Below are 45,234 nucleotides of genomic sequence, written 5' to 3' on the forward strand. Positions count from 1 at the left end.
GTTCCGCTAGGTAATGCAGCTCCTGCCGTTTGGTCAGCACGAGATTGTGGATCAGGTCGGGCGGCAGGATGCGCGGCATGATCGTCGAATTTTCGAAGGCGTCGATCGCTTCGGCCCAGTTCGCCGGGATCTGCGGCAGGTCCAGCGCATAGGCATTGCCGGTGATCGGCGAAGGCGGCTCCATCTCGTCCTCAATGCCGACAAGCGCGGCACCAAGGATGGTGGCAAGCATGAGGTAGGGGTTCACGTCCCCACCCGCCACCCGATGTTCCACCCGCCGGGCCGAGGGGCTGCCCGCCGGAATGCGGATCGCGGCGGTGCGGTTCTCGTAGCCCCAGGCAATCGCGGTGGGCGCATGCTTGCCCGGCACCAGCCGGTCATAGCTGTTCTGATGCGGCGCGAAGATCAGTGTGCTGTCATGCATCGCATGCAGGCAGCCCGCCACCGCCTGACGCAGCGCCGCCGTGCCCTTCGGCCCGCCGCTGTCAAAGATATTGTCACCGTCCTTGTCGATCACGCTGAAATGGGTGTGCAGCCCCGAGCCGGAATATTCGGCATAGGGTTTTGCCATGAAGCTGGCGGCAAAGCCGTGACGGCGGGCCAGCCCCTTCACCAGCATCTTGAACAGCCATGCGTCATCCGCCGCACGCAGCGGATCGTCGCAATGCATCAGGTTCATCTCGAACTGGCCCAGCCCGGTTTCCGATGTGGTGGTATCGGCCGGAATGTCCATCGCCTCGCAGGCGTCGTAAAGATCGGTGAAGAAAGTGTCGAAAGCGTCCAGCGCGCGGATCGAGAGTGTTTCCGCCGCTTTGCGCCGCTTGCCAGACCGGGGCGAGGCGGGCACCTGCATGGTCTTGCCGCTGTCGTCGATCAGAAAGAATTCCAGCTCCATCGCGCAGACCGGGGTCAGGCCGCGTGCCTTGTAGCGGTCGACCACCGCGCGCAGGGCATGGCGCGGATCACCGTCATAGGGCAGGCCGTTTTCGCGGAACATCCAGATCGGCAGCAGCGCGGTCGGGGCCTCCAGCCAGGGCATTGGCATGAACCCACGTTCGGTGGGCTTCAGCACGCCATCCTGATCGCCCTGTTCAAAGACCAGCGGGCTGTCGTCGATATCCTCGCCCCAGATGTCGAGGTTCAGGACCGAGAACGGGAAGCGCGTGCCGTTCTTCACCACATTCTCGGCAAAGCGGGCGGGGATGCGCTTGCCGCGCGCCTGTCCGTTCAGGTCTGCCGCCGCCACCCGGATCGTGCGGACCTCGGGGTGTTTACGAAGCCAATCCTTCATACTCATCGTGTCGTTCAAGACCGTCAGGCGCCGGTTCACCGTCGTGGGCCCTCGCGCCCGCCGGGGTGAGAGCCATGCCCTTGGCCCTTTCTCCCTTGTTTGATCCTTGCCATCCACGCCCGCCCGACGGGGCAGGGGACGCCATATGCCCCGCAGGGCGCACGGTTCGGGCGACGGCCCGAAGAATTTGATCAAATAATGGATACTATCGGATCAGCCTCGGACGCAAGCGAATTTTGCTGCGAATGTTCGATGGCAGGTGCCGGTTCAGCCTCCGGTTCACGATTCCGAACAAAAGGATCAGCGTCGCGGTCAACATGATGAAATAGAAGGCGACGATCGGATAGGGCACGAAAGGGTTGAACGTCTTGTCCGCGAAGTAGTTCGCGTAATAGAGCGCATCGCCCCTTTGCTGGAACGCCGGGAAGCCGGAAAAGAACACCAGCGTGGTGGCGTGGAACAGAAAAATCGCCTCGTTGGTATAGGCAGGCCAGGCCAGCCGCAGCATGGTAGGCCACTGGATGCGGCGGAACTTGGACCAGCCATGGATGCCGTAAGCCTCGGCCGCCTCCAGATCGCCTTTCGGCACCGACATCAGGGCGCCATAGAAGATCTCGGCGGCATAGGCGGCGGTATTGAGGAACAGCACGATCAGCGCGCCTGCCCATGCGCTTGTCAGCCAGTTGGTCGCAATATGCAGCCCGAAAATGTCGATTCCGCCGCGCGGCAGCATCACCAGTGCCGAATAGGCAAGGAAGAACTGGATGAACAGCGGCGAGCCGCGGAACACGAAGATGAACCATTCAGCCGGTTTGCGCGCCCATGGGTTGTGCGAGGCCTTCGCCATGGCCAGCGCATTGGCGAAGAAGAAGCCGAACATCAGCGCCAGCGCGCCGAAATAGATGTTCCAGATCAGGCCGGAGCCGATCAGGGTGAATTGCTGGCACAGGGTGAAATCGCTGCGTGGCAGCAGTTTCTCGCCATAACCGAGGCTGCGGAAGGCATAGGCGCCAATGGTTTCCCAGCAGGTCATTGCGCGGCCCTCCGCATCGCCTCGCCAGCGGCGGTGGCCTGGCCATGGTTCAGTCGTGCCGACAGACGGCCCAGCAGGATTTCGGAAACGCGCGTCATACAGAGATAGGCCACCAGCAGGAAGAGGAAATACCACAGCCGCCAGTCGGGATGCGGATAGGCATAAGCCTGGGTTTTGGCGCTGCCCAGTTCGCGCGCCCAATAAACGATGTCCTTGACCCCCAGGAGAAACAGCAGCGGCGTCGCCTTGATGAGGATCATCCACAGGTTCGACAGGCCCGGCAGCGCATAGGTCCACATCTGCGGCACCAGAATGCGGCGGAACACCTGACGGGGTGTCATGCCATAGCTTTCGGCGGTTTCAAGCTGCGCGCGGGGCACTGCATTCATGGCCCCATAAAGCACGTTCGCCGCGAAAGCCCCGAAGACGATTGAGAAGGTAAAGACCGCCAGCGCAAAGCCGTAAAGCTGGTGCCAGATCTGCGACGATGACCCCAGCGGCACCTTGGCCTGCGGGCAGACGCGGAATTCCAGCCCCTGGCGGATCGGCTCTTTCCAGTCCGGGCAGACCACCTGATGCTTCATCCACTCGATCCCCTGATCAAGGGCGATGACGAAGAACATGAAGAACACGATGTCCGGCACGCCGCGCACCATGACGATGTAAATCTTGCCCAGCCAGCTGACCGGCGCGATATGGCTGCGCGCCGCCATGGCGCCGCCAAACCCGAAGGCCAGCGCCGTGGGGGCGGTGACCGCAAGCAGGGTCAGAACCGTCAGGAACGAGGTGTAGAAGCCAAGATGCTTGCCGGAGGTCAGATAGCACAGAAGCCAGCCGAAGCCTTCCAGCGCCTTGGGGTCGGCGCAAAAGCTGAACATGGGTGACAGATCGCTGGGGCCGCGCGGGGCAGGTCGGAACACCCCGCCGGACGAACCGGCGGGGCAGGGGCGAAATCAGAACAGCGGCGTATCTTCGCCGAAGTGCTTTTTCAGCGCGGCGTTCAGGGTGCCGTCGGCTTTCATCGACTGGATCGCGGCGGTGAATTTCTCGCGCAGTTCATTGTCGCTTTGACGGAAGCCGAGGCCGACACCGCCGCCCAGTTCCACATCGTCGCCCACGAACATCAGTTCGCCGTTCGACTGCTCGACATAGGGCTTCAGGAAGTCCTTGTCGGCAAACACTGCGGCCGCCTCGCCGTTGCGGACGGCGGCGATGGTTTCGTCGGGGGTGGCGAATTCCAGCAGGGTCGCGCCGGATTCGGCGACATAGCCCGCCTGAATGGTGCCGACCTGCGCCGAGACCACGCCCTTGATGTCAGCGCCCGCATCCGAGGCCACATAGGCCGAAGCGGCCGGGGGGAAGTAGTTCTCCGAGAAGCTGATGACCTTCGAGCGTTCGTCGGTGATGCTCATGCCCGCGATGATGACATCATAGTTGCCCGATTGCAGGTTCGGGATGATCGAATCCCAGTCGTTCGTCACCCATTCGCAGGTCAGTTCGGCGCGCTTGCACAGTTCGTCGCCCACTTCACGCTCGAACCCGGCGACCTGGCCGTTGTCGTCGATGAAGTTGAAGGGCGGATAGGCGCCCTCGGTGCCCAGACGCACGGTCTGCGCGGCAGCCGCACCGCCGGTCAGCGCCAGAAGCGCGGTGGCAAGAAGCAGTTTCTTCATTGTTGGTCTCCCCTTGGTGATCTGATTTCTTTTTGGCCCGGAACGGCGGCGCAATCCAGCGTCAGGCGATGGTTTCAGGCCATTGTGGCTGAAAGGAAGCCGCGCAACCGTTCGGTCTGCGGATTTCCGAAAAGCTGGTCGGGCGGGCCTTCCTCCTCGATCCGGCCCTGATGGAGGAAGACGACGTGATCGGACACATCGTTGGCCATCTTCATGTCATGGGTCACGATGATCATGGTCCGGCCTTCCTCGGCCAGCGCCTTGATCACCTTCACCACTTCCTGCTCAAGTTCGGGATCCAGCGCCGATGTCGGTTCATCGAACAGCAGGGCGCGCGGCTCCATGCACAGGGCGCGGGCGATGGCGGCGCGCTGCTGCTGGCCACCGGAAAGCTGCGCGGGCCAGGCATCGGCCTTGTCGGCAATGCCAACCTTGGCCAGATATTCACGCGCCTTCGCCTCGACCTCTTTCGGGTCGCGTTTCAGTACGGTCAGCGGTGCTTCCATGACGTTCTGGAGGATCGTCATATGGGCCCAGAGGTTAAACTGCTGGAAAACCATCGACAGATTGGTGCGGATACGCAGAACCTGTGCCTTGTCAGCCGGGTGACGGTGCAGGCCGGTACCCTTCCAGTGGACGGCTTCACCCTCGAACAGGATGTCGCCCTGCTGGCTGTCTTCCAGCAGGTTGCAGCAGCGCAGCAGCGTGGATTTGCCAGAGCCGGACGACCCGATCAGCGAAAGCACATGGCCTTTCGGTGCGGTCATTCCGACACCCTTCAGCACCTCCAGCGGACCGTAGGATTTATGAAGATCTCGGATCTCGATGACCGGAACGCTGGCGTCCGGGGCGGGCGTAAGTTGGTCGGCAGTCACGGTTTCTCGCTTGTCGTTGGCCTGTCAGGGCTCCCTTGACGGTCGAGTAGTGCGGAATTCGTGGTGCATTGCAACGTCAATTGTGTCGGAACAAACAGAGTTGCCTGCAAAATGGGCAATCTGCCCGTTCATTTCGGTCAGCCCTGCGCCAAAGCGGGCGGTGGCGGGATCGGCACGGCAAGATAGTCGGCAGAGGGAATCTGGATCAGCCCGCACAGGCCAAGCGCGGCCCGGTCATCCGGCGGCAGGGTGACAATGGCCTCGGCCACGGCGGCGGCCAGAGGCGCGGGATCGGTGCCCCGCGCGGTGACATAGGGCAGGCCGGGCGTGGGGGCGGTCTGGCCGATCACGCGCAGGCGTGCTGCCACCTCCGGCTCCCACCGCAGCAAAAGCCGCCATGTCACCGCATCAAGGCTTGCCCAGTCTGCCCGGCCTTCCGCCACAGCACGGGCAGAGGCGGCATGACCGCCGGTTTCCAGCGCGGGGCGGATCGTCAGGCCAAGGGCCGTCATATGGTTTGCGGCGGCGGCCCAGCCCGATTGCGAGCGCGCTTCGTTGAAGGCGAAGGCTGCATCGGCAAAATCGGCCAGTTCCGCGCGCGGATCATCGCCGCGCGCGACCAGGACGCTGCGATAATAGCCGGGCGGGCAGCCTTCCACCCCAAAATCAGGGGTGCCGACCAGCGTCACCACCTCCTTCAACTCGGTGCGATAGGGCATGCCGCAGGTCTGCGAGAGCAACAGGTCGGGCGAATGCCAGCCCGCCCACCAAGCGCGGTCGTCACGGGTCAGTGCCTCGGGTGCCTCGATCCCGCGTTTGCGCAGCCCGTCGCGGATCAGCGACCAGTAAAGATCGGTCGGGCCGCGCAACTCGGGCCGGTCATACATGCCAAGGGCGGCGATCATTGCGCGGCCTCGGCCCGTTGCCGGGCCTGTGCCGATTCGACATCGGTCAGCCCCAGCAGATTGGCGATGAGCCGCAGCATCTGATCCTCGTCATCCGAACGCTGCCCGTCAGCAAGCGCCACGGTCCAGAGACCCTCGACCAGCGCCGCCCGCGACTCCAGCGGCACGGCCTCCTTGAGCGCGCGGGTAAAGCGCACGGTATCGGGGGCGGAGGCTTCCAACGCCTCTGCCTCTGCGCGCAGCGCGGCGGCGGCAAAGGGCGACATTCCATGTACGCGGGTCAGAACCGCGTCGATCCGCGATTGCTCGGCCGGGTCATACACACCGTCCGCACGTGCCACGCGCACCAGCAGCGCCGCGAGTGCCAGCTTTGCCTCATCTGCGCCCAGACGGGCCGGGGCGGGGACGGTCAGGCATCGCAGGAGTTTTTCGAACATGGTGCTTTCCGTTTTTCTGGCCCTGGCGGTTAGGCCTCAGGCGGCATCCCATCCTGCGACAATCATCACATCCGCGCGCGAGACGGGTTCGCGCAGCGCCTTCGCGGCCTGATATTCCGGGCTGTGATAGCAGGCGCGGGCAGTCTCGAGATCGGCGAATTCGATCACGACCGTGCGGGATTTCGCGCTGCCCTCGACGACCTGCTGCTCGCCGCCCCGCACCAGAAAGCGCGCGCCGTATCGGGCGAAGGGCAGGGCGTTTGCCTGGCGATAGGCCTCGTAGGCCTCGGCATCGTCGATTTCGACATGGGCAACCCAATAGGCTTTGGTCATCACGCGCCTCCCGGTATGCGAATACGGCCCTGCGACACGGGGACGGCGCTGCCGCGAATGCGGACTGCGGCAAGGCCGTCGGTCCCGTAATCGACCGTCATGGTCAGTTCGGAAGGCCGACCCATTTCGACGCCCTGACGCAGCCGGAACACCTGCGCGCCGCTGCGCAGAACCCGTGCGGCCCGCAGTTGCGCCGCCAGAATGGCAGTGGCCGAGCCGGTGGCGGGGTCTTCCGGGATGCCAGCGGTGGGCGAGAACATCCGCGCGCGGAAATCGCAATCTGTGCCTTCGGTGTAAAGATAAGCGCTGTCCACCCCGGCGCAATCCATGAGGCCGGACCAGTGCGGCTCTATCGGCCGGGCGCGGGCCAGCACATCCTGCGATGTGACGGGGACGTAAAGGAAGCTTGGGCCGCCCTGCCAGATACCGGGACGATGGGCGGCGAAACCGATGTCGGCCTCGTCAATGTCCAGCGCGCGGGCGATCAGGTCCGTGGGGGCCTGGCCGGGTGCGGCCTTGGGCAGCACCGGCGCCGTGAACTCGGCTTCCACGATAGCGCCACGCCGCGTCACCTGCACCGGCACCAGCCCGGCTTCCTCCTCCAGCACCAGATCGGCGCGGAAATCGCCGGGGCCATGGGCGCGGCTTGCCAGAAGAATTGCGCAACCGATGGTCGGATGCCCGGCAAAGGGGATTTCGGCCGTCGGGAAGAAGATCCGAACCCGCGCGGTATGCGCCGGATTCACCGGAGGCTGCACGAAGATCGTCTCGGACAGGTTGAACTCGCGCGCGATGACCTGCATCTGCCGTGCCGACAGCACGTCGGCCCCCAGCACCACGGCCAGAGGATTCCCGGCAAAGGGCGTTTCGGTGAAAACGTCCAGCGTATGAAATTCCAGCATATCGGTCATGGTGCCTTGAACAGCTTTGAAAGATCGGCGGCCGCCTCGGTCAACCCCCAGGGCGGGTTCACCACGAACATGCCCGAGCCGATCATGCGATGCCCCGGACGCACGGGCGGAAAACGCACCTCGTGGCGCAGGTGGTCGGGGTGGGTCTGCTCCAGCCGGTCCAGCATCTCGCGATGCGCGCCCGAAGTCAGGATCGGATACCAGAGCATCAGGATGCCCACATTCCATTTGCGCGCGATGGCGGCGAAATGTTTGGGGATGTTCTGGTAGTCCTCTTTAACCTCATAGGACGGATCGCAAAGCAGCAGCCCGCGCCGGGGCGTGGGCGGCGTCAGCGCCAGCGCGAGGTCAAAGCCGTCGCGTTTGTAGATATGGGCCGGGAAATCCGCCATCGCCCCGGCCAGCGCGGCATGTTCCTGCGGGTGCAACTCGGCCAGATGGATATTGTCCATGTCACGCAGCGACAGCGCCGCCACAAGCGGCGAGCCGGGATAGGCCATTTCCCCCCAGCGCCCGCGCACCGCGTTCAGCCGCTGACGGTAGGGATGGTCGGCGGGCAGACGGCGCTCCAGCACCGAAATGCCGCCTGCCGCCTCGCCGGTCTTCAGCGCCTCGTCGCTGCCTAGGTCATAAAGCCCGCGCCCGGCGTGCGTCTCGATATAGGTGAGCGGCTTGTCCTTCCCCACAAGATATTGCAGGGCTGAGGCCAGAAGCGCGTGCTTCTGCACATCGGCCGGGTTCCCGGCATGGTAGATATGTTGGTAAGACAGCATGGGTCAGGCGTAGCCCCGGCAGGGCTGCGCCGCAAGAGAAATAGCCGTGAGCGGCGTCACAGCCGCGCGGCGAGCCGCGTGCCCTGGTCAATGGCGCGCTTGGCATCCAATTCCGCGGCCACATCGGCACCACCGATGATATGGAAGGCACGGCCCGCAGCCTCCAGCGCCGGGGCAAGGCTTCGGTCGGGGTCTTGCCCGGCGCAGATCACCACCGTATCGACGGGCAGAACCTGCGGTTCACCGTTGAGGGTGACAGCAAGCCCCTCGGGCGTGATCGCCTCATAGGCCACCCCGCCCAGCATCTTCACGCGCTTCATCTGCAACGTGGCGCGGTGAATCCAGCCGGTCGTCTTGCCCAGCTTGCGCCCCGGCTTTTCGGGTTTACGCTGCAACAGCCAGACCTGCCGCGCGGGCGCTTCGGGCTGCGGCCCTTCCGGGGCAAGGCCGCCCGCCACCTGTGCCGGATCGCCGACGCCCCATTCGCGGCGCCAGAGCGCCGGGTCCAGCGCGGGGCTGATGCCGTGATGGGTCAGGAATTCGGCAACATCGAAACCGATGCCGCCCGCCCCCACGACCGCCACGCGCTTCCCGACGGGGGCACCCCGCAAGACATCGCGGTAGCCCAGAACCTGCGGCAGATCCTCGCCCGCGATTCCGGCGTGGCGCGGGGTGATGCCGGTCGCAAGGATGACCTCGTCAAAGCCCATCAGCATTTCGGGTGTTGCCTCGGTGTTCAGCCGCAGTTCGACGGTGGAGGCGGAGATGCTGGCCTCGAACCAGTCGATCAGCCCGCGAAACTCCTCCTTGCCGGGGATGCTGGCAGCCAGATGCAACTGCCCGCCCACGCGCGCGGCGCGGTCGAACAGCGCGACGACATGGCCGCGCCCGGCGGCAGTCAGCGCCGCAGACAGCCCGGCAGGCCCGGCACCGACTACGGCGATGCGGCGTGGCGCATCGGTTGGGGTGATCACCAACTCCGTCTCATGGCAGGCGCGCGGGTTCACAAGACAGGAGGTCAGCTTGCCGCTGAAGGTATGATCCAGACAGGCCTGATTACAGGCGATACAGGGCGCAATCTGCGCCGCACGGCCTGCCGCCGCCTTTGCCACGAAATCCGGGTCGGCAAGGAAGGGCCGCGCCATCGACACCATATCGGCCTGTCCACCGGCCAGCAGCCCTTCGGCCACATCCGGGGTGTTGATGCGGTTCGAGGTAATGACCGGAATGCCGACCTCCGGGCGCAAGCGCCCGGTCAGATGCGCGAAGGCCGCGCGGGGAACCGAGGTCGCGATGGTCGGCACCCGCGCCTCATGCCAGCCGATGCCGGTGTTCAGCACTGAAGCCCCCGCCGCCTCGATGGCTTTGGCCAGCGTCACGACCTCGTCCCAGGTGGAGCCATCGGGGATCAGGTCGATCAGCGAGATACGATAGATCAGGATCGCGTCGCCAATGGCGGCGCGCACCCGACGCACCACCTCCACCGGCAGGCGCATGCGGTTTTCGTAAGACCCGCCCCAGCGGTCGGTGCGACGGTTCACATGGGTTACGAGGAACTGGTTGAGGAAATAGCCCTCGGACCCCATCACCTCGACCCCGTCATAACCGGCCTCGATGGCGCGGGCGGCGGCGGTCACGATGTCGGCGATCTGTTTCTCGATCCCTTCCTCGTCCAGTTCCTTCGGCGGGAAGGGTGAGATCGGCGATTTGACAGCAGAGGCCGAGACGCATTCCGGGCCATAGGCATAGCGACCCGCATGCAGGATCTGCATGGCGATCCGGCCCCCCGCATCATGTACGCGGTCGGTGACGATGCGGTGGTTGGCGATGTCCTGGGCGGTGAACAGGCCCGCCGCGCCGGGAAACACCCCACCCTCGCGGTTGGGTGCCATGCCGCCGGTGACCATCAGCCCGACCCCGCCCCGCGCGCGCGTAGCGTAAAACTCCGCCACGCGGTTCCAGTCGCCGGTTTCCTCCAGTCCCGTGTGCATGGAGCCCATCATCACGCGGTTGGGCAGCGTCACGGCGCCGAGCGTGATCGGCGACAGAAGATGTGGATAGGTCATGCGGCTGGCTCCTCCCGTAGCGTGGGCAGACTGGCAAAGCCGCCCGCCGGTGTCACGGCCAACGCTGCGTCACGAACGGATCAGAACACCACGCCCATGCGGAGGATAAAGCAGCCGAAGGGGCGGTTTTCTGTGCAGCGGACCACGGCGTAACAGCCGGGGGCATGGGCGTAGAAGGCCTGCCGCTCGATAGATCGGGCCGCTGCACCTTCGGGCAGGGCGGGGCGCAGCACATCCAGCGCGTCGACATGAACCGGATCGGGGCGGTCGCCCGCGCCGTCGCGTTCCATCCACAGGGCCCCATAGTCGGTGAAGCCGTCCAGCGGCATCAGCTTGGTGATCAGGCGCAGCCCCTCGACCACATCAAGGCCCGCCAGATCAACCACGCGTCCGCTGCGGGTGGGCAGTGCGAAGGCCGGGTAATTGCTGTCCACCACCGCAAGCTCGTCGCCATGACCCATGCGCATCAGCACATCCAGCAGATCGGGCGTAACCCGCGGGTCGATCCCCTTCAGCATCGGCGCCTCCCTGCCGGTTGAGGCCGCGGCGGAAAGGGCGTATCCCCGCCGCGACTGGATTAGGAGCAAAGCATGGACGCAACGGCGGTGGAAGCCCTGTTTACCCGCAGCGACGGCAGCTATCTCTGTGCCCGCTGGGGACGCCCCATCGTGCCGGTGGTCTTTGGCGTCGAAGATGCGACGCTGTCGGTGGTAAAAGGCGCCATCGAGGCGGTGGTGACACTTGCCGGGCATCGCATGGCCGAGACCGATCCGGAACTTGGCGCCAATCTGATGGTGTTCTTCTTCCGCGACTGGGCAGAGCTGCCGCAGGTGCCGAACCTCGACCGGCTGGTGCCGGATTTGGCGCCGCTGTGTGAGCGTCTGGCGGCGGCGGGCGCAAACCAGTATCGCGCCTTCCGCTTTGACGAAGCGGGCGCAATCCGCGCGGTCTTCGTCTTCATCCGCATGGATGATGTGTTGTCCGAGATGCCTGCGGAGACGCTGGCGCTGTCGCAGGCGGCGCAGGTGATCCTGCTCTGGTCGGATACAGCCTTTGCCGGGATCTCGCCCCTGGCGCGGGTGGGCGAGGCTGTGGTGTTGCGCCCCGAGATCGGCGCGGTGATCCGCGCCGCCTATGATCCGGTGATGCCGGTCGTGGCGCGTGAGGCGAGCCATGCCCTGCGTCTGGCGGCGCGGATCGGATGAAGGGAAGGGGGCTTTCCGCCCCCTCGCCCCTTCGGGGCTCACCCCCGAGGATATTTGAACCAAGGTGAAAGCAGATGAGCCATAGCCATGCCGTGCGGGTCTATTACGAGGACACCGATCTTGCCGGGATCGTCTATTACGCCAACTACCTGAAATTCATCGAACGCGGGCGCAGTGAGTGGGTGCGTACGCGGGGGCTGGATCAGGCGCGCCTGAAGGCGGAAACCGGCATTGTCTTTGCGGTGCGGCGGGTCGAGGCCGATTACCTGCGGTCTGCGGTGTTTGACGATCTTCTGACCGTGACGACTGAGTTGCGGGCGCTGGGCGGGGCGCGGATCGACCTCTGGCAGCAGGTTCTGCGCGGGGAAGAGGTGCTTTTTACCGCGCAGGTGACGCTCGTCTGCATGGGACGCGATGGCCGTGCACATCGCCTGCCGGGTGAGATCCGGGCGCTTCTGGCGCAGGGTTGACGCCGGTGCATGGCGGTTATGATGCAGGGATGGGCGGCAAATCGCATCCTGACGAGGATGTGTTGGCAATCCCCCTCAAAACCGGATAGAATCGCCTGTAATAACGGGCCGACGAATGGACCCGATGGTAACGAGCAGGCGTAATGGACACGAACACCCTTGCGATGGCGCAGGAGATTGATTTCTCCCTGCTCGCGCTTTTCGCGCGCGCAACCTTCACCGTGAAACTGGTCATGATCGGCCTTCTGGTCATGTCGGTCTGGTCCTGGGCGATCATCATCCGAAAACATCTGATGTTCCGCGCCGCGCGGGGCGAGGCGTCGATCTTTGACCGGGCCTTCTGGTCGGGTGAGCCGCTGGACGAATTGTTCGAAAAGATCGGCCCTGCACCGGAAGGGCAGAGCGAGAAGATCTTTGCCGCCGGGATGATCGAATGGCGGCGCAGCCACCGGCAGGATGGCGGGCTGATTGCCGGGGCGCAGTCGCGTATCGACCGGGCCATGGATGTGGCCATCGCGCGGGAAAGCGAAAGGCTCAATGCCGGGCTGAGCTTCCTTGCGACCGTGGGCTCAACCGCGCCGTTCATCGGGCTTTTCGGTACCGTTTACGGGATCATGCACGCCTTCACGCAGATCGCGGCAACCAAGAACACCGACCTGGCCACCGTGGCGCCGGGCATCGCCGAGGCGCTGATGGCGACCGGCATCGGCCTTGTCGCCGCCATTCCGGCGGTGGTGTTCTACAACAAGCTGAATGCCGACAGCGAACGCATCCTTGGCGGTTACGAGGCTTTCGCCGACGAATTCGCCACCATCCTCTCGCGCCAGCTGGACGCCTGAGCCATGGGGGCCGGGGTCGCCAAGAAATCGGGCGGAGGCGGGCGTCGCGGGCGGCGTCGCGGCCATTCCAGCGCCATGGCCGATATCAACATCACGCCTTTCGTGGACGTGATGCTGGTGCTTCTGATCATCTTCATGGTGGCGGCACCGATGCTGACCGTCGGCGTGCCGGTGAAGCTGCCGGAAACGGCGGCGGCCAGTCTGCCGACCGAACAGGAAAAGCCGCTGGCCATCACCATCGGGGCTGATGGCAAGCTGTTCCTGATGAACAGCGAGGCCGAAGAGGCGTCGCTGATCCCGCAGCTTCAGGCCATCGCGGCCGAACGCAGTTCGGACAAGATCTTCCTGCGGGCTGACGGCACCGTGCCTTATGAACGCGTGGCGCAGGTCATGGGGGCGCTGAATGCGGCAGGCTTCCGCAATATCGGTCTGGTCACAGACAGCAATGGCCCGCTGATGGGCGCAGCCGCCGGTGGCGCCGCCGCCGAGCCGAACCAGTAGGGTGGGACCGATGCTGCGGGCTTGGCTGGGCAGGGTCGACAGAAGCGTCTGGATCTCCGGTTCGGGGCATCTGGTCGTGATCCTGTGGGTTCTGTTCGGTGATGTGCTGTTCAGTCCGCCGCCACCGCCCGAACCCGAGGTCATGTCGGTCGATACGCTGACCGAGGCGGAGTTTGCGGCGCTTGAGGCAGCTTCGGGGGGGCAGGAAAGCACCGAGGAGCCGCAGGACAGCGCGCCCCCGGCATCCGTGCGCCCGCCGGAGCGGCCCGAACCGCCTGCCGCCGAACCTCCGCCGGAGCAGGTGGCAGAGCAGACGCCGCCGCCGGAACCCGCGCCGGAACCCGAGGTCGAGCCGCAACCCGAAGAGGTTCCGGTTGCCGAAACCGCACAACCCGAACCCGTGCCTGAACCCGTTGCCCCTCCGGCCGAGCAGGAGCAGCCTGTGGCGGTGATCCCGTCTTCGGTCGTTCCGCGCCCGCGCCCGGCGCAGCGCGTGGCCCCGACGCCGGAAGACGCACCCGAAGAGGATGTGCCCGAGGCCGAACAGGTTCAGGAGCGCGTGGCCGAGGAGGCACCGCCCGAGGCTCCTGTGGTCGAACAGGAGCAGGAGGCGACCGCGCCGCCCGAAGCCACGACCGAAGTCGTGACCGAGGCAACCGAGACGCAGGAAGCGCCGCAACTGGCGCCGACCGCGTCGAAACGGCCGCGGTCACGTCCGGCGCGTCCCGATCCGGTGGCAAAACCCGCTGAGCAGCCGAAGCCGAGCCAGACTGCGACGGCGCAAAGCCCCTCGCAATCGCAGTCCGACCGGGCGGCGACAGATGCCGCTTTGGCGGAGGCGCTGGGCGAGGCCACGGAAACACCCGCGCCCAAGCCTGCGAACCAGAACAGCGCGCCCGGTCGTGGCCTTGCCGCCAACGGGCCGCCGATGTCCTCGGGGGAAAAGGACGCATTGCGTGTCGCGGTGGAGCGGTGCTGGAACGTCGGCTCGCTCTCGACCGAGGCGCAGCGTGCCATCGTGACGGTGCACGTCACCATCGGCGCCGACAAGAAGCCGGTGGCGACCTCGATCGAACTGGCAAGTTCGACTGCCTCCGATGCGGCGACACGGCAGGCCTTCGAAGCAGCCCGCCGTGCGATCCTGCGCTGTGGTTCGCAGGGTTTCCCGCTGCCGGACGAAAAATATGAGACCTGGCGCGAGCTGGAGCTGATCTTCGACAAGGGGAGGGTCGGGCTGTGAACCGGACACCCCGCAGGAAGGACTTCGCGGCGCGGCGATACAGACAGCCGGGGCAACCCGGACGGAACCGGGGAAGGGCCTGCGCGCTTTCCCCTTTTGGACAGGCAGGCTGCGGGCTGAAAAGCAAGTCAGTCGCAGGAACAGGAACGAGGGTCAGATGAGCCGTCTCCGCCAATTCTTCACCGCCGTCGCGGCCGTGGCCGCCCTGGCCGCGCCGGCGATGGTTGCTACCAAGGCCGAAGCCCGGCTGACACTCAACCTTGGCAATCCGGTTGTGGAGCCAATGCCCTTCGCACTGCCCACCTTCGTCGACGAAGGCGGGGCGGGCGATCTGGCGGCAAAGATTTCGCAGGTGGTGGCGGCCGATCTGGCAGGCACCGGCCTGTTCGAACAGATCCCCTCCACCGCCTATATCCAGCAGATCACCTCTTTCGGGGCGCCGGTTTCATATCCTGACTGGCAGGCGATCAATGCGCAGGCGCTGGTGACCGGCGCGGTGCAGACCTCGGGCGGGCAGGTCGTGGTAAAGTTCCGCCTGCATGACGTCTTTGCCAATGGCGAGATGGGCGAAGGGCTGCAATTCGTCGGCACGACCGACAGCTGGCGCCGCATGGCGCACAAGGTTGCCGATGCCGTCTACAGCCGCATCACCGGCGAAACCGGCTATTTTGACAGCCGGGTCGTCTATGTCTCGGAAAGCGGCCCGAAGAACCAGCGCCAGAAGCGCCTTGCGGTGATGGATTACGACGGGGCAAACACCAGCTTCCTGACGGATTCGGCCTCCATTGTGCTGGCGCCGCGGTTCTCGCCCACCGGCGACCGCATTCTGTTCACCTCCTATTCTTCGGGCTTTCCGCAGATCTATCTGATGGATGTCGGCAGCCTTGCAATCCGTGGTCTGGGCGAACAGCCGGGCACCATGACCTTTGCGCCGCGCTTTTCGCCCGATGGGCGCACCGTGGTGTTCAGCCTTGAACGGGGTGGCAATACCGACATTTACTCGCTGGACATCGGCTCGGGCCAGCTGTCGCAGCTGACCAACTCGCCCGCCATCGAAACCGCGCCCTCGTTCAGCCCGGATGGCAGCCAGATCGTGTTTGAAAGTGATCGCTCGGGCAATCAGCAGATCTATATCATGCCCGCCCGTGGTGGCGAGCCGACCCGGATCTCGGGCGGTGCCGGTCGCTATGGCACCCCGGTCTGGAGCCCGCGTGGCGACTACATCGCCTTTACCAAGCAAAACCAGGGCCGCTTCCACATCGGGGTGATGCTGACGGACGGGACCGAGGAAAAGTTGCTGACCGCCTCCTATCTGGACGAAGGCCCGACCTGGTCGCCGAATGGCCGGGTCATCATGTTCACCCGGCAGGATGCGGGCGGCGAACCGGCGCTTTATTCGGTGGATGTTTCGGGGCGCAACCTGCGCAAGGTGGCCACTACGGGCGCCGCCTCGGACCCGGCCTGGTCGCCGCTGCTGCCGTAACCGTAACAAACCTCACGCCGCCGTCATTCCCCCCGGCGGCGGAACTCTGATAAGCTGGCCTGGTCGAGCTGGCACAACGAAGGACAGAAAAGATATGGCGTATACTGCGAAAGCTCTGATGTTGCTGGCCGTTCTGGGTCTGGCAGCTTGTAACAACCCTGATCGCTACGGTGCGGGCGGCGCCGGTGGTGCAGGCGGTGCGGGTGGTGCCGGTGGCATCGGCTCGCAAGGGCTCGGTGGCCCCAGCGACCCCAACTCGGTGGCCTATTTCAACCAGACCATCGGTGACCGCGTGCTGTTCCTTGTCGACCAGTCGACCCTGTCGCCCGAGGCGCAGACCATTCTGGCGCAGCAGGCGCAATGGCTGCAAAGCCATGCCGACTACGCGATCATCGTCGAAGGCCACGCCGACGAACAGGGCACGCGTGAATACAACCTTGCCCTCGGCGCCCGTCGCGCCAGCGCGGTGCAGAACTATCTGATCTCGCAGGGCGTTGCGGCCCACCGGATGCGGACCATTTCCTACGGCAAGGAGCGCCCGGTCGAGGTGTGCCCGTCGGAAGCCTGTTTCTCGAAGAACCGTCGCGCGGTGACCGTGCTGTCGATGGGGGCGGGGGCCTGAGCCGATGAGACTGCGTTTCGCGGCACTGGCCCTGCTGCTGATGTCCGGTTCCGCCATCGCGCAGGACCGGGCGCAGTCGCTGGCCGACATCAAGGCCGAACTTGCGGCACTGAACGCCGAGTTCACGGGCCTCAAGCAGGAGCTGATCACTACCGGCGCCATCCAGAATGGCGCGGCAGGTGGCAATGCGCTGCAACGGCTCGATTCGATCGAGGCGGCGCTGACGCGGCTGACCGCGCAGACTGAACAGGTGGAACTGAAGGTGAACCGCGTGGTCACCGACGGCACCAACCGGCTGGGTGATCTGGAGTTCCGCGTCACCGAGCTTGAGGGGGGCGACGTAGGATCGCTGCCGCCGACGCAACCTTTGGGCGGAGGCAATGTGGCCGCCCCTGTCGTAACCGCCCCGACCGCCGGGGGGCCCGAGCTTGCTGTGGGCGAACAGGCAGACTTTGACCGGGCCAAGGAGGTGCTCGGTCAGGGTGACTTTCGCACCGCCGCGGAAAAGTTTGGTGCCTTTGCCTCGGCCTATCCGGGCAGCCCCCTGATGCAGGAGGCGCAGATCCTGCGGGGTGACGCGCTGCAACAGGCGGGCGATACCGTCAATGCGGCGCGGGCCTGGCTGGATGCTTTTTCGGCGCAGCCGGAAGGCCCGAAAGCAGGCGATGCGCTGGTGCGTCTGGGGCAGGGGCTGGCCGATCTTGGGCAGGTTTCGGACGCCTGTGTGACCCTGCAGGAGGTCGGCACCCGCTTCCCCGGCTCCACCGCCGCGACCGAGGCGCAGGGCAAGATCGCGGCGCTGGCCTGCCAGTGACCGGCGCGCCCGTGCCGGATACGGAGGATACGGACCTCCTTGATGCTGTTGCTCAGGTGTTTGCAAAGGCGCGGCCCGATCCGGCTGCGCCTTTGTCTGTCGGGGTGGCCGTTTCGGGCGGTGGCGATTCGATGGCGCTGTTGCATCTTTTGCACCGCCTTGCGCCGTCGGAGGGATATCTGCTGCATGCGGTGACGGTGGATCACGGGCTGCGGCCCGAGGCGGCGGACGAAGCCGCCGGGGTCGCGGCTTTCTGCGCCCGCCAGGGGGTCGCGCATGAAATCCTGCGCTGGCGGGGGCCGCAGGAGACCGGAAACCTGATGGATCAGGCCCGCCGCGCCCGGCTGTGCCTGATCGCGGACTGGGCCGTCGCACGCGGGGTTGGTCATGTCGCCCTTGGTCATACGGCGGACGATCAGGCGGAGTCGTTTCTCATGAACCTGTCGCGCGCGGCGGGGCTGGATGGCTTGTCGGGCATGCGTCGGGGCTGGCTGGAACATGGCATTCGCTGGTATCGCCCGCTGTTGCAGAAGCGGCGTGAGGTTTTGCGCGACTATCTGCGCCGAAACAGCGTGACCTGGATTGACGACCCTTCGAACGAGAATGACCGCTTCACCCGTGTGAAGGCCCGCCGCGCGCTGCGGGCGCTGAAGCCGTTAGGCATCACGGTTGAACGACTTCTGGCCAGCACGCAGCATCTTTTCGACGCGCGCAGCGCGTTGCAGATGGCGCTGGCACAAGCTGTCGAAACCCATGTCACCGAGCGTGCGGGGGCATTGCATCTAAGCGCGGACGGTCTGTGTGCGCTTGGGGCAGAGCTGGAGCGGCGGCTTCTCAGCCATGCGATTCGCTGGATGAACGGGGCAGGTTATCCGCCGCGTGCCGAACAACTGCTGCGGCTGATGTCCACCTTGCATGACCACCGGGACGCCACGCTGGGTGGTGTCCGGTTTCGCTGGCGGCAGGAAACCCTTGTCATCAGCCGTGAACCGCGCGCCGTGATGGGGCCGGTTCCGGCGGCGCAGTTGTGGGATCACAGATGGCGGGTAGTGGGGCCGCTGGCGGAGGGTCAGACTCTCGCCGCTCTCGGGGTTGCGGGGCTGCGCCAATGTCCCGGCTGGCGGGATCTGGCCTCGCGCGAGGCTCTGATTGTCAGCCCGGCCGTCTGGCAGGGGGACCGGCTGATCGCCGCCCCGCTGGCCCGGCCAGAGCCGGATTGGGGTGCGACTCTCGGCCCATCCTTCGGAATGTTCATCTTGGCGCATTGAACCCCCGCGCCAGATGTCTATTTTAGGTCAAAAGATGCGGCGGGGGTGACCTGCGCCGCCCCCTTTAGGAGTTCCTCGTGGGCAACGCACGCAATATCGCTTTCTGGGTGGTCCTGTTCCTGCTGATCTTGGCGCTGTTCAACATGTTCAGCGGCGGCACGACCACCACGGCCTCGCGCAATCTTTCCTATTCCGAATTCATCGCGCGGGTCGATCAGGGGCAGGTCTCCAGTGTCACGCTGGACGGCGAGCGGGTCATCGTCCGCAGCAAGGACGGCAATACCTATTCCACCGTGAAACCTCAGGACGAAGAGGTGACGGATCGACTTATTGCCAAGGGCGTCGAGGTGCGGGCCGAACCGCAGGAGCAATCGGGGTTCCTGAATCTGCTCAGCCTCTGGCTGCCCTTCCTGATTCTCATCGGCATCTGGATCTTCTTCATGAACCGGATGCAGGGTGGCGGGCGTGGCGGTGCCATGGGCTTTGGGAAAAGCCGGGCGAAGCTGCTGACCGAAAAACATGGCCGCGTGACCTTTGACGATGTGGCGGGCATCGACGAGGCCAAGGAAGAGCTGGAAGAGATCGTCGAATTCCTGCGCAACCCGCAGAAGTTCAGCCGTCTGGGCGGCAAGATCCCGAAAGGCGCGCTGCTTGTCGGCCCGCCCGGCACCGGCAAGACGCTGCTCGCGCGCGCCATCGCGGGTGAGGCGGGCGTTCCCTTCTTCACCATCTCGGGTTCCGACTTCGTCGAAATGTTTGTGGGCGTCGGCGCATCCCGGGTGCGCGACATGTTCGAACAGGCCAAGAAGAATGCGCCCTGTATCGTCTTTATTGACGAGATCGACGCCGTGGGTCGCGCGCGTGGCGTGGGCATCGGCGGCGGCAATGACGAACGCGAACAGACGCTGAACCAGCTGCTTGTCGAGATGGACGGGTTCGAGGCCAATGAAGGCGTGATCATCGTCGCGGCCACCAACCGCAAGGATGTGCTGGACCCGGCGCTGCTGCGCCCCGGCCGCTTCGACCGTCAGATCCATGTGCCGAACCCCGATATCAAGGGGCGTGAGAAGATCCTGACCGTCCATGCCCGCAAGGTGCCGCTGGGGCCGGATGTCGACCTGCGCACCATCGCGCGTGGTACGCCGGGCTTTTCGGGCGCCGATCTGATGAACCTCGTGAACGAGGCGGCGCTGATGGCTGCCCGCGTCGGCCGCCGTTTCGTCACCATGGATGACTTCGAGAATGCGAAGGACAAGGTGATGATGGGCGCGCAGCGCCGGTCCATGGTGCTGACGCAGGACCAGAAGGAAAAGACCGCCTATCATGAGGCCGGCCACGCCATCGTCGGCATGGCGCTGCCGAAATGTGATCCGGTCTATAAGGCCACCATCATTCCGCGCGGCGGCGCCCTCGGTATGGTGGTCAGCCTGCCCGAGATGGACCGTCTGAACATGCATAAGGACGAGGCCAAGCAGAAGATCGCCATGACCATGGCAGGCAAGGCGGCCGAGATCCTGAAATACGGTGAAGAGGGCGTGTCCTCCGGCCCGGCGGGCGACATTCAGCAGGCCTCCAGCCTTGCGCGTGCCATGGTGATGCGCTGGGGTATGTCCGACAAGGTCGGCAACATCGACTATGCCGAAGCGCATGAAGGCTATCAGGGCAATACCGCCGGTTTCTCGGTCTCTGCGCATACCAAGGAAATGATCGAGGACGAGGTGAAACGCCTGATCGACGACGGGTATGAAGCTGCGCGTCAGATCCTGATCGACAAGTCGGATGAGTTCGAGCGGCTGGCCAAGGGGCTTCTGGAATACGAAACCCTGACCGGCGACGAGATTCGCAAGGTCGTGGCGGGCGAGACGCTGGGCGGGGACGACAGCACTCCGGGCGATGGAGGCACTTCGGTCGTGGCCATCCCCAAGACCAAGCCCAAGGCGCAGAAACCCGAGGGCGGGCTGGAGCCGGAGCCCCTGGCGTGACCGCTACCGCGAACAAAGACTGGAACCCCGGAGCTTACGCAAAGTTCCGGGGTTTGCGTTTGCGCCCCGCGCTGGATCTGATGGCGCAGGTGGGCACTCTGCCGCCGGGGCCGGTGGTCGATCTGGGATGCGGGGACGGCGCGGCGGCGGCGGCGCTGCGGGCGGCTTTCCCTGAACGGGCCCTGATCGGTATCGACAATTCGCCCGCCATGCTGAAGGCCGCGCAGGGTTATGATGCCCTGCATCTGGCAGATATTGCCGCCTGGCAGCCCGAGACACCGCCTGCGCTGATCTTTTCCAACGCCGTTCTGCAATGGCTTTCCGATCATGCCCGTCTGATGCCGCATCTGGCGGGGATGCTGCCGAAGGGTGGGGTGTTGGCGGTGCAGATGCCTAGGCAAACGCAGGCGCCCTCGCACAGGTTGCTGCGCGACACGGCGGCAGCCTTGTTCCCTGAACGCTTCGGCGACTTGCCTGAGCGACAAGCCGTTGCAAAACCCGAAGATTATTGGCGGTTGCTGTCGCCGCTGGGCAATGTTCTGGCCTGGGAAACCACCTATGTGCAACAGCTTGGCCCGGTGACCGAGGGGCATCCGGTGCGGGCCTTTACCGAATCGACCGCCATGCGGCCCTATCTGGAGCGGCTTGACCGCCCGGAGGCATCCGCCTTCCGGGCGGCCTATGATGCCGCGCTGGCGCGGGCCTACCCGCTGTTGCCCGACGGCGGGGCGCTGCTGCCTTTCCGCCGGGTTTTCTTCGTGTTTGTCAAAGAATGAAGTCCGCGGCGCGCAGCGTCGTCACCCCCGCCACATCGACCGAGAAATCCGCCGTACCGTCACCATCCACGTCGAAGAACACCCGCGATCCGCTGGCTGTGGAGATGAAGCGCACCTCCCCGACCTCGCCGGAAAAGGCGGTATGTCCAATGAAGCTGCCGGTTCCGACAAGCTGGTCAAAGTTGATCCTGTCGCCATCGGCCCGGTTGAAATCCATGATCGTATCGCGGCCGCTAGCGGCATCGCTTTCGCCGCGCGCGATATACTTGAACTCATCCGCGCCCGCGCCGCCAAACAGGCTGTCGCGGCCCTGACCGCCGATCAGCGTATCGTCTCCGGCATCGCCATGCAGCCGGTCGCTGCCCTTGCCGCCGAAGAACAGATCATTCTGCCCCGCGCCGCGGAGCAGGTCGTCGCCGGTGCCACCACAGAGCGTTTCCCGCTGGTCGCCGCCAATGACGGTATCGCGACCGGCACCCCCATCCATCAGATTATACCCGGCGCCACCGAACAGCCGGTCCTGTCCGTCGCCGCCATAGATACGGTCGTTTCCGTTCCCGCCGAACAGCCGGTCATTGCCGCTCTCCCCTTCGATGGTGTCATTGCCAACGCCCCCGTTGGCCGTATCGTTGCCACCGCCCATCTTCAGATGGTCATGCCCGGCCATCCCGTCAAAGCGGTTGGCGTTGTAGGCGTTGCTTTCAGGCAGATCGCTGATCTTGTCATTGAAGGCACTGCCCCGGACATTGTGGACGCCATTGATTTGATCGCCCTCGGCATCACCGCCGAAACTGGTGCTGGTCTGGCCCGAGATCAGGCGCACATCCACCGCTGCCGATGACTGCGTGTAGAATACCCAGTCGGTTCCGTCCGCCCCGCCAGAGATCGAATCACCCCCGGCGCCGCCGATCAGCGTGTCGCTGCCGCCGCCACCCGAAAGCGTGTCGCGGCCAGCGCCACCATGAAGCAGATCATCGCCATCGGCGCCGCCCATGTCATCCCGGCCGCCCCCGCCATAGATCGTGTCGTCGCCCGCCGCCCCGAACAGCGTGTCGTTGTCGCCAGGCCCGTCGCGGGTGGGGTCGCCGTAAAGAATGTTGTCGCGCTCGTTCCCGCTGATCCAGTCCGCGCCGGAGGAACCGCGCGCATTCTCGACAGAGCCGTTGACCAGCAGCGAGGTGCCCCAGTTTCCGACATGGTAGAAGAAGCCGCGAGCCTGGCTGGAAATGCCGTTTTCGACATAGTTGTCGAGACGGATCGAGGTCGGTTTTTCATAGCTTCCCTGGAACACCAGCCAGAACTTTCCCAATCCTGTGGCGGTCAGCTCCCGGTCCTTTCCGGGTGTTTCGTCGATGACATAGATAGTGTTCGGCATGGGGATCTCTGTCTGGCCTGAATTGAATGGGCCGAGAATTGCACAGGCCGCCAGGTCTGGCGTGCCCCGTTCGGGGTATGCGGCATCCCTGGGCCGAGTCGGTTTCGGATGGACGGTTTTATTCTTGGTAAAACTTCATTCCTGGATGCGCGGGTTTCCTATCGGAAACCGCAACTGGCGATTTTGCGTGGGCTTAGGTCGGAATCGGTCCTGTGGCCCCCGTTTCATGTCGGTATCGTGCTGCCATGAGATCGGGGTGCCACACCCAAGGGAGAGTAGAATGGCCTTCAAGACCGACATCGAGATTGCGCGCGAAGCCAAGAAGAAGCCGATTCAGGAAATCGGCACGAAGCTTGGCATTCCGACCGAACACCTGCTGCCCTACGGCCATGACAAGGCGAAGGTGAGCCAGGACTTCATCAAGAGCCTCGCGGGCAAGCCCGATGGCAAGCTGGTGCTGGTGACCGCCATCAACCCGACCCCGGCGGGCGAAGGCAAGACCACCACCACCGTGGGTCTGGGCGACGGTCTGAACCGGATCGGCAAGAAAGCCGTGATCTGCATTCGCGAAGCCTCGCTTGGCCCGAACTTCGGGATGAAGGGTGGCGCGGCCGGTGGCGGCATGGCCCAGGTCGTTCCGATGGAGGAAATGAACCTCCACTTCACCGGCGACTTCCATGCGATCACCAGCGCGCACAACCTGCTGTCGGCGATGATCGACAACCACATCTACTGGGGCAACTCGCTGGGCATCGACCAGCGCCGCGTCGTGTGGCGCCGCGTCATGGACATGAATGACCGTGCGCTGCGTGACATCGTGGTCAGCCTCGGCGGCGTGTCGAATGGCTTCCCGCGTCAGACCGGGTTTGACATCACCGTGGCCTCGGAGGTCATGGCGATCCTCTGCCTGTCGAACGATCTGGAAGACCTGCAAAAGCGTCTGGGCGACATCGTTGTGGCCTATACGCGTGACAAGCAGCCTGTCTACTGCCGTGACATCAAGGCAGATGGTGCAATGACCGTTCTGCTGAAGGACGCGATGCAGCCGAACCTCGTGCAGACGCTGGAAAACAACCCGGCCTTCGTGCACGGCGGCCCGTTCGCCAACATCGCCCATGGCTGCAACTCGGTCATCGCGACCAAGACCGCGCTGAAGCTGGGCGACTATGTCGTGACCGAAGCCGGTTTCGGGGCTGACCTTGGCGCCGAGAAGTTTTTCGACATCAAGTGCCGCAAGGCCGGGCTGAAGCCGGCTGCCGCGGTGATCGTGGCGACCGTTCGCGCGATGAAGATGAACGGCGGCGTCGCCAAGGCCGATCTGGGCGCCGAGAATGTCGATGCGGTCAAAAAAGGCTGCCCGAACCTTGGCCGCCACATCGCCAACGTGAAGGGTTTCGGCGTGCCGGTGGTGGTTGCGATCAACCACTTCTACAGCGACACCGATGCCGAAGTGCAGGCCGTGAAGGATTATGTGGCCGCGCAGGGCGCCGAGGCGATCCTTTGCAAGCACTGGGCGCAGGGGTCTGCGGGCATCGAGGATCTGGCCAAGAAGGTCGTGCAGCTGGCCGAAAGCGGCGCTGCCAACTTCTCGCCGCTGTATCCCGATGACATGCCGCTGTTCCAGAAGGTCGAAACCATCGCCAAGCGCATCTATCACGCGGATGAAGTTCTGGCCGACAAATCGATCCGCGACCAGCTGAAGGCCTGGGAAGCGGCGGGCTATGGCCATCTGCCGATCTGCATGGCGAAGACGCAATACAGCTTCACGACCGATCCGAACCTGCGTGGCGCGCCCACCGGCCATTCGGTTCCGGTCCGCGAAGTGCGCCTGTCCGCCGGTGCGGGCTTCATCGTGGTGATCTGCGGCGAGATCATGACCATGCCGGGCCTGCCGAAAGTCCCGAGCGCCGAAGTCATCCGTCTGAACGACCAGGGCTTCGTCGAAGGCCTGTTCTGATCGCGGCACCGGGCGCCGCCTTGCCATCTCCCCCGCGAGGGATTACCTCGCGGGAAACTCTCTGGAGGTTGCGATGAAGGCCCCGTCCGACTGCCACAACATGACGGAACTGCGCGTGGAAATCGACGCGCTGGACAGTCAGATCGTGGCGCTGATCAAACGGCGGTCCGGTTACATCGACCGGGCCGCCGAACTCAAGCCCGCCGAGGGGCTGCCCGCCCGGATCGATACCCGTGTGGAAGAGGTGGTGGCCAAGGTTCGCGCCCGGGCCGAAGCCGAGGGGCTGGACCCGGCGCTGGTCGAAACGCTCTGGCGGCAGATGATCGACTGGTCGATTGCCCGCGAAGAAAAAGTGCTGGGGGCCTGAGACCCCGGAAGGGTCGGAAATGACGGCAACCCTGATTGACGGCAAGGCCATCGCGGCCCGCATGGTGGAAGAGGTCCGCGCCGAGGCGGCGGATCTTGCGGCCAGGGGCTGGGCCCCCCGGCTGGTCTCCATCTCGGTAGGCGATGTGGCGGCGGCGGAGCTTTACGTCCGCAACCAGCAGCGGCAGGCCGAGGCTGCCGGTGTGGCCTTCGAGGCCCGCAATTATCCGGCAACCATCAGCCTTGAACAACTTACTGGCGTGATGATCGGCCTGAACGCCGATCCGCGCGTGAACGGCATCATCATCCAGCGCCCGTTGCCGCCGCATATTCCGGTGAAGGCACTGCAAAAGGCGGTGCATCCGCTGAAGGATGTCGAGGGGATGCACCCCTCGTCCATCGGCAATATCGTCTATAACGACCTGGCCCTTGGCCCTTGCACAGCCGTCGCAGCGGTGGAAATCCTCAAGACCCTGCCATTGAACATCGAAGGGCTGGATGTCTGTGTGATCGGCCACAGCGAGATCGTGGGCAAGCCCATCGCCTTCCTGATGATGGGGCTGGGGGCCACGGTGACCGTATGTCACCACATGACCCGGCAGGTGGCGGTGCACAGCCGCGCCGCCGATGCGGTCTTTGTCGCGGTTGGAAAACCCGGCCTTGTCACGGGCGCCATGCTGAAGCCGGGCGCCGCGCTCATCGACATCGGGATCAACCGGGTTGAGGGCAAGACAGTGGGTGATGCCGATTTCGAAAGCTGCGCCAAAGTCGCGGGCTGGATCACCCCGGTGCCCGGCGGGGTCGGTCCGGTGACGGTGGCGACCCTTCTGAAAAACGCGGTTCTGGCGACCCGCATGCAAATGGATCATTACAGCGCCGCCTTCGCGGTCGAACGGTAGGGAGAACGGACATGACGGCGGCAATCATTGACGGCAAGGCTTTTGCAGCCAAGGTGCGGGGCGAGGTGGCGGCCCATGTCGCGCGCCTGAAAGAGGAACATGGCATCCAGCCCGGCCTCGCGGTCGTGCTGGTGGGTGAAGACCCGGCAAGCCAGGTCTATGTCTCGTCCAAGGGCAAGCAGACGGTCGAAGCTGGCATGGCTTCGTTCGAGCACAAGTTGGAAGCGGATACCTCGGAGGCCGATCTGCTGGCGCTGATCGACCGGCTGAATAAAGATCCGAAGGTCCATGGCATCCTTGTGCAACTGCCGCTGCCGGGGCATCTGAACTCTGAACTGGTGATCAACTCGATTGATCCGGCCAAGGATGTGGACGGGTTCCATATCTCCAACGTCGGTCTCCTGGGCACCGGGCAGAAAAGCATGGTGCCCTGCACGCCGCTTGGCTGTCTGATGATGCTGCGCGATCATCACGGCAAGCTTGCCGGCATGAATGCGGTCGTGGTGGGCCGGTCGAACATCGTCGGCAAGCCCATGGCGCAACTGCTCTTGGGGGACAGCTGCACCGTGACCATCGCACATAGCCGGACCAAGGATCTGGCCGCCGTCTGCCGTGGTGCCGACATCCTCGTCGCCGCCGTCGGTCGCCCCGAGATGATCACCGGCGAGTATGTGAAACCTGGCGCCACCGTGATCGACGTGGGCATCAACCGGATTGAACGTGACGGCAAGACCAAGCTGGTCGGCGACGTTGAATTTGCCTCGGCGGCTGCGGTGGCCGGGGCCATCACCCCGGTGCCTGGTGGTGTCGGCCCGATGACCATTGCCTGCCTGCTGGCAAATACGCTGACCGCCTGCTGCCGCGCCAATGGCCTGCCGGAGCCGTCGGGCCTGACCGCCTGATCACCGGCCCCCGAAGAGGACCTGTGGCGCAAATGCATGTCCCGGCTGGATAATCTGGCCGGAGACATTGCACAGGGCAGGGATTGCGCTTATCCAGTCAGACAGGTTGCATGCGTTCCTGGTGCAGATGTCTGGTTTCGTCGCTACATTGATTGCAGACTTCCGTAGCAAGATTCCGCTTGTCGCCTGGGTTGTGCTGACGCTGACTGTCGGCATATCGGGGCCATTCGGCAGCTACGTTGCGCTGGATCTGCCCGCGCGTCTGCTGTTCTGGGGCGTGATCTCTGCCATGGGGATCGGCGTGGGCGCCGCGATCCGGGCTTTCGTCCACGCTGTCATCGGATTGAGCGACCTTCAGCGTGGCGCTTTCCTTGTCGCCCTGCTTTCCTCCGTCATCATGACCCTGCCGCTGCATGCGCTGGCAGATCGGATGTTCGATCCCGACAAGGCAACAGCGCCCGACCTGCCCGATATCGCGCTGTTCATCTTCGCGACCTCTCTGGGTATCGGCGCGTTCCGCCACGCCCGCGAAAGCCGGCCCGATGATGTGGCAAGCCCGCTGGTGCCGATCCTTCCCGACCTGCCGGCCAGCGAGACCGAGACGGTTCCGCCGCCGCGCGTCGTCCAGCGTCTGGACCCCGAGTTGCACGGCCGCCTCGTCGCGCTGACGGTGCGGGATCACTATGTCGACGTCTTCACCGTGCGCGGCAAGGGCAGCCTTCTGATGCGGTTCGCCGATGCGATGGCGGAAACCGGCGAGGAAGAGGGCGTGCAGATCCATCGGTCGCACTGGGTTGCGCTTTGGGCGATCAAGGGGGTGGAGCGCGAGGGGGGCCGGATCTGGGTGCGCATGTGCCCGGAATTGCGTCTGCCGGTCAGCCGCACTCACCGCGTAAAGCTGGAAGAGCGCTGGCTGCTCTGAACCGTAGCCGCATAGGGAACCGCGAGGCAGCGTCGCCCCGTGGCGATCACAAGCGCCTGTGGACCCATCAGCAGGGCGAGTTCAGCCGCCCCGCAGTCCAGGCCGCCGGTATAAGCGCCATAGGCGGGCAGGATCAGACGTTCAGGATCTGACAGCAGGAAACAGGGCCGCCGCTGACCGGCGAGCGTAAGTTTCGGGTGGAAATGCCCCGAAACCTCGGCAGTCGCTTGCGCTACTGCAATGTGGCGAAAGTGCAAGGGGCCAATCCGTGTTTCGGCCAGATGCGTGCCACCGATATTGCCAGGCCCCGGGTCGTGATTGCCCTCGATCCATCGCCAGTCGCGCCCGGCCATCAGACGCAGCAGCCAGAGCCGGTCAGCCTCGTCCATCTCGTCGCTGGCCGTCAGATCGTCGAAACTGTCGCCCAGACAGATCACCCGCGCCGCCGTTGTCGCTTCAAGATCGGCGTCAAGCCGGGCCAGCGTCGCGCGCGTCTCGTAAGGGGGCAACAGCGCGCCACCGCGCCGCGCCAGCCGGGCGGATTTGCCGAAATGCAGGTCGGACACGACCAGCAGGCTTTGCTCAGGCCAGTGAAGTGCACCGGAAGGCAACGCCCGAAGCGCACAGCTGGCAAATGTGAAGGCATGGGCATCCATGCGCCCGGTCTGCCGCAGCGCGGCCCGCTTTGCAACTTTGCTTCTTGCCCAAAGACTCACCTTTGCGACAGTGCCGCCGGGCGCTCAGCGCAGGCTTTCGCGCAGCGCCTCGCCATAAAGGATCATCGTGCAATCGCCGCGCGCCGCCGCCTCAAGGACTGCCCGCCGCAATTCGCTGGCATCCGTCACACCGCACACCTTCCATCCGCAGGCGTGCGCAATCGCGCCAAGATCAGGTGTCAGGATATCCACCCCCAGCGGTGGCACGTTCTGCGCGACCATGGCGGATTTGATCTCGCCATAGCCCTTGTTGTCATAGCAAAGCAGGATAACCGGCGCGCGGGCCTCCACGGCGGTGGTCAGTTCGGCCAGCGTGAATTGCAGCCCGCCATCGCCGATCAGGGCCAGAACCGGCCGCCCCTCTGCCAGGGCGGCTCCCGTGGCGGCAGGCAGGCCGTAGCCGAGCGTGCCAAAGCCGGTGGCCGAGTTGAAATAGCCGCCGGGCCGGGCTGCGGCGAAGCCCATGTTGCCCGCATAAACGGCCTGTGTGCTGTCCCCTACGATAAGCGTGTCGGGCAGGGTATCGCGAAGAAGATCCAACAGGGCCAGATCTCCGCGCAACGGCGCGGGCAGGGCGGACAATCCGGCTTGCGCGGCGGCGGCGCGGGCGGCGCCATCCCGCGTGTCGCGCGGGGTGATGGCGGCAAGCAGCGCCGCCGTGCCTTCACCTGCGTCGCCGGTCAGGCAGAGGTCGGGTGCCTTGCCGCGATGGGTCTGCACCGGGTCGATGTCCAGCCGGATCAGCCGTCCGGGGATGGCGAAGCCACCATCCTCATACATGTCGTAGTCGGTCGGCCCCAGTTCTGTGCCTACCGCCAGCACCACATCCGCCCCTGCGATCAGCGCGCGGGTTTCGGGCCTCGAGGCGGTCAGCGTCACCGCCAGCGGATGACCCGGTGGGAGGATGCCGCGTGCATTGGTCGTCATCACCAGCGGCGCATCCAGCGCTTCTGCCAAAGCAGGCAGGGCGGTCGCACGGGTGGCACCGCCGCCTGCAAGGATCACCGGCGCGCGAGCCGCAGACAGCATCGCCGCCGCCTCGGCCACCGCCGATTGTGCCGGGGCAGGGCGCGGGGTGCGGGCGGGTTTGGGCAGGGGCAGGTGCCCGGCCGGGGCCAGCATCACGTCGATGGGAAGCTCCAGATGCACCGGCCGCGGGCGCCCGCCCTCGAACAGCGCGAAAGCCTGTGCCAGCGCGGTTGCCAGCTCCTCGGGGCGGTGGACGGTGCGGCTGAAGGCGCTCACGCCGGCAACCACGGCCTGCTGGTTCGGCAATTCATGCAGCCAGCCCTCGCCCGAGCCCATGCGGCCATGGGCGTTGACGGTGGAAATCACCAGCATCGGCACCGAATCCGCATAGGCCTGCCCCATGGCGGTCAGGATATTCGTCATGCCGGGGCCGGAGATGATGAAGCATACACCCGGCCGTCCACTGGCGCGGGCATAGCCATCGGCCATGAACCCCGCCCCCTGTTCGTGGCGCGGCGTAACATGGCGGATGCCGCTGCCCGAAAGGCCACGGTAAAGCTCGATCGTATGCACGCCGGGGATGCCGAAAACGGTGTCCACCCCATAGGCGCGCAGCGCCTGCGTCAGCCAGACGCCGGTCGAGATGTCGGTGCTCATCGGTTACTTCGCTTTCCGCAATTGCCAGAGGGTCTTGCCCAGGATCACCGCCACGACGATGGCGATCAGCACCACCGAGATTGCGGCGATGGCCGGGTCGATGTTGTCGCGCAGCCCCATCCACATCAGCCGCGGCAGCGTCACCGCATTGACCGAAGTGATGAACAGCGTCACGCCGATCTCCTCCCACGACAGGACGAAGGTCAGGAAAAGCGCGGTCAGCAGGGTGAAGCGGATATTGGGCAGGATTACCCCGAACACCCGCGTCATCACGCCCGCACCCATCGACCGGGCTGCAAGGTCGATGCGGCGGTCAAGCTGTGACAGCGCGACCGAGATCAATACCACCGCGAAGGGCGCGATCATCACCGCATGAGCCAGTGCCACCCCCGCCCAGGTGTCATAGGCGATGACGCCGTTCACCTTTGAGAGCGTGATGAGGAAGAAATAAAGCGTCAGCGCCGAAACGACCGGCGGCGCCACCATCGGCAGCAGCGCCAGCCCCATCAGAAGCCCCGCAAAACGCGGCTGCAACATCCAGATCCCCAACGCAAAAGCCGTGGCCAGCGCCGTTGCCACCACCGAGGCGACAAGGCCGATGCGGATGGACAGCCAGATGCCCTCGGCCCAGACCGGCTTGTCGAGCAGGCTGCGGTAATGGCGCAAGGACCATTCGGCATCGGGGACGGACAGATAGCGGTTCGGGGTGAAGCTGACCGGGATCACAGCAATCAGCGGCATCAGAAGGAACACGGCGATCAGTGCCGCGAGGATCAGCGGGATCGGGCCGGGGCGCAGCTGGATCATCGGGCCGCTCCTTTTGTCTGGCGCAGCATCAGGGCCAGCAGGGCGCCGACGGCGATCATCAGGATTACGCTGATCGCAGCGCCAAGGCCCCAGTCCGGGCTTTGGAAAATGCGCAGGTAGATCAGTTCCGCCACCATCACGCTGCGCCCGCCGCCAAGGATGGCCGGGGTGACGAAGAAACCCAGCGCGAAGACGAAGACCAGCAGCACGGCGCCAAGGATGCCGCTTTTCGTCATCGGCACGAAGATCTGCCAGAAGATGCGCGCACGGCTGGCCCCCATGCCGCGCGCGGCCATCAGCACACGCTCATCCACGGCGCGCATGGACGAGGCGAGCGGGAAGACCGCGAAGGGGACCAGGAAATGCACCATCCCCAGCACGACGCCGAATTCGTTGCGCACCAGTGTCAAAGGTTCGGAAATGATGCCCAGCGTTTGCAGCCAGCCATTGACCAGCCCCTTGTTCGACAGAAGCGCCAGCCAGCCAAAGGCCCGCGTGAGGACCGAAATCCAGAAGGGGATGAGGATGCACAGTTCCACCACCAGCCGCGCCACCGGCCCGCCGCGCACCCAGACCAGAGTCATCACATAGGCCGCCGCGACCGACAGCACCGTCACCAGCGCGCAGATGCGCAACGTGCGCCAGATCACACCCAGCACCAAAGGGTCGGTCAGTGCGGTGCGATACTGGCCAAGGCCGGGTTCCGGCAGGGTCACGCTCCACTGCATGACACCGAGGAACGGCACGAGATATGCTGCGCCGAGCAACAGCAGCAGCGGGCCAAGCAGCAGGATGTGGCGCGATGTCATGGCGGCTCCGGGTTGGGCGGCTCCGGTTCAGGGCCGCCCCCGGTGCGGGACCGGAGGCGGCGAAGGGCTCAGGCAGAGATGATCTTGAGGTATTCGTCCAGCGCCGGGCCGTAGTTTTCTTCATACCAGGCCATGTCGAGCGGGATCTGAACCGCGAAATTCGCCGGATCCACGGGGTTATACCGCGCGTCCTCGGCGGGCAGCATCGCATCCGCCGCCGGATTGGCCGGGCCTTGCCCCAACATGCGGAACATGACGATCTGCTTTTCGGGGTCTTGCGCCGAGGCGATGAACTGCATCGCAGCTGCCGCGCCACCCGGATTTCCCTTCACCACGCCCATGGCGCCGGGCGCGACCAGCCCCTGATCCCAGATGAAGGCCACATCGCCTTCGCTGTCTTCCTCGATCAGCTTCGCGCGGGTTGACCAGATCAGCGCCATCGACGCCTCACCGTTCAGGAGGATCGACTGGCTTTCCGAACCGCCGCCCCAGAAGGCCACCACATTGTCCTTGAAGGCGGCGATCTTGTCATGCGCGCGCTTGAGGTCGAGCGGATACAACTGGTCCGGCGCCACGCCATCGGCCAGAAGCGCCGCTTCCCACATGCCCGTGCCCCATTTGTACATGCTGCGCTTGCCGGGGAATTTTTCGGTGTCAAAGAAATCGGCCATGGATTTCGGCGGGTTGTCTTTGAACTTCGCAGCGTCATAGGCGATGATATAGCTGTAGAAATAGCTGGAGGCCGAATGGTCCCAGCCGAAACCGGGCCGCATCTTGCCCTTGTCGACCACCGCGTAGTCGATCTTTTCCATCATGTCCTTCTTGCCCAGGGCCTCGGCCGAGAAGGGATCAACGTCGACGATATCCCACGAAGGCTTGCCGCTTTCGACCTGTGCCGCGATGGCGCCTTCAGTCGGGCCCGAGCCGTCCTGCTTTACCGTGATGCCGGTGGCTTCGAGGAAAGCCTTGCCATAGGCCTCGTCATAGGCGGCTCCGGCATCGCCGCCCCAGTTGACGAAGACCAGTTCCTTGGTTTCAGCCAGCGCCGGGGTGCCGCGCAGACCCAGCGCAGAGGTGCCCAAAAGCAGCGCAAGGCCGGTGGTGAAATCGCGGCGCGAGATCTGGCCGCGCTTCAGGCGGGTTTGCAGGATATCCACGCAGTCACGTTCAAAAGGACCGTTCATTGCTATCTCCCTGTTATTGTTCGGTCTTACAGGTGCCGCCCGTGGCAGGGCGGGTCGTCAAAGCAGAAAGCCGCGTTCCGGCGCCCAACTGGCCCAGACGGCGGCGCCAGGGGCGAGGCCCGCAGGCAAGGCGGCGGTGGGCTGATGCAACACCAGAGGCACGCCGCCTGGTGTCTGAAGTGACAGCCGGGTTTCGGCGCCCAGATAGGTGAGGTCTTGCAGCGTGGCAGCGATGGCATTCCCCTGGCCCGGTTCGGTCAGGGACAACGCCATGTATTCGGGCCGGATTGCCAGATCGCCATTCGGCGCTGCGGTCTCGACCGCGCGGCCCTCGATCCGGCCGCCGCTGACGGGCAGGATGTTGATATCGCCCAGAAACTCGGCCACGAAACGATTTGCGGGACGTTCGTAAACCTCGCGCGGCGCGGCAAGCTGTTGCAGCCGGCCGCGCTCAAAGATAGCCACCCGTGAGGACAGCGCCAGCGCCTCTTCCTGATCATGGGTCACGAAAACGAAGGTGGTGCCGGTGTCGCGGTGGATGCGGCGCATTTCATCCTGCATCTGGCCACGCAGGTTCTTGTCGAGCGCCGAGAACGGTTCGTCCAGCAACAGAACCGGCGGTTCATACGCCAGCGCGCGGGCCAGTGCCACACGCTGCTGCTGCCCTCCCGACAGACCGGCGGGGCGCTTGTGGCCGTGTCCGCCCAGCCCGACCATCTCCACCATTTCGGCGACCCGGCGTTTGACCTCGGCTGCGTTCCGACCCTGCACTTTCAGCGGAAAGGCAATGTTGTCCTCGACCGACATATGCGGGAACAGGGCATAGCCCTGAAACACCATGCCGAAACCGCGCACCTCGGGTGGCATCGCCGTCATGTAGCGACCATCCAGCGTCAGCCGCCCCGAGGTGGGGGGCTCGAACCCGGACAGTACATTGAGGAAGGTCGTCTTGCCCGAGCCGGAGGGGCCGAGCAGCGTCAGGAACTCGCCACGCGCGATGGTCAGCGTGATGTCGGCGAGGGCTGTGAACTGGCCGAACATCTTGCCAATTCCGGTGGCGCCGATTTCTGCTGCTTGGCTCACGGATTCTTCCCTGCTGGCGGAGAGGCTCTCTCATCGTCAGGCAAAGCGTGGAAGCACTGCCTTCGAAAGACAACCGAAAGTTTTTCGCCTGCTTGTGAAATGAAATTTGTCGATCGAGGTGTTTTGTTCGACTTCCGCCTAATCCTGAGGCAGTTCTGCCCGCAGCCATCCCCGAAACGCCGCGCTGGCGGGATTGTCGGCCTTTTCCGGGGGCACGATCATGAAATAGGACCGGGGGGAGCGGATCGCCAGATCGAAGGGACGGATCAGAAGACCCGTCGCCATGGCCTGCTGGCAGATGAATTCGTCACCCATTGCCACCCCCTGCGCCCCAAGTGCGGCGGCATAGACAAGGTTCATGTCGGAAAAGCGGATGCCGGTCTGGGCCGCTTCGGTCGGCAGGCCGGACAGCTGAAACCACATTTCCCAATCCGCGAAATCGGTCAGATGCAGCAGGGTCGAGGACAAGAGCGCCTGCGGTGTATCCATCCCCTCGCGCCGGTTGAGCAGGATCGGGCTGCACAGGGGGGTGAACTCCACCTCCTTCAACAGCTCGACCTCCATGCCCGGCTGATTTCCAAGGCCAAAGGTGATAAAGACATCCACGTCCGGGTTACTGACATCATCCAGCCGGCGAGGGGTGACCAGCGACACAACCACATCGGGAAAGGCGTCGGAGAAGCTGCCGATCCGCGTGCAAAGCCAGCTGGAGGCAAAGCCGGGCGGGCAACTGACGGTCAGCGCCCCGGTCACGCCGCGCGCCGCGTTGCGGGTGGCAGAGCCGGAAATGACGGCCAGCGCGCGCCGCACGTCGATGGCATAGGCAAGCCCCTGCGGCGTCAGTTCGACCCGGGTGCCGATACGGTTCATCAGCCGGAAGCCAAGATCGCGTTCCAGCAGGCGCAACTGATGGCTGACCGCGCTGCGCGTCAGGTTCAGCTCGTCCGCCGCCTGCCAGACGGTGCCGTGCCGGGCAAAGCTTTCCAGCGCGCGCAGCGCCTGGGTCGAAGGGATGCGGGACATCATGCTCTCCGGGTTCTGCGGCGAGGCTAGCTGCGGTTCGCGTGACTTTCCAGCGAAAGGTGAAATCCGTTTGCCGATGGCGGGAAGAGGTTTCACTTTTTCCCGCCTGCCTCCGGCGCTAGCCCTGAAAGGGCGGGTTTCCCGCGTTCAAGGCAGCAGGGAAACCACGCCGTGACCACGACCGACCTTTCGCCCGCCCAGAGAACTGCCCTTGCCGCCGTGGCCGCGCGCCGGGCCGATCTGTCGGGCTGGTGCGCGACAATCTTTGACCATGGCGAGACGGCATGGCGCGAATACCGCTCTGCCGAATGGTATGTGGCGCGCCTGCGGGCCGAAGGCTTCACGGTCGAGGAAGGCTCGGCCGGGATGCCCACAGCCTTCTGCGCCGAATGGCACAATGGTGCCGGGCCGGTGATCGGCATGTATGCCGAATATGATGGTATTCCCGGCAATTGTCAGGCGGCCAGCACGCGGCGCGAACCCCGCGCGGGGCTGGGGTTTCAGGCGGGCGGGCATACCGACCCGCATTCGGGCCTCGGCATCGCGGGTCTGGGCGGCGCGCTTGCGGTGAAGGCCGCGATGGAGCGGCACGGGATACCCGGCGGCATCCGCTTTACCGGCGAACCGGCAGAAAAGGTGCGCGGATCGAAGCCCATCCATGCTGCGAAGGGCTATTACGACGGGCTGGCGGCGATCCTGTCCTTCCATCCGTTCTACATGCTGCCGATGTGCAATACCGTGCGCTGGGAAACTCACTGTGGTGCGGCCTATTCCATGGTCTATCGCTTCATCTGCGATACGCCCGAGGCATGGGGCCGCAGCGACGGGGCGCCGATCCCGCAATCGCATAGCGCGATCCGGGCACCGGGGGCGAATGATGCGCTGAACCTGATGTTCCTGACATCGAAATCGCTGCGCGATTCCATGCTGCCGCATCAGGGCGGCTGGTCGATTTCCGAGGCGATTTTGACCGCCGGGCAGGCCACTGCCGACAACCAGCCCGCCGGTCTGGCCGAGGTGCAATACATGATGCGCGTGCCGACGCTGGCGATGGCGGAGGCGGTGACCGCAGCGCTCGACCGCAATGCCGAGGCGGCGGCGGCGATGACCGGCTGCCGGTGGGAACGGCACTGGGTCTGCAAGTCGCGCCCCGGTCTGGCCAATCACGCCATGGCCCGCGTGGTCTGGCAGGCGATGCAGACGGTGGGCGCCCCGGTCTGGGATGATAAGGCGGCGGCGGTGGCGCGCGAGATTCAGGCCAATCTCGGCCTGACCCCGATGGATGATCCCTTCATCCCCGAAATGTCACGCCTGATTGACCCCGAGGCGGCCGAGGCGATCCTCCGCCACGACCTGCCCCCCTCGCAGAAGAACTCCACCTCGGACGACTATACCGACATGACATGGCACGCGCCCACCGCGCGTTTCTACATCGCGCGTCCGGCGCTGCGGGCGCCGGCGGGCTATGCCTATCCCGCATGGGTGATGAATGCGCTGGGCGGCATTCCGGCCACCATCGACCCGATGGTTCAGCGCGCTGCCGAGGTGCTGGCGCTATCGGCGCTGCGCCTGCTGGAGGATGCGGGCGCGCGCGAGGCTGCCTGGGATGAATTCAACCGCCGCACCGGCGGCGGTATCGGCGGCGCCGACTGGATCGCGCCGCTTTGCGATTACGACCCGCCGGTGAACTTCCGCTGGCCCGAATATGTGACAACCCCGCGCGGGCGGGACTGGTGGATCCCCTCCACCATGCCCGGCGCCTGAACAGGAGACAAGCGATGAACGTGCAGACCCGTCCCGAGCCCTTCACCCTGCAACGCCGCAAGCCCGGCGGCGGCACGGCGCCGCTGACCGGCTGGGGATTTGCCAATGAAACCGACCGGCTGACCGATGTGCTGCTGGGCAATCCCGCCTATCTGCGTCACATGGCGACCTCCAGCCTGTCGCGCAAGCATCTGCGGGAAAACCCCTGCAACATTCAGGTCGCACAGGCCCAGCACAAGGAACTGGTTGCGGCCTACGAACATTTTGGCGTCAAGGTGCATACCGTGCCGCCGGAGCCGGAACTGGCAATGCAGGTCTATACCCGCGATTCCAGCGTGATGACACCTTACGGCGCCTTCATCACCGCGATGTCGCAATGGTGGCGCCGGGGCGAGAACTATGCCGCGATCCGGCATTACGAAAGTCTGGGCATCCCGATCTATGACATGGTGACGGCGGGCACCTTCGAGGGTGGCGATTTCAACGTGATCGAGGAGGGCTGCGTGCTCATCGGCTGCGGCGGTGCCCGCACGCAGGAGGAAGGCGCGCGGCAGGTCGCCGGCTGGTTCGAGGCCGAGGGCTGGGAAGTGCGGCTGGCCTTCATCGACGAATATTATGTGCATATCGACCTGATGGTGGTGCCGGTCGCCCCGAAGCTGACCGCCGTCTGCCTTGCCTGCACCGAACCGGGCATCGTCGACTGGCTGAAGGCCAAGGGGCATGAAATCATCGACGTGCCGTTCCAGGACACTATGGCGCTTGGGTGCAATTTCATGTCTCTTGGCGGCGACAGGGTGATCGCGCCCTCAAGCTCGCAGGTTCTGATCGGGCAACTGAAGGCGCGCGGCTTCGAGGTGGCAGAGGTGGATATGTCCGAAATCTCCAAGACCGGCGGTGGCATTCACTGCATGGCACAGGCGTTGAAACGGGTGCCATGATCGACCCTGCGCTGGACCGACGCTTCCCCGATGCCGCGGCGATGGAGGCTGCGGGCGTGCCCCGTATTCCACGCTTCGTGCGTGACTACATGGTCGGGGGGATCGGGGCCGAGGTCGGTCTGGCGCGCAACCGCAGCGCGCTGGATGCCGTGGCGCTGATGCCGCGCTATGTGGTGGAGTGCGCGGTGCCGGACCTGTCGGTAACGGTGGCGGGCGTGCGCTGGGCCGCGCCCTTCGCTGTGGCGCCGATGGGGCTGGGCGGGCTGATCTGGCCGGGGGCTGAACTGGCCATCGCGCGGGCGATGGGGGCGGCGGGGCTGGGGCATGTGCTGTCCACCGTGTCCACCACCGCGATGGAGCAGATCGCGCTGCTGGCTGGCGCCGGGCGGATCTTTCAGCTATATTCCTTTGCCGATCCGAAGATCGACGCCGCACTGATGGCGCGGGCGTGGGCGGCGGGATACGAGGTGCTGATGGTGACGGTGGATGTGCCCGGCGCCACCCGGCGACGGCGTGACATTCAAAGCGGTCTCAGCTTTCCGCCGCGCTTCACTTTACAGACGCTGTTGCAGATCATGGCCTGCCCACGCTGGGCGATGGGGCAGGCAGGGCGCGGGATTCCGGCGTTTCAGAACATCCTGCCCGTGCTGCCGAAAGGCAGTGTGACGGAACAGGCGGCCTTCATCGGGGCGCAGCTTGAGGGCCATATCGGCCCGGCCCGGCTGGCGCGGATCCGGGCGGTATGGCCGGGGCGACTGATCGTGAAAGGCGTGCTGTCGCCCGAAGACGCAGCGGTGGCGCTGGATTGCGGGGCGGATGGTGTGGTGGTGTCGAACCACGGCGGGCGGCAACTGGATGCCGCGCCCGCCTCGGTCGAGGTGCTGCCTGCGATCCGTGATCGTCTGGGCGAGGGCGCGCTGGTTCTGGCGGATAGCGGTGTGCGCTCGGGGCTGGATATTGCTCGGATGCTGGCGCGTGGCGCGGATGCGGTGCTGATCGGGCGCCCCTTCCTGCAAGCCGCTGCGGCGGCAGGCCCCCGGGGCCCCGCGCATCTGGCGGCGGTGCTGATGGCGGAATTGCGCACGACGATGGGGCAACTGGGCATGTCGCGGCTGGATGATCTCAGGGGGGCGGAATGGAGCCTGTGATGCTGCAAGATCTGCGCGCAGCACTTGGTCCGCAAGGTTGCCTGACCGGCGCCGATGTGCCCGTGGCCGCGCGGTCGGATGCGAGCCGCACCGGCCACGACCTGCCGCTGGCGTTGTTGCGACCTGCAAGCGTCGCGGAGGTTTCGGCTGCGCTGGCGATCTGCCACCGGCACGGCGTCGCCGTGGTGCCGCAGGGCGGCATGACCGGCCTCGCTGGCGGCGCGCAACCACAGACGGGGCAGGTCGCGCTGTCGCTGTCACGGCTGGCAGGGGTCGAGGAAATCGACGGCGAAGCCATGGCCATGGTGGTGCGGGCAGGCACCGTGCTGGAGGTCGCGCAGAAGGCGGCCGAGGCGGCGGGCTTCCTGCTGCCGGTCGATCTGGGCGCGCGCGGCTCGTGTCAGATCGGCGGCAATATCGCCACCAATGCGGGCGGGCTGCGGGTGCTACGCGACGGGATGACCCGTGACAACCTGCTGGGGATTGAGGCGGTGCTGGCCGATGGCACGGTGCTGAGCCAGATGACCAGAGTGGTGAAGAACAACACCGGCTACGACCTGCGCCACCTGTTCGCCGGTTCCGAGGGCACGCTGGGCGTCATCACCCGTGCGGTGATCCGGCTGCGCCCCTTGCCGGGGCCGCGGGGCACCGTGATGGCGGCGCTGCCGGATTTCGCCTCTGTGCTGCGGCTCCTGGCTATGGCGCGGTCGGCACTACCCGGCCTTTCGGCCTTCGAGGCGATGTGGCGCGACTATTTCACTTGTAGCCAGAGCCATCTGACTCATGTGGTTTTCGCCGATCCGCCGCCCTTTGCAGTGATCCTTGAGGCTGACGAAGGCCCCGCGCTGGAAGCGCTGCTGGAAGCCGCTTTCGAGGAGGGCGTGATGACGGATGCGCTGATCGCGCAATCCTTCGCCGAGGCGCGGCGCTTCTGGGCGGTGCGCGAGGGGCTGGAGATGGATGCCGCGATGCCGGGGCTGATCAATCTGGATGTCAGCCTGACGACCGGGCGGCTGGATGATTTCGCGCGGGCCTGCCGGTTGGCGCTGCTGGCGCGTTTCCCCGGCGCGCATGTGTCCTTCTACGGCCATGTCGCCGACAGCAATGTGCATGTCGCCGTGCATGTGCCGGGCGCGTCTGATGCAGAGGTGCATGAGGTTGATGCCATCGCTTATGGCGTGGTGCGCGACTTCGGCGGTTCGATTTCAGCGGAGCACGGGATCGGTACGCTGAAGCGTAACTGGCTGGGCTACAGCCGCAGCCCGGCGGAACTGGCGGCGATGCGGGCAATCAAGGCGGCGCTGGACCCGAAAGGGCTGCTCAACCCCGGCAAGGTGCTGCCGGGGTGAACTGGTCGCGCAAATTTCTTGCAGGAAATTTGCAAATTCGTTGCGGCGAATTTGGCGCTGGATGGTCAGCGTTCGGCCCAGTCAGGCGCGCGTTTTTCGATGAAGGCCTGAATGCCTTCGGCCGTGTCGCGCCACAGCATGTTTTCCTGCATGACGGCGGCAGTATGGGCATAGGCATCGGCCAGATCGAGGCCGATCTGATCATAGAAGGTGCGTTTGCCGATCTTCACGGCGGCAGACAGTTTGGCCGCGACGGTCTGCGCAAGGGCCAGCGTGGCCTCCGACAGATCGGCATGCGGCACGACGCGGTTCACGAGGCCGACTTCGCGGGCGCGGGTCGCGTCGATGAATTCGCCGGTTGTCAGCATCTCGAAAGCCACCTTGGCGGGGACATTGCGGCTGAGCGCGACCATCGGGGTCGAACAGAACAGACCAATGTTCACCCCGTTCACTCCGAACCGTGTGCCTTCCGCCGCCACCGCCATGTCGCAGGAGGCGACGAGCTGGCAGCCGGCGGCGGTGGCGATGCCATGAACTTCGGCAATGACCGGCTGGGGCAGGGCGGGGATGGCCTGCATCACCGCGCCGCAGCGGGTGAAAAGGTCGAGGAAATAGGCGGCGCCTTTGTCGGGCGACTGCCGCGCGGCCTGCATTTCTTTCAGGTCATGCCCGGCACAGAACGCCTTGCCCGCCCCGCGCAGGATGACGACGCGGGTGGTGCGATCCTCGGCCAGCGTCGCGAAAGTATCGGACAAGGCCGCGAGCATCGCATCGGACAGCGCGTTCAGGCTTTGCGGCATGTTCAGCGTCAGCCGTGTCACCGGGCCGAGGCTTTCGCGCTGGATCAGTTCGGTCATCTTGTCATTCCTCCCGTTTCACCGGAGGCTAGCGGTGAATGCGCAGGGAGGAAAGCGGATGCTGGCAATGGACAGGGCGGAATTACTGGCGTTTCTGGGGCGCGAGTTTCCGCAGGTGGCAGCGGATTTCGACATTGCGGCGGTGACGCCCGATCTGCTGACCATGCGCCTGTTGACGGCCGAGCGGCATCTGCGCCCAGGCGGCACGGTGTCCGGCCCGACCATGTTCGCGCTGGCGGATGTGGCGATCTATCTGGCGATCCTCAGCCGGATCGGGCCGGTTGCCCTTGCGGTCACGACCAATTGCAGCATCGACTTCATGCGCAAACCCGAGGCAGGGCGCGACCTGCTGGCCGAGGCGCGCCTGTTGAAGCTCGGGCGGCAACTGGCGGTGGGCGATGTGCTGATCCGCAGCGAAGGGGCCGGGGGCGTGGTCGCCCGCGCCTCGCTGACCTATGCGATTCCGCCGCGCGGCTGAGCGGGTCAGCTTGTCGTGCGGGTGAAGCGGCCCTCGACCGTGGCGCCGCTTTCGATGGCAAGAGTGGTGTAATTGCTGTCGGCCGTCACCTGGGCCGCGGCGCGCAGCGTCAGCGTCACGCAGGAAATCTTGCCCTCGACCTTGCCGCGCACCTCGACCGTTTCGGCCATGACGGTGCCTTTCACGAAACCGTCGGCACCGACGATCAGGGTGCGGGCGGTGATCTTGCCCTCGATCTGGCCCATCAGCTCGACCGTTCCTTCAGAGCCGATGTCACCCTTGATGCGTACATCCTGCGCGATGACAGAGCGCCCGGCGGCGGCTGTGGTACGGGGCGATTCGGCGGGCAAGGTCATGACGCGGTCCTGAGAAGCTTTTGCCCGATAGAGGCGCAGGGGCGCGCGGTGGTCAAGGCCCTGTGCAGCGCAGGCGGGGATTTCCGCAAGGAGAGATGTCGGTTCGGGAGGTCGCTTCCGGGCGTGACAAGTACCTGCGCGGGTGGTTGGATGCAGAAAATGATCAAATTGAACAGGGAGTGCCGTCATGACGGAGGACAGCTTCTTTCACCCGGTTTCGGGATTCGACCTGCCGCGCTTTGCAGGAGTGCCGACCTTCATGCGCCTTCCGCATGTGGCTCTCGACAACCCGCGACTGTCGGAGGTGCAGGTGGGGCTGATCGGCGCGCCATGGGACGGCGGCACGACCAACCGCCCGGGTCCGCGCCACGGTCCCCGACAGTTGCGCGACTATTCCACCATGATCCGGGCGCAGAACGGCGTGACCGGCATCCGGCCCTTCGAAATGGTGCGCTGCGCCGATCTGGGTGACGTGGGGCCAAATCCGGCGGATGTGATGGACAGCCTGAAGCGAATGGAAAGCTTCTATTCAAAGGTGCGCGCGGCGGGGATCGTGCCGCTGACCGCCGGGGGCGACCATCTGTGCACGCTGCCGATCCTGCGGGCCCTCGCAAAGGACCGGCCTCTGGGCATGATCCATTTCGACAGCCACACCGACCTGTTCCACAGCTATTTCGGCGGCACGATGTATACCCATGGCACACCCTTCCGCCGCGCGATTGAGGAAGGGCTGCTGGACCCCGCGCGCGTCACCACGATCGGGATTCGCGGCACGGCCTATGACAGCGAGGACCGCGACTTTGCCAGGGCGGTGGGCATCCGCGTCATCCCGATCGAGGAATTCCATGTCAGGGGTGTCGAGGATGTGATGGCCGAGGCACGGGATCGCGCGGGCGCGGGCGATACCTATGTCAGCTATGATATCGACTTCGTGGACCCGGCCTTTGCCCCCGGCACCGGCACGCCGGAGGTGGGCGGGCCGAACAGCTGGCAGGCCTTGCAGGTGGCCATGGGGCTGCGCGGGGTAAAGATCGTCGGCGCCGATCTCGTGGAGGTTTCGCCGCCCTTCGACCCGTCGGGCGGCACGGCATTCCTCGGCGTCTCGATCATGTTCGAGATGCTTTGCGCCATTGCCGAGGGGCTGGCGGGGCAGGAGTGCTGACCCCGTCATGCGAAGCGCGATGCCCACGGGATATTTTGGAGACAGAGAATGACAGGTGACGCGATGTTTCGGGCCGATCTGATCGTGACCAATGCGAAGGTGCTGACGATGGATGCGGGATGTCCGCGTGCCGAGGCGGTGGCGATCCGGGGCGGGCGGGTGCAGGCCGTCGGTACGACCGGGGGGATCGCCGCGCTGGCCGGGCCGGATACGCGGGTGATCGACGCGGGCGGGCGCACGGTTCTGCCGGGGTTTGTGGAAAGCCACCTGCATCTGGTTCTGGGCGGGGCGGAACTGACGCAGCTGCAACTGGGTGGGTTACATGGGCCTGAGAACCTGAAGGCGGCGTTTGCAGGCTATGCGGCGGCCAATCCTGATGCGCCGCTGCTGATGGCGCAGGGGGCGGAATACGGGATTCTCGACCATCCGGTGACGCGGGCGGATCTGGATGCGGTGATCGCTGATCGTCCGCTGGCGATGATGGCGCCGGATCACCACACCGTCTGGGCCAATACTGCCGCGCTGGAGGCCGCCGGGCTGCTGCACGGGGCAGCCATGCCGCATGGACATGAGGTCGTGATGGGCGAGGACGGTCTCGCCACCGGCGAGCTGCGCGAGTTCGAGGCCTTCGGGCCGGTGCTGGCGCTGGGCGGCGAGGCGCATCTGCAACTGGGCATTGCGACCGGCGGCGAGCCCGACCCCTGGCCCGATGCCGCGCAGCGCGAGGCGGACAAGCAGAAGATCGCGGCGGGGCTTGCGCATTGCGCTGCGCATGGCATCACATCAATGGTGAACATGGATGGCAACCGCTACACCCTGACCCTGCTGTCAGAGATGGAGGCCGAAGGTCGGTTGACCGCACGGGTCAAGGTGCCCTTCCACTTCAAGCCGCATATGGAACTGTCCGAACTGGACCGGGCAGAGGCGATGGCGCGCGATTTCGCCTCGGATATGGTGTGTTCGGGATTCGTGAAGATGTTCATGGATGGGGTGATCGACAGTCGCACCGCCTGTATGCTGAATGATTATCCCGGTCGTCCGGGGCATCGGGCGGAACCTTTGTTCGCGCCAGACCGGTTTCAGCAGATCTGCACCGAGATTGACCGCCGCGGTCTTCAGATCGCCGTACATGCCATCGGCGACGGGGCGGTGCGGGTGACGATTGACGGCTATGAGGCGGCAGCACTGGCCAATGGCCTGCGCGACGCCCGGCACCGGATCGAACATATCGAGTTGATCGACCGGGCTGATGTGCCGCGTCTGGGGGCGCTGGGCATCACCGCCAGCGTGCAGCCGCCGCATCCGCCGGGGGTGATGGATTTCCCGATGGAGCCGACGATGAGCGTCGGGTTTGCCCCCGAGCGTCGCCGCGACGCCTATCTGTGGAAGACGCTGAAGGACCATGGGGCGCCGGTCGCCTTTGCAAGTGACTGGCCGGTGACCGATGTCAGCGTGATGCGGGGGCTTCAGTCCGCCATGACGCGCCAGCCGTATGACGCTCGCTGTGCTGATGAGCGGTTGGGTCTGATGGAGAGTCTGCACGCCTATACCGCCGGTGGGGCCTGGGCCGCGCATTGGGAGGGATTGACCGGACGGCTGGCGCCGGGACTGGCGGGTGATCTTGTGATGATCGATGGCGATGTGGAAGCGATTGCGCCGGAGGATCTTGGGGCGACGGGAATCGCGCTGACGATGTGCGGTGGCCGCGTCACATATCAGGGTTTTGGCCCCTGATTCATCGCGGTTGACGGTGCATCGTCTGGCTTTTCTGGGGTGATTCTGTTGTTTGGTCAGTCTGTTGGCGGGTGCGGCTGTGGATAACTCGGTCGCGCCTGATTTTCGGGTCGCACGTCCTTTCAGCTTTTTTCAGGAAAATAAGGGTTCTGTGACGGTTGGATGAAGAAAGTTGTGTTTTGGGTGTTTTTTGCTCTTGCGGGTTTTTGGGTGTGGGCCTAGAAGCTGCCTCACCGAAACGGACGGTGGCGGGAACGAAGCGAAGCGGAAGCGAGCTTGGGA

At 65.2% G+C, this 45,234-nt stretch carries 46 protein-coding genes (1 of these 46 running past the window's edge); 23 read left to right on the plus strand and 23 right to left on the minus strand.

The window, feature by feature from the left end; translation table 11 throughout:
• The 12 genes from C8N34_RS16700 to C8N34_RS16755 form a co-directional block, all read right to left on the minus strand.
• Nucleotides 1-1,291, minus strand: partial view of a glutamine synthetase family protein gene (locus tag C8N34_RS16700; RefSeq protein ID WP_054302814.1) — the 5' portion only. 44 nt of this gene lie to the left of the window's left edge; the window shows 1,291 of its 1,335 coding nt (coding positions 1-1,291); the start codon lies at nt 1,289-1,291; the stop codon falls past the left edge of the window.
• A 205-nt stretch (nt 1,292-1,496) separates the two neighbouring features.
• Complete coding sequence (locus tag C8N34_RS16705; protein WP_054302770.1) at nt 1,497-2,324, minus strand: ABC transporter permease; 828 nt, start codon at nt 2,322-2,324, stop codon at nt 1,497-1,499.
• The gene (locus C8N34_RS16710; protein WP_108129732.1) at nt 2,321-3,202 is read right to left on the minus strand and encodes an ABC transporter permease; all 882 of its coding nucleotides are present in this window, start codon (nt 3,200-3,202) and stop codon (nt 2,321-2,323) included. Before C8N34_RS16710 ends, C8N34_RS16705 begins: the two co-directional genes overlap by 4 nt.
• A gap of 75 nt (nt 3,203-3,277) precedes the next feature.
• Complete coding sequence (locus C8N34_RS16715) at nt 3,278-3,997, minus strand: transporter substrate-binding domain-containing protein (protein WP_054302772.1); 720 nt, start codon at nt 3,995-3,997, stop codon at nt 3,278-3,280.
• Nucleotides 3,998-4,071: 74 nt separating this feature from the next.
• Nucleotides 4,072-4,872, minus strand: coding sequence for an ABC transporter ATP-binding protein (locus C8N34_RS16720; protein WP_054302773.1), 801 nt, complete (start codon nt 4,870-4,872; stop codon nt 4,072-4,074).
• A 137-nt stretch (nt 4,873-5,009) separates the two neighbouring features.
• Complete coding sequence (locus tag C8N34_RS16725) at nt 5,010-5,777, minus strand: phosphate/phosphite/phosphonate ABC transporter substrate-binding protein (protein WP_108129733.1); 768 nt, start codon at nt 5,775-5,777, stop codon at nt 5,010-5,012.
• Entirely contained in the window at nt 5,774-6,214 is a 441-nt protein-coding gene (locus C8N34_RS16730) for a tellurite resistance TerB family protein (RefSeq protein WP_108129734.1), read from the minus strand. The genes C8N34_RS16725 and C8N34_RS16730 overlap by 4 nt, the downstream gene beginning before the upstream one ends.
• A 36-nt stretch (nt 6,215-6,250) precedes the next feature.
• Nucleotides 6,251-6,547, minus strand: coding sequence for a DUF1330 domain-containing protein (locus C8N34_RS16735; protein ID WP_108129735.1), 297 nt, complete (start codon nt 6,545-6,547; stop codon nt 6,251-6,253).
• On the minus strand, nt 6,547-7,458 hold the full coding sequence (locus C8N34_RS16740) for a PhzF family phenazine biosynthesis protein (protein ID WP_242013822.1): 912 nt from the start codon (nt 7,456-7,458) through the stop codon (nt 6,547-6,549). The genes C8N34_RS16735 and C8N34_RS16740 overlap by 1 nt, the downstream gene beginning before the upstream one ends.
• Complete coding sequence (gene rlmJ, locus C8N34_RS16745; protein ID WP_108129736.1) at nt 7,455-8,231, minus strand: 23S rRNA (adenine(2030)-N(6))-methyltransferase RlmJ; 777 nt, start codon at nt 8,229-8,231, stop codon at nt 7,455-7,457. Before rlmJ ends, C8N34_RS16740 begins: the two co-directional genes overlap by 4 nt.
• A 56-nt stretch (nt 8,232-8,287) precedes the next feature.
• A complete protein-coding gene (locus tag C8N34_RS16750; protein WP_108129737.1) occupies nt 8,288-10,297 on the minus strand; it encodes an NADPH-dependent 2,4-dienoyl-CoA reductase in 2,010 nt (669 codons plus the stop codon).
• Between the two features lie 80 nt (nt 10,298-10,377).
• Nucleotides 10,378-10,815: an RbsD/FucU family protein gene (locus tag C8N34_RS16755; RefSeq protein WP_108129738.1), complete on the minus strand. Its 438-nt coding sequence runs from the start codon at nt 10,813-10,815 to the stop codon at nt 10,378-10,380.
• A 72-nt stretch (nt 10,816-10,887) separates the two neighbouring features.
• Here C8N34_RS16755 and C8N34_RS16760 point away from each other — a divergent pair, with 72 nt between their 5' ends.
• The 11 genes from C8N34_RS16760 (at nt 10,888) to C8N34_RS16810 (ending at nt 21,497) form a co-directional block, all read left to right on the plus strand.
• On the plus strand, nt 10,888-11,502 hold the full coding sequence (locus C8N34_RS16760) for a hypothetical protein (protein ID WP_108129739.1): 615 nt from the start codon (nt 10,888-10,890) through the stop codon (nt 11,500-11,502).
• Between the two features lie 74 nt (nt 11,503-11,576).
• Nucleotides 11,577-11,972, plus strand: a complete 396-nt coding sequence (gene ybgC / locus C8N34_RS16765) for a tol-pal system-associated acyl-CoA thioesterase (RefSeq protein ID WP_108129740.1) — start codon at nt 11,577-11,579, stop codon at nt 11,970-11,972.
• Nucleotides 11,973-12,115: 143 nt separating this feature from the next.
• Nucleotides 12,116-12,811, plus strand: a complete 696-nt coding sequence (tolQ, locus tag C8N34_RS16770; protein WP_054302782.1) for a protein TolQ — start codon at nt 12,116-12,118, stop codon at nt 12,809-12,811.
• Nucleotides 12,812-12,814: 3 nt separating this feature from the next.
• Nucleotides 12,815-13,312 (plus strand): protein TolR, encoded by a 498-nt coding sequence (gene tolR / locus C8N34_RS16775; protein ID WP_054302783.1) that lies wholly within the window; start codon nt 12,815-12,817, stop codon nt 13,310-13,312.
• A gap of 10 nt (nt 13,313-13,322) precedes the next feature.
• Nucleotides 13,323-14,552: a hypothetical protein gene (locus tag C8N34_RS16780; protein WP_054302816.1), complete on the plus strand. Its 1,230-nt coding sequence runs from the start codon at nt 13,323-13,325 to the stop codon at nt 14,550-14,552.
• A 220-nt stretch (nt 14,553-14,772) separates the two neighbouring features.
• The gene (gene tolB / locus C8N34_RS16785; RefSeq protein ID WP_229825633.1) at nt 14,773-16,035 is read left to right on the plus strand and encodes a Tol-Pal system beta propeller repeat protein TolB; all 1,263 of its coding nucleotides are present in this window, start codon (nt 14,773-14,775) and stop codon (nt 16,033-16,035) included.
• 94 nt (nt 16,036-16,129) lie between these two features.
• Nucleotides 16,130-16,657 (plus strand): peptidoglycan-associated lipoprotein Pal, encoded by a 528-nt coding sequence (gene pal / locus C8N34_RS16790; protein ID WP_054302785.1) that lies wholly within the window; start codon nt 16,130-16,132, stop codon nt 16,655-16,657.
• Nucleotides 16,658-16,661: 4 nt separating this feature from the next.
• Nucleotides 16,662-17,471, plus strand: coding sequence for a tol-pal system protein YbgF (gene ybgF, locus C8N34_RS16795; RefSeq protein ID WP_108129741.1), 810 nt, complete (start codon nt 16,662-16,664; stop codon nt 17,469-17,471).
• Nucleotides 17,468-18,739, plus strand: coding sequence for a tRNA lysidine(34) synthetase TilS (tilS, locus tag C8N34_RS16800; protein ID WP_108129742.1), 1,272 nt, complete (start codon nt 17,468-17,470; stop codon nt 18,737-18,739). The genes ybgF and tilS overlap by 4 nt, the downstream gene beginning before the upstream one ends.
• A gap of 77 nt (nt 18,740-18,816) precedes the next feature.
• Nucleotides 18,817-20,721, plus strand: coding sequence for an ATP-dependent zinc metalloprotease FtsH (ftsH, locus tag C8N34_RS16805; protein WP_108129743.1), 1,905 nt, complete (start codon nt 18,817-18,819; stop codon nt 20,719-20,721).
• The gene (locus tag C8N34_RS16810) at nt 20,718-21,497 is read left to right on the plus strand and encodes a methyltransferase domain-containing protein (RefSeq protein WP_229825618.1); all 780 of its coding nucleotides are present in this window, start codon (nt 20,718-20,720) and stop codon (nt 21,495-21,497) included. The genes ftsH and C8N34_RS16810 overlap by 4 nt, the downstream gene beginning before the upstream one ends.
• Here the strand turns inward: C8N34_RS16810 and C8N34_RS16815 are convergent.
• Nucleotides 21,487-22,872 (minus strand): calcium-binding protein, encoded by a 1,386-nt coding sequence (locus C8N34_RS16815; RefSeq protein ID WP_108129745.1) that lies wholly within the window; start codon nt 22,870-22,872, stop codon nt 21,487-21,489. The genes C8N34_RS16810 and C8N34_RS16815 overlap by 11 nt on opposite strands.
• A gap of 280 nt (nt 22,873-23,152) precedes the next feature.
• Between C8N34_RS16815 and C8N34_RS16820 the strand changes: the two genes are divergently transcribed.
• From C8N34_RS16820 to C8N34_RS16840, 5 genes are all read left to right on the plus strand, one after another.
• On the plus strand, nt 23,153-24,829 hold the full coding sequence (locus C8N34_RS16820; protein WP_054302791.1) for a formate--tetrahydrofolate ligase: 1,677 nt from the start codon (nt 23,153-23,155) through the stop codon (nt 24,827-24,829).
• 73 nt (nt 24,830-24,902) lie between these two features.
• A complete protein-coding gene (locus C8N34_RS16825; RefSeq protein WP_054302792.1) occupies nt 24,903-25,196 on the plus strand; it encodes a chorismate mutase in 294 nt (97 codons plus the stop codon).
• 19 nt (nt 25,197-25,215) lie between these two features.
• Nucleotides 25,216-26,094, plus strand: a complete 879-nt coding sequence (locus tag C8N34_RS16830) for a bifunctional 5,10-methylenetetrahydrofolate dehydrogenase/5,10-methenyltetrahydrofolate cyclohydrolase (RefSeq protein WP_054302793.1) — start codon at nt 25,216-25,218, stop codon at nt 26,092-26,094.
• Nucleotides 26,095-26,105: 11 nt separating this feature from the next.
• Nucleotides 26,106-26,996: a bifunctional methylenetetrahydrofolate dehydrogenase/methenyltetrahydrofolate cyclohydrolase FolD gene (gene folD, locus C8N34_RS16835; RefSeq protein ID WP_108129746.1), complete on the plus strand. Its 891-nt coding sequence runs from the start codon at nt 26,106-26,108 to the stop codon at nt 26,994-26,996.
• A 127-nt stretch (nt 26,997-27,123) separates the two neighbouring features.
• Nucleotides 27,124-27,918, plus strand: coding sequence for a LytTR family DNA-binding domain-containing protein (locus C8N34_RS16840; protein WP_145693634.1), 795 nt, complete (start codon nt 27,124-27,126; stop codon nt 27,916-27,918).
• On the opposite strand, the gene pdeM is transcribed toward C8N34_RS16840, so the two are convergent.
• The 7 genes from pdeM to C8N34_RS16875 form a co-directional block, all read right to left on the minus strand.
• The gene (gene pdeM / locus C8N34_RS16845; RefSeq protein ID WP_108129748.1) at nt 27,882-28,574 is read right to left on the minus strand and encodes a ligase-associated DNA damage response endonuclease PdeM; all 693 of its coding nucleotides are present in this window, start codon (nt 28,572-28,574) and stop codon (nt 27,882-27,884) included. The genes C8N34_RS16840 and pdeM overlap by 37 nt on opposite strands.
• An 84-nt stretch (nt 28,575-28,658) precedes the next feature.
• Nucleotides 28,659-30,260, minus strand: a complete 1,602-nt coding sequence (locus tag C8N34_RS16850) for a 5-guanidino-2-oxopentanoate decarboxylase (RefSeq protein ID WP_108129749.1) — start codon at nt 30,258-30,260, stop codon at nt 28,659-28,661.
• A gap of 3 nt (nt 30,261-30,263) precedes the next feature.
• Nucleotides 30,264-31,067 (minus strand): ABC transporter permease, encoded by an 804-nt coding sequence (locus C8N34_RS16855; protein ID WP_054302798.1) that lies wholly within the window; start codon nt 31,065-31,067, stop codon nt 30,264-30,266.
• Nucleotides 31,064-31,876: an ABC transporter permease gene (locus C8N34_RS16860; protein ID WP_108129750.1), complete on the minus strand. Its 813-nt coding sequence runs from the start codon at nt 31,874-31,876 to the stop codon at nt 31,064-31,066. Before C8N34_RS16860 ends, C8N34_RS16855 begins: the two co-directional genes overlap by 4 nt.
• A 68-nt stretch (nt 31,877-31,944) precedes the next feature.
• Complete coding sequence (locus tag C8N34_RS16865; protein ID WP_054302800.1) at nt 31,945-33,060, minus strand: ABC transporter substrate-binding protein; 1,116 nt, start codon at nt 33,058-33,060, stop codon at nt 31,945-31,947.
• Nucleotides 33,061-33,117: 57 nt separating this feature from the next.
• The gene (locus tag C8N34_RS16870; RefSeq protein WP_242013821.1) at nt 33,118-34,143 is read right to left on the minus strand and encodes an ABC transporter ATP-binding protein; all 1,026 of its coding nucleotides are present in this window, start codon (nt 34,141-34,143) and stop codon (nt 33,118-33,120) included.
• 138 nt (nt 34,144-34,281) lie between these two features.
• A complete protein-coding gene (locus C8N34_RS16875; RefSeq protein ID WP_054302817.1) occupies nt 34,282-35,166 on the minus strand; it encodes a LysR substrate-binding domain-containing protein in 885 nt (294 codons plus the stop codon).
• Between the two features lie 171 nt (nt 35,167-35,337).
• Here C8N34_RS16875 and C8N34_RS16880 point away from each other — a divergent pair, with 171 nt between their 5' ends.
• The 4 genes from C8N34_RS16880 to C8N34_RS16895 are packed head-to-tail and all read left to right on the plus strand — an operon-like array spanning nt 35,338 to nt 40,365.
• Nucleotides 35,338-36,930 (plus strand): zinc-binding metallopeptidase family protein, encoded by a 1,593-nt coding sequence (locus C8N34_RS16880; protein WP_108129752.1) that lies wholly within the window; start codon nt 35,338-35,340, stop codon nt 36,928-36,930.
• 14 nt (nt 36,931-36,944) lie between these two features.
• Nucleotides 36,945-37,868 (plus strand): dimethylarginine dimethylaminohydrolase family protein, encoded by a 924-nt coding sequence (locus C8N34_RS16885; RefSeq protein ID WP_108129753.1) that lies wholly within the window; start codon nt 36,945-36,947, stop codon nt 37,866-37,868.
• Nucleotides 37,865-39,016 carry an alpha-hydroxy acid oxidase gene (locus C8N34_RS16890; protein WP_108129754.1) on the plus strand — a complete coding sequence of 384 codons (1,152 nt, stop codon included), beginning with the start codon at nt 37,865-37,867 and terminating at the stop codon, nt 39,014-39,016. The genes C8N34_RS16885 and C8N34_RS16890 overlap by 4 nt, the downstream gene beginning before the upstream one ends.
• The gene (locus C8N34_RS16895; RefSeq protein WP_199750697.1) at nt 39,004-40,365 is read left to right on the plus strand and encodes an FAD-binding oxidoreductase; all 1,362 of its coding nucleotides are present in this window, start codon (nt 39,004-39,006) and stop codon (nt 40,363-40,365) included. Before C8N34_RS16890 ends, C8N34_RS16895 begins: the two co-directional genes overlap by 13 nt.
• Nucleotides 40,366-40,430: 65 nt before the next feature.
• Here C8N34_RS16895 and C8N34_RS16900 read toward each other — a convergent pair whose 3' ends face one another.
• On the minus strand, nt 40,431-41,222 hold the full coding sequence (locus C8N34_RS16900) for an enoyl-CoA hydratase (protein WP_108129755.1): 792 nt from the start codon (nt 41,220-41,222) through the stop codon (nt 40,431-40,433).
• Between the two features lie 58 nt (nt 41,223-41,280).
• Here C8N34_RS16900 and C8N34_RS16905 point away from each other — a divergent pair, with 58 nt between their 5' ends.
• A complete protein-coding gene (locus C8N34_RS16905; RefSeq protein WP_054302806.1) occupies nt 41,281-41,700 on the plus strand; it encodes a PaaI family thioesterase in 420 nt (139 codons plus the stop codon).
• Nucleotides 41,701-41,705: 5 nt separating this feature from the next.
• Here the strand turns inward: C8N34_RS16905 and C8N34_RS16910 are convergent, their stop codons facing one another.
• Nucleotides 41,706-42,056 (minus strand): bactofilin family protein, encoded by a 351-nt coding sequence (locus tag C8N34_RS16910; protein WP_108129756.1) that lies wholly within the window; start codon nt 42,054-42,056, stop codon nt 41,706-41,708.
• A 187-nt stretch (nt 42,057-42,243) separates the two neighbouring features.
• Here C8N34_RS16910 and C8N34_RS16915 point away from each other — a divergent pair, with 187 nt between their 5' ends.
• A complete protein-coding gene (locus tag C8N34_RS16915; RefSeq protein WP_108129757.1) occupies nt 42,244-43,218 on the plus strand; it encodes an agmatinase in 975 nt (324 codons plus the stop codon).
• A 48-nt stretch (nt 43,219-43,266) separates the two neighbouring features.
• The gene (locus C8N34_RS16920) at nt 43,267-44,952 is read left to right on the plus strand and encodes an amidohydrolase (protein WP_242013820.1); all 1,686 of its coding nucleotides are present in this window, start codon (nt 43,267-43,269) and stop codon (nt 44,950-44,952) included.
• 1 nt (nt 44,953) lies between these two features.
• On the opposite strand, the gene C8N34_RS26675 is transcribed toward C8N34_RS16920, so the two are convergent.
• Nucleotides 44,954-45,234, minus strand: a 281-nt coding sequence (locus C8N34_RS26675; protein ID WP_211317734.1) for a hypothetical protein, incomplete at its 5' end; no start/stop codon positions are given.

Source organism: Gemmobacter caeni (assembly GCF_003054195.1).
Taxonomy (GTDB): Bacteria; Pseudomonadota; Alphaproteobacteria; order Rhodobacterales; family Rhodobacteraceae; genus Gemmobacter; species Gemmobacter caeni.

What these genes read in the sequence shown, in the direction of transcription:
- C8N34_RS16850 (WP_108129749.1), bottom strand. Translation starts at nt 30,260, where the DNA reads ATGAGCACCGACATCTCGACCGGCGTCTGGCTGACGCAGGCGCTGCGC.
- C8N34_RS16860 (WP_108129750.1), bottom strand. Translation starts at nt 31,876, where the DNA reads ATGACATCGCGCCACATCCTGCTGCTTGGCCCGCTGCTGCTGTTGCTC.
- C8N34_RS16830 (WP_054302793.1), top strand. Translation starts at nt 25,216, where the DNA reads ATGACGGCAACCCTGATTGACGGCAAGGCCATCGCGGCCCGCATGGTG.
- tolR (WP_054302783.1), top strand. Translation starts at nt 12,815, where the DNA reads ATGGGGGCCGGGGTCGCCAAGAAATCGGGCGGAGGCGGGCGTCGCGGG.
- C8N34_RS16920 (WP_242013820.1), top strand. Translation starts at nt 43,267, where the DNA reads ATGACAGGTGACGCGATGTTTCGGGCCGATCTGATCGTGACCAATGCG.
- C8N34_RS16815 (WP_108129745.1), bottom strand. Translation starts at nt 22,872, where the DNA reads ATGCCGAACACTATCTATGTCATCGACGAAACACCCGGAAAGGACCGG.
- C8N34_RS16820 (WP_054302791.1), top strand. Translation starts at nt 23,153, where the DNA reads ATGGCCTTCAAGACCGACATCGAGATTGCGCGCGAAGCCAAGAAGAAG.
- C8N34_RS16730 (WP_108129734.1), bottom strand. Translation starts at nt 6,214, where the DNA reads ATGTTCGAAAAACTCCTGCGATGCCTGACCGTCCCCGCCCCGGCCCGT.
- C8N34_RS16715 (WP_054302772.1), bottom strand. Translation starts at nt 3,997, where the DNA reads ATGAAGAAACTGCTTCTTGCCACCGCGCTTCTGGCGCTGACCGGCGGT.
- C8N34_RS16905 (WP_054302806.1), top strand. Translation starts at nt 41,281, where the DNA reads ATGCTGGCAATGGACAGGGCGGAATTACTGGCGTTTCTGGGGCGCGAG.
- C8N34_RS16885 (WP_108129753.1), top strand. Translation starts at nt 36,945, where the DNA reads ATGAACGTGCAGACCCGTCCCGAGCCCTTCACCCTGCAACGCCGCAAG.
- folD (WP_108129746.1), top strand. Translation starts at nt 26,106, where the DNA reads ATGACGGCGGCAATCATTGACGGCAAGGCTTTTGCAGCCAAGGTGCGG.
- C8N34_RS16895 (WP_199750697.1), top strand. Translation starts at nt 39,004, where the DNA reads ATGGAGCCTGTGATGCTGCAAGATCTGCGCGCAGCACTTGGTCCGCAA.
- C8N34_RS16735 (WP_108129735.1), bottom strand. Translation starts at nt 6,547, where the DNA reads ATGACCAAAGCCTATTGGGTTGCCCATGTCGAAATCGACGATGCCGAG.
- C8N34_RS16755 (WP_108129738.1), bottom strand. Translation starts at nt 10,815, where the DNA reads ATGCTGAAGGGGATCGACCCGCGGGTTACGCCCGATCTGCTGGATGTG.
- C8N34_RS16910 (WP_108129756.1), bottom strand. Translation starts at nt 42,056, where the DNA reads ATGACCTTGCCCGCCGAATCGCCCCGTACCACAGCCGCCGCCGGGCGC.
- C8N34_RS16840 (WP_145693634.1), top strand. Translation starts at nt 27,124, where the DNA reads ATGTCTGGTTTCGTCGCTACATTGATTGCAGACTTCCGTAGCAAGATT.
- C8N34_RS16725 (WP_108129733.1), bottom strand. Translation starts at nt 5,777, where the DNA reads ATGATCGCCGCCCTTGGCATGTATGACCGGCCCGAGTTGCGCGGCCCG.
- pal (WP_054302785.1), top strand. Translation starts at nt 16,130, where the DNA reads ATGGCGTATACTGCGAAAGCTCTGATGTTGCTGGCCGTTCTGGGTCTG.
- C8N34_RS16780 (WP_054302816.1), top strand. Translation starts at nt 13,323, where the DNA reads ATGCTGCGGGCTTGGCTGGGCAGGGTCGACAGAAGCGTCTGGATCTCC.
- pdeM (WP_108129748.1), bottom strand. Translation starts at nt 28,574, where the DNA reads ATGGATGCCCATGCCTTCACATTTGCCAGCTGTGCGCTTCGGGCGTTG.
- tolQ (WP_054302782.1), top strand. Translation starts at nt 12,116, where the DNA reads ATGGACACGAACACCCTTGCGATGGCGCAGGAGATTGATTTCTCCCTG.
- ybgF (WP_108129741.1), top strand. Translation starts at nt 16,662, where the DNA reads ATGAGACTGCGTTTCGCGGCACTGGCCCTGCTGCTGATGTCCGGTTCC.
- C8N34_RS16705 (WP_054302770.1), bottom strand. Translation starts at nt 2,324, where the DNA reads ATGACCTGCTGGGAAACCATTGGCGCCTATGCCTTCCGCAGCCTCGGT.
- rlmJ (WP_108129736.1), bottom strand. Translation starts at nt 8,231, where the DNA reads ATGCTGTCTTACCAACATATCTACCATGCCGGGAACCCGGCCGATGTG.
- C8N34_RS16915 (WP_108129757.1), top strand. Translation starts at nt 42,244, where the DNA reads ATGACGGAGGACAGCTTCTTTCACCCGGTTTCGGGATTCGACCTGCCG.
- C8N34_RS16750 (WP_108129737.1), bottom strand. Translation starts at nt 10,297, where the DNA reads ATGACCTATCCACATCTTCTGTCGCCGATCACGCTCGGCGCCGTGACG.
- C8N34_RS16865 (WP_054302800.1), bottom strand. Translation starts at nt 33,060, where the DNA reads ATGAACGGTCCTTTTGAACGTGACTGCGTGGATATCCTGCAAACCCGC.
- C8N34_RS16900 (WP_108129755.1), bottom strand. Translation starts at nt 41,222, where the DNA reads ATGACCGAACTGATCCAGCGCGAAAGCCTCGGCCCGGTGACACGGCTG.
- C8N34_RS16855 (WP_054302798.1), bottom strand. Translation starts at nt 31,067, where the DNA reads ATGATCCAGCTGCGCCCCGGCCCGATCCCGCTGATCCTCGCGGCACTG.
- C8N34_RS16760 (WP_108129739.1), top strand. Translation starts at nt 10,888, where the DNA reads ATGGACGCAACGGCGGTGGAAGCCCTGTTTACCCGCAGCGACGGCAGC.
- C8N34_RS16890 (WP_108129754.1), top strand. Translation starts at nt 37,865, where the DNA reads ATGATCGACCCTGCGCTGGACCGACGCTTCCCCGATGCCGCGGCGATG.
- C8N34_RS16710 (WP_108129732.1), bottom strand. Translation starts at nt 3,202, where the DNA reads ATGTTCAGCTTTTGCGCCGACCCCAAGGCGCTGGAAGGCTTCGGCTGG.
- C8N34_RS16875 (WP_054302817.1), bottom strand. Translation starts at nt 35,166, where the DNA reads ATGTCCCGCATCCCTTCGACCCAGGCGCTGCGCGCGCTGGAAAGCTTT.
- ybgC (WP_108129740.1), top strand. Translation starts at nt 11,577, where the DNA reads ATGAGCCATAGCCATGCCGTGCGGGTCTATTACGAGGACACCGATCTT.
- tolB (WP_229825633.1), top strand. Translation starts at nt 14,773, where the DNA reads ATGGTTGCTACCAAGGCCGAAGCCCGGCTGACACTCAACCTTGGCAAT.
- C8N34_RS16740 (WP_242013822.1), bottom strand. Translation starts at nt 7,458, where the DNA reads ATGACCGATATGCTGGAATTTCATACGCTGGACGTTTTCACCGAAACG.
- C8N34_RS16825 (WP_054302792.1), top strand. Translation starts at nt 24,903, where the DNA reads ATGAAGGCCCCGTCCGACTGCCACAACATGACGGAACTGCGCGTGGAA.